The sequence below is a fragment of the Streptomyces sp. NPDC006012 genome, assembly GCF_042871185.1.
Taxonomy (GTDB): domain Bacteria; phylum Actinomycetota; class Actinomycetes; order Streptomycetales; family Streptomycetaceae; genus Streptomyces.
In genome coordinates, this window is record NZ_JBIAIE010000001.1 from 267,537 (window position 1) to 325,207 (window position 57,671).

At 70.7% G+C, this 57,671-nt stretch carries 48 protein-coding genes and 1 pseudogene (1 of these 49 only partly in view); 30 read left to right on the plus strand and 19 right to left on the minus strand.

Features of this window, described 5'->3' with window-relative positions; translation table 11 throughout:
- Positions 1-25 precede the first annotated feature (25 nt).
- Positions 26-379 (minus strand): peptidase inhibitor family I36 protein, encoded by a 354-nt coding sequence (locus tag ACFYPJ_RS01205; protein ID WP_389008550.1) that lies wholly within the window; start codon positions 377-379, stop codon positions 26-28.
- A 277-nt stretch (positions 380-656) separates the two neighbouring features.
- Here ACFYPJ_RS01205 and ACFYPJ_RS01210 point away from each other — a divergent pair, with 277 nt between their 5' ends.
- The 5 genes from ACFYPJ_RS01210 to ACFYPJ_RS01230 all read left to right on the plus strand — a co-directional run bounded on the left by ACFYPJ_RS01210 (position 657) and on the right by ACFYPJ_RS01230 (position 8,841).
- Positions 657-1,517, plus strand: coding sequence for a serine hydrolase (locus tag ACFYPJ_RS01210; protein ID WP_389008553.1), 861 nt, complete (start codon positions 657-659; stop codon positions 1,515-1,517).
- A 53-nt stretch (positions 1,518-1,570) separates the two neighbouring features.
- Complete coding sequence (locus ACFYPJ_RS01215; protein WP_389008556.1) at positions 1,571-2,599, plus strand: esterase-like activity of phytase family protein; 1,029 nt, start codon at positions 1,571-1,573, stop codon at positions 2,597-2,599.
- 279 nt (positions 2,600-2,878) lie between these two features.
- Positions 2,879-6,682 carry an ABC transporter ATP-binding protein gene (locus ACFYPJ_RS01220; RefSeq protein ID WP_389008559.1) on the plus strand — a complete coding sequence of 1,268 codons (3,804 nt, stop codon included), beginning with the start codon at positions 2,879-2,881 and terminating at the stop codon, positions 6,680-6,682.
- Positions 6,683-6,852: 170 nt separating this feature from the next.
- A complete protein-coding gene (locus tag ACFYPJ_RS01225) occupies positions 6,853-7,242 on the plus strand; it encodes a hypothetical protein (protein ID WP_389008562.1) in 390 nt (129 codons plus the stop codon).
- Positions 7,243-7,401: 159 nt separating this feature from the next.
- On the plus strand, positions 7,402-8,841 hold the full coding sequence (locus ACFYPJ_RS01230; protein ID WP_389008565.1) for a S28 family serine protease: 1,440 nt from the start codon (positions 7,402-7,404) through the stop codon (positions 8,839-8,841).
- A 141-nt stretch (positions 8,842-8,982) separates the two neighbouring features.
- Here ACFYPJ_RS01230 and ACFYPJ_RS01235 read toward each other — a convergent pair whose 3' ends face one another.
- From ACFYPJ_RS01235 to ACFYPJ_RS01245, 3 genes are all read right to left on the minus strand, one after another.
- On the minus strand, positions 8,983-10,809 hold the full coding sequence (locus ACFYPJ_RS01235; RefSeq protein WP_389008569.1) for a glycoside hydrolase family 3 protein: 1,827 nt from the start codon (positions 10,807-10,809) through the stop codon (positions 8,983-8,985).
- A gap of 272 nt (positions 10,810-11,081) precedes the next feature.
- Entirely contained in the window at positions 11,082-11,879 is a 798-nt protein-coding gene (locus ACFYPJ_RS01240) for a sugar phosphate isomerase/epimerase family protein (RefSeq protein WP_389008571.1), read from the minus strand.
- A gap of 18 nt (positions 11,880-11,897) precedes the next feature.
- Positions 11,898-12,902 carry a GNAT family N-acetyltransferase gene (locus ACFYPJ_RS01245; protein ID WP_389008574.1) on the minus strand — a complete coding sequence of 335 codons (1,005 nt, stop codon included), beginning with the start codon at positions 12,900-12,902 and terminating at the stop codon, positions 11,898-11,900.
- 331 nt (positions 12,903-13,233) lie between these two features.
- Here ACFYPJ_RS01245 and ACFYPJ_RS01250 point away from each other — a divergent pair, with 331 nt between their 5' ends.
- A complete protein-coding gene (locus ACFYPJ_RS01250) occupies positions 13,234-14,661 on the plus strand; it encodes an alkaline phosphatase family protein (RefSeq protein WP_389008577.1) in 1,428 nt (475 codons plus the stop codon).
- A 90-nt stretch (positions 14,662-14,751) separates the two neighbouring features.
- On the opposite strand, the gene ACFYPJ_RS01255 is transcribed toward ACFYPJ_RS01250, so the two are convergent.
- Both ACFYPJ_RS01255 and ACFYPJ_RS01260 read right to left on the minus strand, forming a co-directional pair.
- Positions 14,752-15,663 (minus strand): helix-turn-helix transcriptional regulator, encoded by a 912-nt coding sequence (locus ACFYPJ_RS01255; protein WP_389008579.1) that lies wholly within the window; start codon positions 15,661-15,663, stop codon positions 14,752-14,754.
- A gap of 147 nt (positions 15,664-15,810) precedes the next feature.
- Positions 15,811-16,857 carry a LacI family DNA-binding transcriptional regulator gene (locus tag ACFYPJ_RS01260; RefSeq protein WP_389008582.1) on the minus strand — a complete coding sequence of 349 codons (1,047 nt, stop codon included), beginning with the start codon at positions 16,855-16,857 and terminating at the stop codon, positions 15,811-15,813.
- A gap of 472 nt (positions 16,858-17,329) precedes the next feature.
- Here ACFYPJ_RS01260 and ACFYPJ_RS01265 point away from each other — a divergent pair, with 472 nt between their 5' ends.
- The 3 genes from ACFYPJ_RS01265 to ACFYPJ_RS01275 are packed head-to-tail and all read left to right on the plus strand — an operon-like array spanning position 17,330 to position 20,489.
- On the plus strand, positions 17,330-18,490 hold the full coding sequence (locus ACFYPJ_RS01265; protein ID WP_389008585.1) for a Gfo/Idh/MocA family protein: 1,161 nt from the start codon (positions 17,330-17,332) through the stop codon (positions 18,488-18,490).
- On the plus strand, positions 18,487-19,656 hold the full coding sequence (locus ACFYPJ_RS01270; RefSeq protein ID WP_389008588.1) for a dihydrodipicolinate synthase family protein: 1,170 nt from the start codon (positions 18,487-18,489) through the stop codon (positions 19,654-19,656). Before ACFYPJ_RS01265 ends, ACFYPJ_RS01270 begins: the two co-directional genes overlap by 4 nt.
- A 32-nt stretch (positions 19,657-19,688) precedes the next feature.
- Positions 19,689-20,489: a sugar phosphate isomerase/epimerase family protein gene (locus ACFYPJ_RS01275; RefSeq protein WP_389010068.1), complete on the plus strand. Its 801-nt coding sequence runs from the start codon at positions 19,689-19,691 to the stop codon at positions 20,487-20,489.
- Positions 20,490-20,692: 203 nt separating this feature from the next.
- Here the strand turns inward: ACFYPJ_RS01275 and ACFYPJ_RS01280 are convergent, their stop codons facing one another.
- On the minus strand, positions 20,693-21,238 hold the full coding sequence (locus ACFYPJ_RS01280; protein WP_389008591.1) for a flavoprotein: 546 nt from the start codon (positions 21,236-21,238) through the stop codon (positions 20,693-20,695).
- Entirely contained in the window at positions 21,235-22,506 is a 1,272-nt protein-coding gene (locus tag ACFYPJ_RS01285; protein ID WP_389010071.1) for a helix-turn-helix domain-containing protein, read from the minus strand. The genes ACFYPJ_RS01280 and ACFYPJ_RS01285 overlap by 4 nt, the downstream gene beginning before the upstream one ends.
- Positions 22,507-22,682: 176 nt before the next feature.
- On the opposite strand from ACFYPJ_RS01285, the gene ACFYPJ_RS01290 reads away from it, so the two are divergent.
- From ACFYPJ_RS01290 to ACFYPJ_RS01305, 4 genes are all read left to right on the plus strand, one after another.
- Positions 22,683-23,123, plus strand: a complete 441-nt coding sequence (locus ACFYPJ_RS01290; protein ID WP_389008594.1) for an ATP-binding protein — start codon at positions 22,683-22,685, stop codon at positions 23,121-23,123.
- Positions 23,123-24,439 carry a UDP-N-acetylglucosamine 1-carboxyvinyltransferase gene (locus tag ACFYPJ_RS01295; protein WP_389008597.1) on the plus strand — a complete coding sequence of 439 codons (1,317 nt, stop codon included), beginning with the start codon at positions 23,123-23,125 and terminating at the stop codon, positions 24,437-24,439. The genes ACFYPJ_RS01290 and ACFYPJ_RS01295 overlap by 1 nt, the downstream gene beginning before the upstream one ends.
- Positions 24,436-25,671, plus strand: coding sequence for a bifunctional metallophosphatase/5'-nucleotidase (locus ACFYPJ_RS01300; RefSeq protein ID WP_389008600.1), 1,236 nt, complete (start codon positions 24,436-24,438; stop codon positions 25,669-25,671). Before ACFYPJ_RS01295 ends, ACFYPJ_RS01300 begins: the two co-directional genes overlap by 4 nt.
- Before the next feature lie 208 nt (positions 25,672-25,879).
- Positions 25,880-26,935 (plus strand): serine hydrolase domain-containing protein, encoded by a 1,056-nt coding sequence (locus tag ACFYPJ_RS01305; protein ID WP_389008602.1) that lies wholly within the window; start codon positions 25,880-25,882, stop codon positions 26,933-26,935.
- 22 nt (positions 26,936-26,957) lie between these two features.
- Here ACFYPJ_RS01305 and rbsD read toward each other — a convergent pair whose 3' ends face one another.
- The 5 genes from rbsD to ACFYPJ_RS01330 form a co-directional block, all read right to left on the minus strand.
- Positions 26,958-27,347 (minus strand): D-ribose pyranase, encoded by a 390-nt coding sequence (rbsD, locus tag ACFYPJ_RS01310; RefSeq protein ID WP_389008605.1) that lies wholly within the window; start codon positions 27,345-27,347, stop codon positions 26,958-26,960.
- A complete protein-coding gene (locus tag ACFYPJ_RS01315) occupies positions 27,344-28,246 on the minus strand; it encodes a ribokinase (protein ID WP_389008608.1) in 903 nt (300 codons plus the stop codon). Before ACFYPJ_RS01315 ends, rbsD begins: the two co-directional genes overlap by 4 nt.
- 73 nt (positions 28,247-28,319) lie before the next feature.
- The gene (locus ACFYPJ_RS01320) at positions 28,320-30,275 is read right to left on the minus strand and encodes a substrate-binding domain-containing protein (protein ID WP_389008611.1); all 1,956 of its coding nucleotides are present in this window, start codon (positions 30,273-30,275) and stop codon (positions 28,320-28,322) included.
- Positions 30,265-31,830: a sugar ABC transporter ATP-binding protein gene (locus tag ACFYPJ_RS01325; protein WP_389008614.1), complete on the minus strand. Its 1,566-nt coding sequence runs from the start codon at positions 31,828-31,830 to the stop codon at positions 30,265-30,267. The genes ACFYPJ_RS01320 and ACFYPJ_RS01325 overlap by 11 nt, the downstream gene beginning before the upstream one ends.
- A complete protein-coding gene (locus tag ACFYPJ_RS01330) occupies positions 31,827-32,981 on the minus strand; it encodes a LacI family DNA-binding transcriptional regulator (RefSeq protein ID WP_389008617.1) in 1,155 nt (384 codons plus the stop codon). Before ACFYPJ_RS01330 ends, ACFYPJ_RS01325 begins: the two co-directional genes overlap by 4 nt.
- 177 nt (positions 32,982-33,158) lie before the next feature.
- Here ACFYPJ_RS01330 and ACFYPJ_RS01335 point away from each other — a divergent pair.
- From ACFYPJ_RS01335 to ACFYPJ_RS01350, 4 genes and pseudogenes are all read left to right on the plus strand, one after another.
- Positions 33,159-33,319, plus strand: a pseudogene (locus tag ACFYPJ_RS01335) (IS5/IS1182 family transposase); the annotation flags it as partial.
- A gap of 136 nt (positions 33,320-33,455) precedes the next feature.
- Complete coding sequence (locus tag ACFYPJ_RS01340; RefSeq protein WP_389008620.1) at positions 33,456-34,382, plus strand: hypothetical protein; 927 nt, start codon at positions 33,456-33,458, stop codon at positions 34,380-34,382.
- A gap of 476 nt (positions 34,383-34,858) precedes the next feature.
- Positions 34,859-35,755 carry a hypothetical protein gene (locus tag ACFYPJ_RS01345; protein ID WP_389008623.1) on the plus strand — a complete coding sequence of 299 codons (897 nt, stop codon included), beginning with the start codon at positions 34,859-34,861 and terminating at the stop codon, positions 35,753-35,755.
- 211 nt (positions 35,756-35,966) lie between these two features.
- Complete coding sequence (locus ACFYPJ_RS01350) at positions 35,967-36,881, plus strand: hypothetical protein (RefSeq protein ID WP_389008626.1); 915 nt, start codon at positions 35,967-35,969, stop codon at positions 36,879-36,881.
- Positions 36,882-37,110: 229 nt separating this feature from the next.
- Here ACFYPJ_RS01350 and ACFYPJ_RS01355 read toward each other — a convergent pair whose 3' ends face one another.
- Entirely contained in the window at positions 37,111-37,689 is a 579-nt protein-coding gene (locus ACFYPJ_RS01355; RefSeq protein ID WP_389008629.1) for a VOC family protein, read from the minus strand.
- Between the two features lie 377 nt (positions 37,690-38,066).
- Here ACFYPJ_RS01355 and ACFYPJ_RS01360 point away from each other — a divergent pair, with 377 nt between their 5' ends.
- Entirely contained in the window at positions 38,067-38,540 is a 474-nt protein-coding gene (locus tag ACFYPJ_RS01360) for a hypothetical protein (RefSeq protein ID WP_389008632.1), read from the plus strand.
- Between the two features lie 39 nt (positions 38,541-38,579).
- Positions 38,580-39,074 carry a general stress protein gene (locus ACFYPJ_RS01365; protein ID WP_389008634.1) on the plus strand — a complete coding sequence of 165 codons (495 nt, stop codon included), beginning with the start codon at positions 38,580-38,582 and terminating at the stop codon, positions 39,072-39,074.
- Between the two features lie 33 nt (positions 39,075-39,107).
- Here the strand turns inward: ACFYPJ_RS01365 and ACFYPJ_RS01370 are convergent, their stop codons facing one another.
- Entirely contained in the window at positions 39,108-39,542 is a 435-nt protein-coding gene (locus ACFYPJ_RS01370; protein WP_389008637.1) for an ATP-binding protein, read from the minus strand.
- 239 nt (positions 39,543-39,781) lie between these two features.
- On the opposite strand from ACFYPJ_RS01370, the gene ACFYPJ_RS01375 reads away from it, so the two are divergent.
- The 4 genes from ACFYPJ_RS01375 to ACFYPJ_RS01390 all read left to right on the plus strand — a co-directional run bounded on the left by ACFYPJ_RS01375 (position 39,782) and on the right by ACFYPJ_RS01390 (position 44,656).
- Complete coding sequence (locus ACFYPJ_RS01375) at positions 39,782-40,633, plus strand: helix-turn-helix transcriptional regulator (protein ID WP_389008640.1); 852 nt, start codon at positions 39,782-39,784, stop codon at positions 40,631-40,633.
- An 8-nt stretch (positions 40,634-40,641) separates the two neighbouring features.
- Positions 40,642-40,836: a DUF397 domain-containing protein gene (locus ACFYPJ_RS01380; RefSeq protein ID WP_389008643.1), complete on the plus strand. Its 195-nt coding sequence runs from the start codon at positions 40,642-40,644 to the stop codon at positions 40,834-40,836.
- Between the two features lie 76 nt (positions 40,837-40,912).
- A complete protein-coding gene (locus ACFYPJ_RS01385) occupies positions 40,913-43,168 on the plus strand; it encodes an ATP-dependent RecD-like DNA helicase (protein ID WP_389008646.1) in 2,256 nt (751 codons plus the stop codon).
- Between the two features lie 198 nt (positions 43,169-43,366).
- A complete protein-coding gene (locus ACFYPJ_RS01390) occupies positions 43,367-44,656 on the plus strand; it encodes a citrate synthase (protein ID WP_389008649.1) in 1,290 nt (429 codons plus the stop codon).
- 980 nt (positions 44,657-45,636) lie between these two features.
- Here ACFYPJ_RS01390 and ACFYPJ_RS01395 read toward each other — a convergent pair.
- Positions 45,637-45,876 carry a heavy-metal-associated domain-containing protein gene (locus ACFYPJ_RS01395; protein WP_389008652.1) on the minus strand — a complete coding sequence of 80 codons (240 nt, stop codon included), beginning with the start codon at positions 45,874-45,876 and terminating at the stop codon, positions 45,637-45,639.
- A 227-nt stretch (positions 45,877-46,103) separates the two neighbouring features.
- Positions 46,104-46,367, minus strand: a complete 264-nt coding sequence (locus tag ACFYPJ_RS01400) for a hypothetical protein (protein ID WP_389008654.1) — start codon at positions 46,365-46,367, stop codon at positions 46,104-46,106.
- 245 nt (positions 46,368-46,612) lie between these two features.
- Here ACFYPJ_RS01400 and ACFYPJ_RS01405 point away from each other — a divergent pair, with 245 nt between their 5' ends.
- Positions 46,613-47,710 carry a zinc-dependent alcohol dehydrogenase family protein gene (locus tag ACFYPJ_RS01405; protein WP_389008657.1) on the plus strand — a complete coding sequence of 366 codons (1,098 nt, stop codon included), beginning with the start codon at positions 46,613-46,615 and terminating at the stop codon, positions 47,708-47,710.
- Between the two features lie 24 nt (positions 47,711-47,734).
- Here ACFYPJ_RS01405 and ACFYPJ_RS01410 read toward each other — a convergent pair whose 3' ends face one another.
- Positions 47,735-47,935, minus strand: coding sequence for a helix-turn-helix transcriptional regulator (locus ACFYPJ_RS01410; protein ID WP_389008659.1), 201 nt, complete (start codon positions 47,933-47,935; stop codon positions 47,735-47,737).
- A gap of 229 nt (positions 47,936-48,164) precedes the next feature.
- Positions 48,165-49,091 (minus strand): sugar phosphate isomerase/epimerase family protein, encoded by a 927-nt coding sequence (locus ACFYPJ_RS01415; protein ID WP_389008662.1) that lies wholly within the window; start codon positions 49,089-49,091, stop codon positions 48,165-48,167.
- A gap of 130 nt (positions 49,092-49,221) precedes the next feature.
- On the opposite strand from ACFYPJ_RS01415, the gene iolC reads away from it, so the two are divergent.
- From iolC to ACFYPJ_RS01445, 6 genes are all read left to right on the plus strand, one after another.
- The gene (gene iolC / locus ACFYPJ_RS01420; protein WP_389008664.1) at positions 49,222-50,172 is read left to right on the plus strand and encodes a 5-dehydro-2-deoxygluconokinase; all 951 of its coding nucleotides are present in this window, start codon (positions 49,222-49,224) and stop codon (positions 50,170-50,172) included.
- Between the two features lie 71 nt (positions 50,173-50,243).
- Complete coding sequence (locus ACFYPJ_RS01425; RefSeq protein ID WP_389010074.1) at positions 50,244-51,128, plus strand: deoxyribose-phosphate aldolase; 885 nt, start codon at positions 50,244-50,246, stop codon at positions 51,126-51,128.
- A 7-nt stretch (positions 51,129-51,135) separates the two neighbouring features.
- Complete coding sequence (gene iolB, locus ACFYPJ_RS01430) at positions 51,136-51,960, plus strand: 5-deoxy-glucuronate isomerase (RefSeq protein WP_389008667.1); 825 nt, start codon at positions 51,136-51,138, stop codon at positions 51,958-51,960.
- Positions 51,957-53,858 carry a 3D-(3,5/4)-trihydroxycyclohexane-1,2-dione acylhydrolase (decyclizing) gene (gene iolD, locus ACFYPJ_RS01435; RefSeq protein WP_389008670.1) on the plus strand — a complete coding sequence of 634 codons (1,902 nt, stop codon included), beginning with the start codon at positions 51,957-51,959 and terminating at the stop codon, positions 53,856-53,858. Before iolB ends, iolD begins: the two co-directional genes overlap by 4 nt.
- Positions 53,859-53,873: 15 nt before the next feature.
- Positions 53,874-55,376: a CoA-acylating methylmalonate-semialdehyde dehydrogenase gene (gene mmsA / locus ACFYPJ_RS01440; protein WP_389008673.1), complete on the plus strand. Its 1,503-nt coding sequence runs from the start codon at positions 53,874-53,876 to the stop codon at positions 55,374-55,376.
- A gap of 262 nt (positions 55,377-55,638) precedes the next feature.
- Positions 55,639-57,671, plus strand: the 5' portion of a protein-coding gene (locus ACFYPJ_RS01445) for a CocE/NonD family hydrolase (RefSeq protein ID WP_389008676.1). The gene runs 892 nt beyond the window's last position; the window shows 2,033 of its 2,925 coding nt (coding positions 1-2,033); the start codon lies at positions 55,639-55,641; the stop codon falls past the right edge of the window.

The window sequence follows — 57,671 nt, forward strand, 5'->3', positions numbered from 1 at the left end:
GTAGCGGTGGCCCGGCGCCGGTGGGTCAGCAGGCGCCCGGGCCCACCCCGTCCATACGCCCGCCGAAGTCACCGACGTACTTGGAGCGCCAGTCGCCGTTGAACACGTCCCGCTTCTCGACCGGCGACCAGTTGATGAAGCAGGCGCGGGCGCTCGCGACGAACGAGCCGACGTGATCGTGCAGGCTGGGCGGCATGTCCCGGTAGCCACTGCGGGACGTCCACTCCCAGTAGGAGCCGCCGAAGCCCTCACCGCTCCAGAAACACACCGATCCGTCGGGACAGGACGGAGCGGCGGCCTGGGCGGAGGCGGCCTGGGCGGGCGCGACCAGGGCCGTCAGCGCGAGGGCGGCGGCGACGGACCACGAACGAAGCTTCATGCAGCTCTCCGAAAAAGCGAGTCGGGACGCCTCGGCGAAGGGGCCGAGGCGCCTCCATGCTCAGGTCCGGGCACCGGGACACGCCCGGGTGCAAGATCGGCGTCACTGGTGTGAGCGAATTAGTCGTTCAAGCCCACCGGCGCTGTGGCCCGCCCTGCCGCTTCCGGTGAAAACTCGCCGGGGGTCAAAGGGGCAACTCGCGAAAGTTTTCAATCGTTTACGACGGATTCAGCCCGCACGTGCAACCTTTTGGGCCAATCCATTAGTCAACAGGTACATGACTTACTGGATACCCAGCCGCGCCACGGTGCGGGCCGCCGGCGTCGGTGCCGCGCTGCTCCTCCCGGTCATCGTCGCGACCGCTCCGGCCGCCGCCGCGGCCACGCCCACGGTCAGCTGCACGTCGGCCAAGGCGGGCCTCGCCGCCAAGTTGAAGAAGGACATCACGGCCGCCGTCTCGGGCCGCAACGGCACCATCGCCGTCGGCCTCTACGACCGCACCTCCAAGACGACCTGCACCCTGAGGTCCACCAGCGCCTACGACTCGGCCAGCGTGGTCAAGGTCACCGTCCTCGCCACGCTGCTGTGGGACGCGAAGAAGCACAACCGCTATCTGACCGACCGCGAGGCCACCCTCACCAAGGCCATGATCACCAAGTCGGACAACGACGCGACCAGCAAACTGTGGAAGCAACTGGGTCTGACCAAGATCAAGGGCTTCCTGGCCGCCGCGAAGATGACGCGGACCACGCCGGGCGCGAACGGCTACTGGGGCCTGACCCAGATCAACGTGACCGACGAGCAGAAGCTGCTGTCGCTGATCACCGCCAAGAACAGCGTGCTCAGCGACAACTCCCGCGCCTACATCACCAAGCTGATGGGCCAGGTCGTCTCCTCCCAGCGCTGGGGCACCCCGTACGGTGCACCCTCCGGTGTCGCCACGCACGTCAAGAACGGCTGGCTGCAGCGGTCCACGCACGGCTGGCGGGTGCACAGCGTGGGCACGTTCACCGGCGGCCGGCACAACTACATGATCACCGTGCTGACCCATGGCAACAGCAGCATGAACTACGGCATCAACACCATTCAGGGCGTTGCCAAGGCCATCCACAAGGACCTTGCCGCGGCGGGGAGTTGAGCTTTCCGACGGTGCCCGCCACGGCGTGACCGCTCTGTTCTACGGTGACGCCTATGCGTATGCGAACCTTGATCGCCACCTTCACCGCCGCGCTGGGAGCGGCCACCTGCCTCACCGTCGCGGGGACCGCCGAGGCGACCGTCCCCGCGGCGGGCAACTTCTGCTCGCCGGCCGTGTCCATCGACCGCTTCTCGGACGCGCTCGACAAGACGACGTACAACGGAACGTTCGTCGGCAACTTCTCCGCGCTCGCCGTGGACTCCGATGGTTCCCTCGCCGCCCTCTCCGACCGCTCCACGCTGTTCGGCCTGGACGCGAAGACCCTCCAGCCGGCCTCGGCCGTCCCGCTCGCCGACGAGAAGGGCGCCGCGCTGGACTCCGAGGGCCTGGTCGTGGACCGCGACGGGACCCGGCTGGTCAGCTCCGAGACCGAGCCGTCCGTACGCCGCTACTCCCGCGACGGCCGGATCCTCGACCGGCTGCCGGTCCCGTCCGCCCTGGGGGTCGCCCCCGCGGGCCGCGCCACGGCCAACCAGACCTTCGAGGGCCTGACCCTGCTGCCCGGCGGCCACACCCTGGTCGCCGCCATGGAGGGCGCGCTCTCCGGCGACGCCGCCGACACCGTCCGCTTCCAGACCTGGCAGCGGGCGAAGGGCGGTCACTTCCGGCTCTCGGCGCAGTACGCGTACCGGACCGACCCGGGCCTGGGCGTTCCCGAGGTGCAGGCGACCCCGGACGGCCGGCTGCTCGTCCTGGAGCGCGGCTTCACCCAGGGCGTCGGCAACACCGTCCGCCTCTACCTGGCCGACCCCCGGCACGCCACGGACGTCAGCGGCGTGGAGAACCTGACCCTCAAGGCCGGCGTGCGGCCGATCCGCAAGACCCTGCTGACGGACCTCGTCACCTGCCCGTCCCTGGGCGCGACCGCCAAGCAGCCCCAGCCCAACCCCCTCCTCGACAACATCGAGGGCATGACGATCACCGGCCGGGACCACACCGGCCTGAAGGTCCTGCTGGTCAGCGACGACAACCAGAATCCGGTACAGACGACACGCTTCTACTACCTCCGAGTACGCATCTGACCACCCCCTGACCCAGCCATCCCAGCAGCAGCCCGACCAGTTCCCCGAGCCCCGATAGGGGCGCGGGGAACTGCGCGCCCAGCCACGAACAAGCCGTAGCCGTGTCCCCCCGCGGCGCGACCGCGCAAGCCCCCACCGGCCCGCGGCCCGCAGCCTTCAGCCTTCACCCCCACCCCCCCCAAACCCCGCCCACCCCAGCGGAGCGTTACGGCGGGATGAAATCCGGTGCTCAGCGCGTTGCAGCAATGCGGCAGACCAGGATGAAGGGGAGGCACCAGGGTGACACCTGAGCGGGGATGGGCGCGGCGGCTGGCGGGATACGCCTGGCGGTATCCCAAGGACGTCGTCCTCGCCCTGGGCGCCTCACTGGCGGGCATGGCCGTGACGGCACTCGTCCCATTGGTCACCAAGGTGATCATCGACGACGTGATCGGCGATCACAGCCGGTCCATGGCCCCCTGGGCGGCCACCCTGATCGGCGCCGCCCTGCTGGTCTACGGATGCGCCTACGTCCGCCGCTACTACGGCGGCCGGCTCGCGCTCGACGTCCAGCACGATCTGCGGACCGACATGTACGGGACGATCACCCGCCTCGACGGGCGCCGCCAGGACGAGCTGTCCACCGGCCAGGTGGTCGGCCGCGCCACCAGCGACCTGCAGCTGATCCAGAGCCTGCTGTTCATGCTGCCGATGACCATCGGGAACGTACTCCTCTTCCTCGTCTCCCTGGTCGTCATGGCCTCGCTGTCGCTGCCGCTGACCCTCGTCGCGATCGCCGTCGCCCCCGCGCTCGGCTGGATCGCCCGGCGCAGCCGCACCCGGCTGCACCCCTCCACCTGGTACGCGCAGGCCCAGGCCGCCGCCGTCGCGGGCGTCGTCGACGGCGCCGTCAGCGGCGTACGCGTGGTGAAGGGCTTCGGGCAGGAGGAGCAGGAGACCGGGAAGCTGCGCGAGGTGGGCCGCCGGCTGTTCGCGGGGCGGCTGCGGACGATCCGGCTGAACAGCAGGTACACGCCCGCCCTCCAGGCCGTCCCGGCCCTCGGCCAGGTCGCCATGCTGGCCCTCGGCGGCTGGCTCGCCGTGCACGGGCACATCACCCTCGGCACCTTCGTCGCCTTCTCCACGTACCTGGCCCAGCTGGTCGGCCCGGTCCGGATGCTCGCCGTGGTGCTCACCATCGCCCAGCAGGCCCGCGCCGGCACCGAACGCGTCCTGGAACTGATCGACACCCGGCCCGGCCTGCGCGAGGGCACCAGGACGCTGCCCGCCGACGCGCCCGCGACCGTCGAGTTCGACGACGTCTCCTTCGGATACGACCCGCAGCACCCGGTCCTGCAAGGGCTGAGCTTCGAGATACGCGAGGGCGAGACCCTGGCCGTGGTCGGCTCCTCCGGCTCCGGCAAGTCCACGGTCTCCCTGCTGCTGCCGCGCTTCTACGACGTCACCCACGGCGCCGTCCTGATCGGCGGCCACGACGTGCGCGAGCTGACCCACGACTCGCTGCGCGCCGCCATCGGCCTGGTCCCCGAGGACTCCTTCCTCTTCTCCGACAGCGTGCGCGCCAACATCGCCTACGGCCGCCCGGCCGCCACCGACGCGGAGGTCGAGCAGGCCGCCCGCGCCGCCCAGGCGGACCGTTTCATCGCCGAGCTGCCGAGCGGTTACGACACCAAGGTCGGCGAACAGGGCCTCACCCTCTCCGGCGGCCAGCGCCAGCGCATCGCGCTCGCCCGCGCCCTGCTCACCGATCCGCGGCTGCTGGTCCTCGACGACGCCACCTCGGCCGTGGACGCCCGGGTCGAGCACGAGATCCACGAGGCGCTGAAGCAGGTCATGGCGGGCCGCACCACCCTGCTCATCGCGCACCGCCGCTCCACCCTCGGCCTCGCCGACCGGATAGCCGTCCTCGAAGACGGCCGGCTCGCCGACCTCGGCACCCACGACGAACTCCAGGAGCGGTCCGCCCTCTACCGCCGCCTCCTCACCGACCCCGACGAACTCGGCGGCGTCTCCCCGGGCCACACCCGCCCCACGGCGCTCCCGGAGGACACCTCCGTACGCGCGGAACTCGACGCCGAGTTCGACGCCGAGCGCGGCGTCACCCCGGGCCTGTGGACCGGCGAGCGCGAACCGAAGGACGCCGCCCTCGCGGGCAGCCCGGCCACCCCGGAACTGCTCGCCCAGGTCGAGGCGCTGCCCCCGGCGGTCGACACCCCCGACATCGACGAGGCGCGGGCCGTGCGGCCCGAGCGGTCGTACGGCCTGCGGCTGCTGCTGCGCGGCTTCGGCCCGCCCCTGCTCGCCAGCCTGCTGCTGGTCGCCGTCGACGCGGGCATGGGCCTGCTGCTGCCGGTCCTGATCCGGCACGGCATCGACCAGGGCGTCACCCGCATGGCGCTCGGCGCCGTCTGGGCGGCCTCGCTGCTCGCGCTGGTCGCGGTCCTCGTGCAGTGGGCGGCCCAGATCGGCGAGACCCGGATGACCGGACGCACCGGCGAACGCGTCCTGTACTCCCTGCGCCTGAAGATCTTCGCCCAGCTCCAGCGGCTCGGACTCGATTACTACGAGCGGGAGCTGACCGGGCGGATCATGACCCGGATGACCACGGACGTGGACGCGCTCTCCACGTTCCTGCAGACCGGCCTGGTCACGGCGTTCGTCTCGGTCGTCACCTTCTTCGGCATCATGGTCGTCCTGCTGGTGATCGACGTACAGCTCGCGCTGGTCGTCTTCGCCACCCTGCCGCCGCTGGTCGTCGGCACCTTCTTCTTCCGCCGGGCCAGCGTGAAGGCGTACGAACTGGCCCGTGAACGGGTGTCGGTGGTCAACGCCGACCTCCAGGAGTCGGTGTCCGGGCTGCGGATCGTGCAGGCGTTCCGGCGCGAGCGGGACGGCGTGCGCCGGTTCACCGAGCGCAGCGACGGCTACCGCGCCGCCCGTATCCGCGGCCAGTGGCTGATCTCCGTCTATTTCCCCTTCGTCCAGTTGCTGTCCTCGGTGGCCGCCGCGGCCGTACTGATCGCGGGCGCGGGCCGGATCGAGGCGGCCACCCTGACCACCGGCGCCCTGGTCGCCTACCTCCTCTACATCGACCTGTTCTTCGCGCCGGTCCAGCAGCTCTCCCAGGTCTTCGACGGCTACCAGCAGGCCACCGTCTCCCTCGGCCGCATCCAGGAACTGCTGCGCGAGCCGACGTCCACGAAGGCCGCCGGCGCACCGCTCGACGTGCCCGCCCTGCGCGGCGACCTGGCCTTCGAGAACGTCGACTTCGCCTACCGCACCGACGGGTCCGACGCACCCGGCGAGGCCGCCCTCACCGGGATAGACCTGCGGATACCGGCCGGGCAGACCGTCGCCTTCGTCGGCGAGACCGGGGCCGGCAAGTCGACCCTGGTCAAGCTGGTGGCCCGGTTCTACGACCCGACCGGCGGCCGGGTCACGGTCGACGGGAGGGATCTGCGCGACCTCGACCTCACCGCGTACCGCCACCGGCTGGGCGTCGTCCCGCAGGAGGCGTACCTCTTCCAGGGGACCGTCCGCGACGCCATCGCCTACGGCCGTCCCGACGCCACCGACGCCGAGGTGGAGGCCGCGGCCCGCGCGGTCGGCGCGCACGACATGATCGCCCGGCTCGGCGGCGGCTATCTGCACGAGGTCGCCGAGCGCGGCCGCAACCTCTCGGCGGGCCAGCGCCAGTTGATCGCGCTCGCCCGTGCGGAACTGGTCGACCCGGACGTGCTGCTCCTGGACGAGGCGACGGCCGCCCTCGACCTGGCCACCGAGGCCCAGGTCAACCTGGCCACCGACCGCCTCGCCGGCCGCCGTACCGCCCGCCCGTCGCCCGACGGCCACCCCGCAAGGGCGTCCGACCGCCACCCCTCAGCCGCGCGTACCACGCTGATCGTCGCCCACCGCCTCACCACCGCGGCCCGCGCCGACCGGGTCGTCGTGATGGACCACGGACGGGTCGCCGAGGACGGCACCCACGAGGAACTGCTCGCGCTCGGCGGCCGGTACGCCGAGCTGTGGCGGACCTTCGTCGGCCGGGCCGAGCCGGAGGAGCCGGTCGGCGCATTCGGCTGAGGCCGCCCGGTCCGCACGCCGCCGCCCCGCCCCCGCCGTCTCGGCGGTGAGGCAACCATCTGGCGGGTGTCGTGCGTCCGTACATCAGTACGTGCTCCGCCGTCCGACAGCCCGTGTCCGCCAGCTGTCCGGTGACTGTCCGACGGCCGTGACCTGAGAGGGACGAACAAGTGGCCAGTGGTGCGATACGCCGGCGTCTGGTGCTCGGGACGGCCGTGCTGACCGCCTCCGGGGCACTCGCGCTCGCGGTGCCCGGCGGCGCCCAGGCGGCGGACGACGTGTGCGCCGGACGTGCGGTGAAGACCCTGTCCTTCACCACCGGCTCCGTGCACGTCTACAAGCGGGACGGCTACGTCTGCGCGGTCACCCTCCCCGCCAGACCCGGTGGCAAGCGCAGCATGTCGGTCAGCGTGCAGGCGCGCGGCAACCGCCCGGTCGTGGACAAGGGCCGCTACGTGTACCGGGCGGGCCCGGTGACCGTGCACGCCGGACACCGGTGCGTACGGGTCACGGGCTCGGTGGAGAGCGGCTCGGTGAGTTCCGGCTGGATCCTGTGCTGACGCCGCCAACTCGGCCGGGCCGCCCACGCGGCTGACACCACTCACGCGGCCGGGCCGCCTCCGGTCACCCCGCTGACCTGCGGTTGCGTCAATCCCCCCTGGTGTGAAGCGAGTTGCTCCGATAGCTTCCGGCGCACATCTGTCTCACAGGGAGGGTGCATGCGCAAGGCGCTCAGATGGCTGCTCGCGCTCGCCGTGCTCATAGGCACGGTGAGCACGGCGGGGACGGCCACTGCCACAGCCCGGTCCGCAGCCACCACCGGCAGCACGGACATCAAGGAACAGCTCCTCGCGATACCGGGCATGAGCCTGGTCGAGGAGAAGCCCTACACCGGCTACCGCTTCTTCGTCCTCACCTACACCCAGCCGGTCGACCACCGGCACCCGTCCAAGGGCACGTTCCAGCAGCGGATCACCGTGCTGCACAAGGACGTCTCCCGCCCGACGGTCTTCTACACCGGCGGCTACAATGTCTCCACCAGCCCCGGCCGCCGCGAGCCGACCCAGATCGTGGACGGCAACCAGGTCTCGATGGAGTACCGCTTCTTCACCCCGTCCCGGCCGTCCCCGGCCGACTGGTCCAAGCTCGACATCTGGCAGGCGGCCGGCGACCAGCACCGCATCTTCCAGGCGCTGAAGAAGATCTACCCCGCCAACTGGCTCGCCACCGGCGGTTCCAAGGGCGGCATGACCGCCACCTACTACGAGCGCTTCTACCCGCGCGACATGGACGGCGTCGTGGCCTACGTCGCGCCCAACGACGTCGTCAACGACGAGGACTCGGCCTACGACCGGTTCTTCGCGACCGTCGGCACCAAGGAGTGCCGGGACCGGCTGAACGCGGTCCAGCGGGAGGCCCTGGTCCGCCGCCAGCCGCTGGAGCAGACCTACGCCGCCTACGCCGCCGGCAACGGCTACACCTTCGCCACCATCGGCGGCCTGGACCGCGCCTACGAGGCCGTCGTCCTCGACTACGTCTGGGGCTTCTGGCAGTACAGCGGCCTGTCCGACTGCGACTCGGTCCCGGCGGACGCCAAGAACGCCACCGACCAGGAGATCTGGGACTCCGTCGACGCGATCTCCGGCTTCTCCGCCTACACCGACCAGGGCCTGGAGACGTACACGCCGTACTACTACCAGGCGGGTACGCAGCTGGGTGCACCGACGATCCACTTCCCGTACATCGAGAACAAGTACATCGAGTACGGCTACCAGCCGCCCCGGAACTTCGTCCCCCGCTCCATCCCGATGACGTTCCAGCCGAACGTGATGCGCGACGTGGACACCTGGGTCCGCCACCACGCCACGCGCATGCTGTTCGTCTACGGCCAGAACGACCCCTGGGGTGCCGAACGGTTCCGTCCCGGCAAGGGCGCCCGGGACTCGTACGTCTTCACCGCGCCCGGCATGAACCACGGGGCGAACGTGGCCGGTCTGGTGGCCGACGAGAAGTCCCTCGCCACCGCCCGCATCCTGGACTGGGCGGGCGTCGCGCCGGCCGCGGTCCGGGCGGACCCGTCGGCGGCCGAGCCGCTGGCCCGCTACGACGCCCGGCTGGACGCGCGTGACGTGGAGCGCGAACCGGCGCTGCGTCCGTGACGTACGGGGCCGCGCCCGCCTCCCGGGAGGCGGACGCGGCCCATCCCCGGCGCCCGACGGGGCGCGGGGTCCACTCATCGCCGATCGCCGACCGCCGACGGTATGGCGCGGCGGCGCGGTGCTGTGCTTCCGGCGGCGTGCCTAGTACGTCAGCCCGTGCCCGATCGGGTAGAGCACCCGGGCCGGGTCGTCCGCCCGTTGCACCGGCACCGGCAGTCTGCCCCGCGGCGCGACCCGTCCGGCGATGACCCGGGCGGCGGCGCGCAGTTCGACGTCGGTCCACGAGTAGGTCGCCAGGCAGGCCGGTACGGAGGGCAACTGGGCGACGTCGTACGGATTGCGCACGGCGACGGCCACCACCGGCTTCCCGGTGGCGAGCAACTGCTCGACGAGGGACTTCTGAGTGCTCGCCGCCGAGACGTTGTACGTCCCCACGACCACCGCGTCCGCGTCCCGCGCGGCGGCCACGGCCTTGGCGACGGCGTCCGCGGAGGGGTCCGTGCCGGTGGAGAGCGCGGTGGCCGTGAAGCCCAGTTCGGTGAGGGCGGCGGCCAGGACGCCGGTGGGCGGGCCGGTGGTACCGGACGGGGAGGCCGGATCGGCGCCCACCACCAGGACGTTGCGCTGCGTCCGGTGGGACAGCGGGAGCACGCCGCCCTCGTTGACCAGCAGGGTCGTCGTCCGCTCGGCGATCCGGTCGGCGGTGGCCAGGTGCGCGGCCGTGCCGACGGTGCGGCCGACCCGCTCGGCGTCGGCGTACGGGTCGTCGAACAGGCCCAGCCGGGCCTTGAGCCGCAGGATGCGCAGGACAGATTCGTCGAGCCGCGCCTCCGTCAGCTCGCCCTCGCGCACGGCGGTCAGCACGGCGTTCCAGGCCACGTCGAGCTTCGGCGGGTTGAGCAGCTGGTCGACGCCCGCCTTGAGCGCGAGCACCGGCACCCGGTCGTCGCCGTACTTGGTCCGCACGCCCTCCATGCCGAGGGAGTCGGTCACCACGACCCCGTCGTAGGCCAGTTCGCCGCGCAGGATGCCGGTGAGGATGGGCCGGGAGAGGGTGGCCGGGTCGCCCGAGTCGTCGAGGGCCGGGAACTGGATGTGCGCGGTCATGATCGAGTCGATGCCGGCCCTGATCGCGGCCCGGAAGGGGACTGCGTCCAGCTTCTCCCACTGGTCCCGGCTGTGGGTGATCACGGGGAAGCCGTAGTGGCTGTCGACGGCGGTGTCCCCGTGCCCCGGGAAGTGCTTGGTGGTCGCCGCGACCCCGGCCGACTGATAACCCGTCACCTCGGCCGCCACCAGCGCGGCGACGGCGTCCGGGTCGGCCCCGAAGGACCGTACGCCGATGACCGGGTTGGCCGGGTTGACGTTTACGTCGGCGTCGGGGGAATAGTCCTGGTTGACGCCCATCGCGCGCAGTTCGGCGCCCGAGATCCGGCCCAGGGTGCGGGCGTCGGCACGCGAGCCGCCCGCTCCGATCGCCATCGCACCAGGGAAGAGGGTGGCGGGCTTGCCGATCCGGCAGACGGCGCCGTGCTCCTGGTCGGTGGCGATGATGGCGGGCAGCCCGCGGGGGCGGCCGAGGGAGGCCCGCTGGATGCCGTTGGACAGCTCGGCGATCTGGCGCGGGTTCCTGGTGTTGTGCGCCCAGGTGAAGTAGATGATGCCGCCGACGCGGTACTTGGCGATCAGCTCGGCGGCGGTCCGTACGCCGATCTCGTTCAGGTTGGCGTCGATGTCGGCCTGGTCGGGGGCGGTGGCCGAATGCCCGTACGCCCGCATGACGAACAGCTGGCCGACCTTCTCCTCCAGGGTCATCCGGGAGATGAGGGCGCCAAGCTGCTTGTCGCTGGGACCGGAGTCGGCGTGCGCGGCCCCGCCGACGGTGACCGCGGCCGTGACGCCCGCGGTCGCGGCGAGGACGGTACGTCTGGAGGGGCGGGCGGTGTTTCCCGGGCTCGTGTCGTGCACGTGCGCTCCTTCCGGAGGGAGATCCGTGGAGATGCGTGGTGATCGGCTGAAGGAAACTTCCGAGGTGCCACCAATATCCGGGAAGTTTCTGCCAGTCAAGGGAGCACACATCACCCGGCGTGCCAACATCCCCTGTCACCGGACCGTGATCGCGCCGGTCCGGCACCTGCCCCGGACGTGCGCCGGACCGGCCGCGCCGGGTGCCGGCGGGGGCGCTGCCCGCGCGGAGCGCGGCGGGCCCGGCCGCCCGGTGGGAGGGGGAGCGCCGTGGGCTACGCCGCCTCGCTCAGCAGCCGGCCGAGGTGTTCGCGGCCCGCGCCCAGCAGGTCCGGGAGCGGGGCGGCGGCTTCGTACCACCGCTTCTCGTACTCCCAGCACAGCCAGCCGTCCCAGCCGTGCCGGCACAGGACGTCCACGCACTCGGTCAGCGGCAGCACCCCGGCACCGAGCGGCAGCGGGGTGGTGTCCTCGGCCGAGGCGATGTCCTTGACCTGGACGTAGCCGAGGTACGGGGCGAGCGCGGCGTAGCTCTCCGAGGGCTGTTCGCCGCCCAGCCAGGTGTGCATCACGTCCCACAGCGCCCCGACCTGACGGTCGTCCACCGCGCCGAGCACCCGGGCCGCGTCGGCTCCGGTGCGGTGCGAGTCATGCGTCTCCAGGAGGATGCGGACGCCCAGCGCCGACGCCTGTCCGGCGGCGCGGGCCAGCCGCCGGGCGGCGGTCGCGTCGGCGTCCGCCGGGGGCTGGTCGCCCCCGCCCGGGAAGACCCGGACGTACGGTGCGCCGATGTCGTGGGCGAGTTCGAGGAGGTGCTGGAGTTCGGCGAGCACCGGCTCGTCGGCGCCGGGCGCGGCGACCCGTGGGTACCCGGCCAGGCCCAGCACCTCGATCCCGGCCGCCTCGAACGCGGCAGCCACGCCGGCACGGTCGGCGGGGCCGAGGCCCGGGTGGACCGGCTCCTCCGGATGGGCGCGCAGTTCGACGCCGTGGTAGCCGTGTGCGGTCGCGAGGGCCAGAACCTCGGACACCGGCAGTCCGGGGACGCCGAGCGTGGAGAACGCGAGCTTCATGACCACGGACCCTACTCGTCACTCGCCTCCCGGGCGGAGATCCAATCGCCAGTCCTGCCCGACCAGGTCCTGGCCGAAGGAGCGGTGCGGTTTCTCGCCGGCCAGGACGAAGCCGTGCCGCTGGTAGATGCGCCGGGCGGCGCCGAGCACGTCGTTGGTCCACAGCACCAGATCCCGGTAGCCGACCCCGCGTGCGAAGTCGACGACGGCGCCGACCAGCCGGTCGCCGATGCCGAGCCCGCGCGCGCCGGGTTCCACGAGGAGGAGCCGCAGCCGGGCGGTCGCCGGGGCCTCGTCCCGCACGCACATCACGCACCCCACGGGCCGCCCCCTCCCGCCGAACGCTTCATCCGGCCCGTCCTGGCCACCCTGTCCATTCTGTGCGTCCTGGCCGAAGGGTGCGCGCAGTTCGGCGATCCACACCCGTTCCAGGTGCGGGTCGTGGTCCTGCGCGAAGTCGGCGACGATACGGGCGACCAGACCTTCGTAGTCCGCGTTCCACCCGTACTCGGCGGCGTACAGGGCGGCGTTGCGCTGCACGATCCAGCCGAGGTCGCCGGGGCCGGGCTCCCGCAGGACCACGTCCTCGGGGCTCGGGGCGTGCCGCTCCCCGAGGATGCTCCGGATGGTCTGCATGGCGTCCGCGAGACGGGACCGGTCGCCGGGGCGTACGGCGGCGAGCAGCGAGCCGACGGCCTCCCGCGCCCGTTCGTCCAGCAGCGCGGCCGTCTCGCGCCCGCGCGGGGTGAGCCCGACGCGCCGCCGCCGGGGGTCCTTCTCGGAGGGCGCGCGCTCGATCAGCCCGCCCTGCTCGAACTTGTTCAGGATCCGGCTCAGATAGCCCGCGTCGAGGGACAGCTCGGCCCGGAGGTCGGCCGCGTCGGTACGGGGGGAGTTGGCCAGCTCGTACAGGATGCGGGACTCGGTGAGGGTGTACGGGGCGTACAGGTGGCGGCCGTAGTCGAGGGCGCCGATGACGTTCGTGTAGAAGCGGTTGAAGGCGCGGATGTCCTGGACGGTCATGATGCGGCCTCGGTGTCCGATGGGTGACCCGGTCGAAAATCTCTGACTCAGTCAGAGATGCTGCGCATCGAGCGTACGTCCGCGCCGGACCGCCGTCCAGCGGACGGGCCGACGTCCGCGCGCTTTCCGAAGACGGGGCAACGCCCCTCGTTTTCCCAAGGCGTGGCAACATCCGGGCGACAACCCGGCGACCCGGGTCATGACTTGGCCAACCCCTTCCCGCGCGTTGTCGCTGTGTTCACCCCATGCCTCTGATGTCCTCGCCCTGACGGGCGAAGAGTGGATGACGGACCTGTGGCCTGCCCACAGGAACTCTCATGAAGGGAACACCATGGCCGAGTTGACTCGCCGTAGGCTCCTGAGTTCGGCAGCCGGAGTGCTGGGCGGTGCCGCGGCGCTCTCGCTGCTTCCGCCGAGCGTCCAGAAGGCCGTCGCGGCCGGGCCGTCGGAGGGCGGTTCGCTGAGCGACATCCACCACGTCGTCATGCTCATGCAGGAGAACCGGTCGTTCGACCACTACTTCGGCACCCTCTCCGGCGTCCGCGGCTTCGCCGACCCGCAGGCGCTGCAGCTCGACACCGGACGTTCCGTCTTCTACCAGCCCGACACCGTGAACCCGAAGGGGTATCTGCTCCCCTTCCACCTCGACACCCACGCGTCCAGCGCCCAGGCCATCCCGTCCACCAGTCATGCCTGGTCGGTGCAGCACCAGGCGTGGAACAACGGCAAGATGGACCAGTGGCTGCCGGCCCACCGCAAGGCCGACGGCGCCAATGGCCCCTACGTCATGGGCTACTACACGCGCGAGGACATCCCGTTCCAGTTCGCGCTGGCCGAGAACTTCACCGTCTGCGACACCTACTTCTGCTCGGTGTTCGGCCCGACCTGGCCGAACCGGCTGATGTGGATGACCGGTTCGATCGACCCGGCCGGTACCCACGGCGGCCCCATCACCAGCAACAGCGCGCCGTCGCCGTACCGCTGGACGACGTACGCCGAGCGCCTGCAGGCCGCGGGCGTCAGCTGGAGGGTCTACCAGCAGAGCGACGACTACGGCTGCAACCTGCTGGAGCAGTTCGCCGCCTTCAAGAACGCCAAGCCCGGCTCCGACCTCTACGAGCGGGGCGTGCGACCGCAGCCGGCGGGCACGTTCGAGGACGACGCGCGCAACGACCGCCTGCCGGCCGTGAGCTGGATCATTCCGACCAGCACCCAGTCCGAGCACCCCGACTACCTGCCCGCGGCCGGTGCCGACTTCGTGGCGTCGAAGATCGAGGCCATCGCCTCGAACCCGGACGTGTGGCGCAAGACCGCCTTCATCCTCAACTACGACGAGAACGACGGCCTGTTCGACCACGTGCCGCCCCCCACGCCGCCCGCCGGCACGAAGGACGAGTTCATCGGCGGCCTGCCCATCGGCGGCGGCTTCCGGGTCCCGGCGATCATCATCTCCCCCTGGACGGTGGGCGGCTGGGTGGCCTCGGAGCCCTTCGACCACACCTCGTCGCTGCGGTTCCTGGAGCGCTTCACCGGGGTCGCGGAGCCGAACATCAGCGCCTGGCGCCGGTCCACCTTCGGTGACCTCACCAGCGCCTTCCGCTTCCAGGACGCCAGCCCGCAGGTGCCCGGGCTGCCGGACGACACGGCGGCGCAGCTGGAGAAGGCGAAGCAGGAGGTGGCGACGCTGCCGAAGCCGACGCTGCCGGGCACGAGCCAGAGCTTCCCGCAGCAGGAGCAGGGCAGCAGGCCGCACGTCTGACGTGCACCTCGGGCCGAAGCCCTAAGATTCCGGCCTTCGCGATCGTTGCTGTGCCGCTAGGTGGGAAGGGGTTCGGTCGGGAATCGTCCGTCAGGGCTGCGGGGGCGGAGACGGGGGCGTGCTCGTGGAGTGGGGGCGCGCGTCCTGTTCCTGCCCGTCGGTGGCGGACCAGCTGGCGAGCAGCTTCAGGCCGTCCGCGGAGGCGGTCCCGGGCGCCGCGCTGTAGACGACGACGCTCAGGCCGTTCTCGTCGGGCAGGTTCATGGTCTCCTGGTCCAGTTCCAGCTCGCCGACGAGTGGATGGTTGAGCCGTTTCGTGGTCATGCGGAAGACGTGCACGTCCTGGGAGCCCCACATGACACGGAAGGCGTCGCTGCGGGTGGACAGCTCACCGATCAGGTTCGACAGCTCACGGTCGTGGGGGTTCTTGCCCGCCCCGATGCGCAGCGCGCCCACGGCGAAGCGGGCCATCCGCTCCCAGTCGGTGTAGAACCGCTCGGCGGCGGGGTGCAGGAACGCGAACCGGGCGACGTTCTCCCCGCAGGCCGGGTCCGCGTGCATCTGCGAGTACAGGGCCCGGCCCAGCGGGTTGGCGGCCAGCACGTCGAGCCGGTCGTTCATCACGAACGCCGGCAGCTCCGGCATGCCCTCGACGATCCGCGCCACGCTGGGCCGCACCACCGGCCGGGCCGCCCGCTGCCGGGTCCGCGCCCCGGACTCCGGTCCGGCAGCGCGGGCGAGGTCGTAGAGGTACATGCGTTCGGCGTCGTCGAGCCGCAGGGCCCGGGCGAGGGCGTCCAGCACGCTGTCGGACACACCCTTGAGGCTGCCGCGCTCCAGGCGCGTGTAGTACTCGACGCTCACCCCGGCGAGCGCCGCGACCTCGCCCCTGCGCAGCCCCGGTACGCGCCGCTGGCCGTACGTCGGCAGTCCCGCCTGCTCGGGGGTGATCCGGTCGCGGCGGGAGCGGAGGAAAGCGCTGACTGCGTCCCGGTTGTCCATGCGGACAGGGTAGGCGGGCCGTGCCGCGGGTGGGGGCCCCTGCCAGTACCCCCCACACCGCGCGGTGCCGGGGCCGGGGCCGTGCTCCGCACCGTCACGGCGCTTCCCTGCGACGCTCCCTTGCAGTGCTTCCTTTCAGTGCTTCCTTCAGGCCCGGGGCAGCCCCGACGACTCCCGGACCATCAACTCGCCCGGTACCGTCGCGAGCCTCCCGGGCGGCGGTTCCTCGCGGCCCGTCGCGATGCGGCCCGCGCGCGCCCCGGCCTCGGCGAGCGGCAGCCGGACCGTCGTGAGGGAGGGCACCGCGTCGGCGCTGAACGGCAGGTCGTCGAAGCCCACCACCGAGACGTCCTGCGGGATGCGCAGGCCGGACTCCCGCAGCGCGGCGCACGCGCCGAGCGCGACGGTGTCGTTCGCCGCCACCACCGCCGTCAACGACGGTTCCCGGCGCAGCAGTTCCTTCGTCGCCTCGTAGCCGGAGCGGCGGTCGTAGCGGCCGTGGACCGTCCACTGTGGGTCCGCTTCGATGCCGGCCGCGGACAGCGCCGCGCGATGGCCCTCCAGCCGGTGCCGGGTGGTCGTGCGCTCCTGCGGCCCGGCGATGTAGCCGAGGCGCCGGTGGCCCAGGCCGATCAGGTGGTCGGTCAGTTCGCGGGCCCCGTCCCGGTTGCCGAAGGTCAGGGCGACGGCCTCGGTGTCCGGCACCGGCGGCCGCCCGCACAGCACCACCCGGGTGCCCGCCTCGGTGAGCCTGCGCAGCTTGGCCGCGACCGCCGCCACGTGCGGGGCGTCCTCCACGGCGCCGCCGGTGAGCACCACCGCCGCGGCCCGCTGCCGCTGCAACAGCGTCAGATAGGTCAGTTCGCGCTCCGGCGAGCCGCCGGTGTTGCAGACGACCGCCAGCCGTTCGCCGCCCGCGCGTCCGCCCGGTCCGCCGATCTCGGCCTGGATCGCGCCGGCCATGATGCCGAAGAAGGGGTCGGCGATGTCGTTGACGAGGATTCCGACCAGGTCGGAGGTGGCGGCGGCCAGGGCGCTCGCCGGTCCGTTGAGGACGTAGTCCAACTCGTCCACGGCCCGCAGCACCCGTTCCCGGGTCGCGGCGGCCACCGGGTAGTTGCCGTTCAGTACGCGCGACACCGTCGCGGGGGAGACCTGCGCGCGGGCCGCCACGTCCGCCAGGGTCACCGTCATCTCGTCGTCCTCCGGTCGCGCATCTCGTGGTGCGAGTCGTTTAAACCGTGTGAGTCGAAAGCCGTTATGGGCCGGTATGAGTTTTAAGTGCAGTATTCGCCGTGCTCACTGCGTCTGCCGCATCCGCTGTATTCGACGTATCCCTCTCCGTCCGAGCGGACGATAGCGAGCCTGTGATCCCGGGTGTGCGATGTCGGGCGTGCGATCCCAGGCGGACGACACGGCCGACCCCTCGCACCCTCGCCCCCTCGAATCACCCGGAATGGACGCGCCCTCTTGAAAGGACCACTGGTCAGAGGCTAGCTTCCCCAGTGATAGAAAGCGCTTGCTGCCACGGTGGCCGCGCAGGTCCGCCGGGCGATCCCTGTCCGGCCTGCCGTGCGGCGCATGCCTGCCGGGCGACCGTGACATACAGGAGAAGACGGGCCCCGGATGACCACGAAGGGCTTCGGACGCCCACGAAGGGACTGACGTGACACGCAAGACGGTGCGTATCGCCATGAACGGCGTGACCGGGCGCATGGGCTACCGCCAGCACCTCGTCCGGTCGATCCTCGCCCTGCGCGAACAGGGCGGACTCGACCTCGACGACGGCACCGTGCTGTGGCCCGAGCCGATCCTGCTCGGCCGCCGCGAGCACGCCCTGCGGGCCATCGCCGAGCGGCACGGCCTCGACGGCGCCGCAAGCGTCTCCACCGACCTGGACGCGGTCCTCGCCGACCCGTCGGTCGACATCTACTTCGACTCCCAGGTCACCTCGGCCCGCGAGGAGGCGATCAAGAAGGCGGTCGCGGCCGGCAAGCACATCTACACCGAGAAGCCCACCGCCACCGGCCTCGACGGCGCCCTGGAACTCGCCCGCCTCGCCCACGCCAAGGGGATCAGGCACGGCGTCGTCCAGGACAAGATCTTCCTGCCCGGCCTGCTCAAGCTGAAGCGGCTGATCGACGGCGGCTTCTTCGGCCGCATCCTCTCCGTGCGCGGCGAGTTCGGCTACTGGGTCTTCGAGGGCGACTGGCAGTCCGCGCAGCGCCCCTCCTGGAACTACCGCGCCGAGGACGGCGGCGGCATCGTCGTGGACATGTTCCCGCACTGGGAGTACGTCCTGCACGAGCTGTTCGGCCGGGTCACCTCCGTACAGGCCCTCGCCGCCACCCACATTCCGCAGCGCTGGGACGAGAGCGGCAAGCCCTACGACGCCACGGCGGACGACGCCGCGTACGGCATCTTCGAGCTGGAGGGCGGTGCCGTCGCCCAGATCAACTCCTCCTGGGCGGTCCGCGTCAACCGCGACGAACTGGTCGAGTTCCAGGTGGACGGCACCGAGGGATCCGCCGTCGCCGGGCTGCGGCGCTGCCGCGCGCAGCACCGCTCTGCCACCCCCAAGCCGGTGTGGAACCCGGACATCCCGGCCACCGAGGTCTTCCGCGACCAGTGGCAGGAAGTACCCGACAACGGGGAGTTCGACAACGGCTTCAAGGCCCAGTGGGAGCTGTTCCTGAAGCACGTCTACGCCGACGCCCCCTACCACTGGGACCTGCTGGCCGGCGCCCGCGGCGTCCAGCTGGCCGAGCTGGGCCTGAAGTCCTCGGCGGAGGGCCGCCGCCTCGACGTACCGGAGATCTCGCTGTGACCATCCGACTCCCGGACGCGCACGGCGCGCTGCGCACCCACGAACCGCGCTCCGAGCCGCTCACGCCCGCCTCCGGCATCCCCTTCACCTCCCGTACGGTCTTCTCGGCGGCCCACGTCGTCGCCGACCCGTACGCCGACGTCCACCCGGGCTCGCCCGCCGCCGTCGACTGGGACGCCACCCTCGCCTTCCGCCGCCACCTGTGGTCCCACGGGCTGGGCGTCGCGGAGGCGATGGACACCGCCCAGCGCGGGATGGGTCTTGACTGGGCGGGTGCCGCCGAGCTGATCCGGCGCTCCGCCGCCGAGGCGCGGGCGGCCGGCGGCCGGATCGCCTGCGGGGTGGGGACGGACCAGCTGGCCGCGACCGAATTCGGCCACCCCTACGGCCTGGCCGAGATCCGCGCCGCCTACGAGGAACAGCTCGCCCTCGTCGAGGAGTCCGGCGCGCAGGCCGTCCTGATGGCGTCGCGGGCACTGGCCGCCGTGGCCAAGGACCCGCAGGACTATCTGGAGGTCTACGGCCACCTGCTCCGGCAGGCCGCCGAGCCGGTGATCCTGCACTGGCTGGGCCCGATGTTCGACCCGGCCCTGGAGGGCTACTGGGGCAGCGCCGACCTGGACGCGGCCACCCACACCTTCCTGGAGGTCATCTCCGCCCACCCCGACAAGGTCGACGGCATCAAGGTCTCCCTGCTGGACGCCCAGCGGGAGATCGCCCTGCGCCGCCGGCTGCCCGACGGGGTCCGCTGCTACACCGGCGACGACTTCCACTACCCCGAGCTGATCGCCGGCGACGAACAGGGCTTCAGCCACGCCCTGCTCGGCATCTTCGACCCGCTGGGCCCGCTGGCGGCCGAGGCGGTACGCGTCCTCGACACCGGTGACACGAACGGTTTCCGCCGGCTGCTGGACCCGACCGTCGCCCTGTCCCGCCATCTCTTCCAGGCGCCCACCCGCTACTACAAGACGGGCGTGGTCTTCCTGGCCTGGCTCGCGGGCCACCAGTCCCACTTCACGATGGCCGGCGGCCTCCAGTCGGCCCGCTCCCTGCCGCACCTCGCCCGCGCCTACGAACTCGCCGACGGCCTCGGCCTATTCCCCGACCCGAAACAGGCCGAGGCACGCATGAAGAACCTGCTGTCGCTGTACGGGGTGGACCAGTGAGTACGGAACTCGCCCGTTTCTCCATCAACCAGATGACCGTCAAACAGCTCTCGCTGCCCGAACTGGTCGACGCGTGCGGCAAGCTGGGCGTGCCCGCGGTGGGCCTGTGGCGCGCGCCGGTCCAGTCGTACGGCGTCGAGGCCGCCGCCCGGCTGGTGCGCGACGCGGGCCTGACGGTGACGGCCCTGTGCCGCGGCGGTTTCCTCACCGCCGTCGACCCCGAGGAGCGCACGGCGGCGCTGGCCGACAACCGCCGCGCGGTCGACGAGGCCGCCGCGCTCGGCACGGACACCCTGGTCCTGGTCTCCGGCGGCCTGCCGCCCGGCACCAAGGACCTGGCGGCGGCCCGCGAACGCATCGCGGACGCGCTGACGGAACTCGCCCCCTACGCCGAGGATCACGGCGTACGCCTGGCCATCGAGCCGCTGCACCCCGTGTTCGCGTCCGACCGCTGCGTGGTCTCCACCCTCACCCAGGCCCTTGACCTGGCCGAACGCTTCCCCGCGCGCCAGGTGGGGGTGGCCGTGGACACATACCACGTCTGGTGGGACGACCGGGCCCCCGACCAGATCGCCCGCGCGGGCGCGGCCGGCCGCATCCACACCTTCCAACTGGCCGACTGGACCACTCCGCTCCCCGCGGGAGTCCTCAACGGCCGCGGCCAGATCGGCGACGGCTCGATCGACATGCGGGAGTGGCGGGGATACGTGGAGGCCGCGGGCTACACCGGGCCCATCGAGGTCGAGCTGTTCAACGAGGAGCTGTGGGCGAGGGACGGACGGGAGGTACTGGCGGAGACCGCGGAGCGGTTCGTGGAGCATGTGATGGGCTGACGCACGGGCCGACCGAGGGCGACAGAACCGAGGGACCACGGTCGACAGGTACACCCGCGGGTCACGGCCAAGGGGGCGCGGCCGGTGGAACGGACCTCCTCGAAGCCACAGCAGGCGCCGAATGTGCAATGAGGTGTCCCGTCGTTCCGGCCCGCCGAGTCGGCCGCCCGGCCCCGCAACCGCCGCGAACACGTCGGCGCTGATCACGACCGCGCGGACAGCTTGGGGGCAAGCAGCTCCAGCACTTCCTGCCAGCGGTAGCGGTCGGCCCCGCCGCCGGCCTTCGGCCGGTGCGGCTCGTACGAGCCGATCAGGACGTCCATCTCGCGCAGCCGATCCAGACTCTGGCGGTAGGCGGGATGGGCGGCCTGGGCGGAGTTCAGATACGGCAGCACAGCGACCGGAATCCCCATGGCGGGCGCTTCGCACAGCACGCCCAGCGCGAGATTGTCGGAGATCCCGGCGGCCCATTTGTTGACCGTGTTGAAGCTCGCCGGAGCGACCGCGATCGCATCCGCGGTCCGAGACGGGCGCGGTTCCCCCGGCGACCGCCAGGCCGAACGGATGGGACGGCCGGTCTGGGCCTCGACCCGCTCCGTGTCAAGGAAACCGAGCCCTTGCGGGGTGGCGATGACGCCGACGTCCCAGTGTCGCTCCTGTGCCGCGGTGATCAGACGGCCGACGTCGGCTGCGACTCCGGCCGCGCAGACCACGATCTGGAGGAACGGCTTGTCCTGCTGGTCACTCACGCGGGCACTCCCAGTTGGCGGCTGAAGTGGTGCAGCTCGGGCAGTGCCCGGCGGCGGTCGCGGGCTGCCATGTCGGCGACCAGTTCGCGTACGGCCGGGCGGCGGATGTCCTGTGCCGCACAGCTCTCGGCGATGCGCAGAGCCTGGTAGCCGTCGGCGAGTCTGCCCTGCTGACTGTAGGCGCGGGCAGCCTCCACCCAGAGCGCGGCCCGGCGCTCGGGTACGGGAATGTGCCGCCGCATGAGCGGCCGGGCAGATTGCAGGGCGATGCCGGCGTCGCCGAAGGAGACGGCCGCGCTGACCTCGTGGAGGGCGACGTTGGTGGGGCTGAAGTTCGCCCAGGCGTCCGGCCGGTCGAAGGCGACGTAGCGCGCCACCTCCTTGGCCTCGGTGAGGAAGTCCTGGGTGGCGTCGCGGTCCCCGTTTCTGCTGGCGGCGGTCGCCCCGCGGAGCAACAGCAGACCGACCGCTGCCAGGTACCGGGGCGAGCGCTGGTCGTAGGCGCCGGTGAGCCGGTCGGCGGTGTGGCGGACCATGCTCACGGCCTGGGCGGTGTGCTTCTCCCGAACGAGAACGTGAGCGTGCACGCGGACACTGGCGGCGAGCACCACCGGATCCCCCGACCGCTCTGCCTCGGCCATGGCCCGACCCGCCGCGAGCCAGGCGTTGCCCTGATCGGCTCGTTTCAGCAGCAGGCTCACCGAGGTCTGGTAGGCGGTCGCGAGCAACCCGGACACCTCCGCCGAGGCGGACGAGCCGCCTGCGGTCTGGCGCAGGTCGGCGATCAGACCCGGCAGGGTCTGCTCCAGCTCCGCGTAGTCGCACATGCAGAACATTCGGCGTACGGCCCGTGCCCGGCCTCGCAGCTCGTCGAGGTCCAGGGCTTGCCCGGTGGCCGCAGGGCTCGTGCCCGGCAGCAGGACCCGGACCAACTCGTGATGTGCTGCGGTGGACGACGGTGGGGCCGCAAGCACGGCGGCGCTCGCGGCAAGGAAGGTACGGCGGTGCATGTCCTCTGTTCCGGGGCCGGCGGGGCTGGCGACGGGTGCGGCGGCGAGGCCAAGGCGGTGCGGCGGAATCTCCAGTACCTGCGCGATCTCGCGCAGCATGCGTACGTCCTCCGTACCCCTGCCGCTCTCCAGGCGGCTCACCTTCGACTGGTGATACCCCAGTGCGACGGCGACGTCCCTCTGCGAGCGCCGCTGTAACACCCTCGCCTGACGGATCACTTCGCCGATCCGCCTCGCCTCACCCTGCGCGTCGGCCATCTGTGCCACGGCTCCTCCTGCCGTCGCCGATCCTGCCTGCTCAACCGAGCGTAACCGAGCAGCAATTGGCCGCGATGCAGCTCCTGCATAAGTGATGCAGCCCCAGCACACGGCGTGGCCCCACCCGCCTCCGGAGCGGTTGCGTAGAGCAGCCGCACCAATCCAGGAGGCAGCTCGTGAAAGCGCACCGGTTCGCTCTCTCCGTACCCACCACACCGATCGCGGTCACCGCCGCCCGGCGCCAGGCCGTGGACGCGATAGAGGGCTGGGACGCGGGACTCGGCACCGGGGTGGTGCACACCGCCGAGCTCGTGATCAGCGAGTTCGTCACCAACGCGGTCCAGCATGCCGGTGGGGACCTGGTCTCCCTGACCGTACGACTCGACGAGGCCACCCTGCGGATCGAGGTCGGCGACGCCTGCCCGGTGCTGCCCCGGCCAGCTCTCCCGGATCTGTACAGCGAAAGCGGCCGAGGTCTGTTCCTCGTCGCTGTTCTCACACACCGGTACGGCGTCGAGCCGACGGCGGACGGGAAGCGCTGCTGGGCCGAGATCGCCCTGCCCTCCAGCCCGAACCCGGAGATCGACTTCTCCCTTCCCTTGCAGAGGAGTTGCTGATGACGACCGCCCGTGCCCCTGGCGTTGCCGCCGAGGTGATCGCCGTACGCCCCGGCCCACCGCTCACCGGCACCGTGGCCGTCGACGGTTCCAAGAACGCCGCACTCCCGCTGCTGGCCGCCGCGGCAGCCCTCGGCCGTCCGGTGAGGCTGAGCAACATCCCGGCCAACACGGACGTCCAGATCATGCTTTCGCTGCTGCAGCATGCAGGCTGGCACGTCGCACAGCCCGTCGGGGAACCGGCCTCTGCCGTAATCCTGCCGACCGGGAGTCGGCACGCATACCCCGAACTGCCGCAGGCCACCCGCATCCGTGCCTCGTACTACCTGGTGCCTGCGCTGCTCGCCCGGCGCGGTGAAGCCCGGCTGCCGTGGCCGGGAGGCTGCCGGATCGGCGCGCGTGGGATGGATCTGCATTTCAAGGTGTACGAGGCGTTCGGCGACCGGAGCGTCGTGGACGACACCGGATACCGGGTCGAGGCCACCCCGCCCCGCACCGGCACCGTGTGCCTTGTACTGCCGTTCCGCTCGCGCGGGGCGACGGTGGTCGCCATGCTCCGGGCCGTCACGACCGGGCGGCCTCTGCGACTGGGGGATCCCAACCTCTCGCCGGAAGTGCTGTGCGTACTGGAGGCCCTCCATACGGCGGGCTGGGAGACCCGAGCCAGTGAACGCCTGCTCACCCTCTCGCCGCCGTCCTCGGCACCGAACGACGCCACTTGGGTGGTGCCGGGAGACAAGGTGGAAGCAGGGACGCTGGCCTGCGCAGTCGTCGCCACCGGCGGAAGTGCGCGCATCGAAGGCGCGCGTGCCGACGACATGGGCCCGCTCGTCGCGGCCTTGCACCGGCTGGGGATCTCCGCCAGCAGCGAGGCGAACGCTCTCACTGTGAACGCCCAGGACGGCCGTATGACGAGCCGCCCCCTACGGGCCATCGCCTCACTCAGCCCCGGCGGCCTGGACGCCGACTTCGAACCACCGCTCATGGCGCTGGCCCTCGGCCTGCCTGGTGCCCACCTGTTCGCCGACGCCATCAACCCCGGCCGCCACAGCAATCTGCTGCCTCAACTGGCCCGCCTCGGCGCGGTCATCAAGGAGATCTCCCCCACCGAGTGCCGCCTGACCGGCCCCCAGCAACTGACCGGGACAGGTGTGGAGGCCACCGACATCCGCACCGGCTCCGCCCTCATGGTCGCCGGCCTCACCGCCCGAGGCGTCACCACCCTCGGCGGCCTCGACCAGCTCCGCCGCGGACACGCAGACCTGCCCGGCAAGCTCCACACCCTGGGCGCCGACGTCTGCGAGGTCACCCCATGACCGGCATCCGCGCCCTGCGCCAGATCGTGGCCACCACCGACGTCCACTCCACCCTGCACAACGCCGCGCCCTTCCTGACCCACCTCCACGCCCTCCGTCCCACCTCACTCGTCGTGGACTGCGGCGACTTCTTCGAAGGCTCCGGCTATTACGCCCTCGCCCACGGCACGATCGAACGCGAGATCCTGCTCAAGCTCTACGACGTACTGGCCCCCGGCAACCACGGCTGGCCCCACCACTTCGAACCCGAGCTCCACCGGCTCACCGTCTGTGCCAACGCGGTCCACGCCGAGACCGGCGACGCGATCTTCCGCCGCCTGCGCATCGCCGAAATCGGTGACCGGCGCGTCGGTGTAACCGCCGTGATCGGACAGCAGGCTTTCCACTCGATCCCCGCTGCGCAGCGAGCCGGCCACTGCGTCACCGACCCCGCTCAGTCCCTGCGTGAGCTGATGCTCGCCCACCATCAGGAGGTGGACAGCTGGGTCCTGCTCAGCCATTCCGGGTTCGAGGAGGACCTCAAACTGGCGTCGGCCTGCCCGTTCCTCGACGTGATCTTCGCCGGGCACTGCCACAGCAACCAGTACGGCCCCTCCCGCGTCGGAGACACCCTTCTCGTCAAGGGCCGCGAACTCGCCGACGGCTACGCGATCGCCACGCCTCTCGGCGCGGGCTGGGGTGCCGGCACCACTCGTTTTCCGGACCGCACTCCAGGCGCCGTTCCCACAGAACTCACGGACGTGACAGCACGTATCGACGAAGTCGGGACGCAACTGCACGAGGTCCTCGGACCGGTCCATCCGGCTTTCGGCCACCAGCCCCTCGACCGGCGTGCCGTGCTGTTGGACCTCACCGCCCGCCTGCGCACAGCACTCGGCGCAGACGCGGTCCTCCTCAACGAGACCGCGCTGCGCACCGTCCCACTCGGCGACACCCTCACCGTGGGCGACCTGCTGTCCATCGAGCCGTTCGCCAACCAGCTGGTGCACGCCCACGTTCCGGAGCCGGATCGCCACAACCTGCGTGGCCTGCTGACGCGCCTGACCGCCCAGACCGGCCCGCTCGTCACCGCCCCCGATCCCCTACCGGAAGCCGTCACCACCGTCCTGACCACCGACTACCTCGCCGACACCTACTTCGGCGGACGCACGTATGAAGCCGGGCTCCGTCTGAGCCAGGCCATCCAGCACGTCCTCACCGCTCCCGACACCGCGGATGGAGGCAATTTATGATCCTCCCCGGTCCCGAACAACATCCGTCTCGGTCCCACCACCCTGATCACCTACACCCACGAGGTCCTGGACGCCCACCGCCCCAACCCCACCCGCGAGATCACCATCGGCCCGGACGCGATCCAAGCAGCCCGCCACGCCGCTGCCCAGCCCGCCTCCTGAACATCACTACGCTGACCGGCGGGATGCCCCAGCGAAGAGGGAGACCATGGCGTACGACATCGACCGCATCGAAGCCCTGTTGGACGAAGGCGTCCGCGACAAGGTGTACCCAGGGGCTGTATGGGCCGTCGGTGACGCCACCGGAGTCCGCGTCCAAGGCGCCACCGGCGTCCTCGACCCCGACGACCCCGACGTGCCGATGCGCCCCGACACCGTCTTCGACGTCGCCAGCCTCACCAAGATTCTCGCAGTGTGGTCATCCATCGGTGTTCTGTGGGAGGACGGCGCCCTCGACCTCGACCAGCCGCTCGGCGCCTTCTGGCCCGAGGCCACCGGCCATCCCCTCGGCGCCGTGACCGCCCGGCAGCTACTGACGCACACAGCAGGCCTTCCCCTGCGGGCCCAACTGAAGAACCTCTACGGCACCAACCAGGACGACATCCGCCGAGGCGTTCTGCACGAAAAACTCCACCGGCCACCAGGCGAGGCCGTCGAATACACCGACCGGGCGGCCCTCATCCTCGGTTACCTCTCCGAACACTTCTCCGGCCAGGCCCTGGACGAGCTGGCCACCACCCGCATCTGGAAACCACTGGGCATGCACTCCACCCGCTTCGGCCCGCTGCCCGCTGAGATCGCAGCCCGCTGCGCCCCGACCGAACTCGACCAGGACACCGACACCCACCTCAAGGGCACCGTCCACGACTTCTCCGCACGCCTCCTGGGCGGCGTCTGCGGCATCGCCGGCGCCTTCACCGTCCTCGACGACCTCGCCGTCCTCCTGCGCTACATGTTGGACACCGGTACCGCACGGGAGCGCTCCGGCTTCGGCCATGCGTGGACCACGACGTCACTGACCGTCCAGACCGGCACCTTGACACCCGTGCGCGGCCTGTTCTGGCACGCGGCTCCCGGGACCGCCCCAGCCGACGACGTCTGGGTCCACTACGGATTCACCGGAACCGGCATGTGGATCTCACCCGGCCAAGGACGATGGGCCGTGCTGCTGACCAACAAGCTCTACTACACCCGCGACCGTGGCCCTCTCACCACCGTGCGCGATGGCCTTTGCGAGCTGGCCTTCGAGCCGGCCGCCGGATGAGCGCCGGCTGTACGGGTACCGGCTAGAAGAACACCCCGCACCGCAGCAACACGTTCGCATACGGGTGCGCCTCGCCGGTGCGGACGATCAGCCGGGCGTCCCCGGAGAGTTGCTTCAGCCGCTCGTGCGGGACCAGCGTCAGGTCCGGGAAGTGCCCGTCGAGCAGGGCGAAGGCCGCCGGATTGGCCGTCCTTACCTCGTCGGCCGCCGTCGCGCCCTCCACCACGAGTTCGGCGAGCAGCCCCTCAAGGACCTCGGCGAACGACGGCACGCCCGCCCGGAAGGCCAGGTCGACCAGGTGGGGGCCGCGCGGGATCGGCAGGCCGACGTCGCACACCAGCACCCCGTCGCCGTGCCCCAACTCCGCGAGCGCACCGGACAGTTGGGCGTTGAGTATGCCCGCCTTCTTCACAGCGCCTCGACCTCCGGCGCCGTCGGGTACGACTCCTGGGCGCCCTGTTTCGTCACCGCCGCCGCGCCGACGCGGGCCGCGTAGGCCGCCGCCTCGGGCAGGGCGGAGCCCGCGCCGAGCTTCCAGGCCAGCGCGGCGGTGAACGCGTCGCCCGCGCCCGTGGTGTCCACGGCGGCCACCTTCACCGACGGCACCCGGGTCACGCCGTGGGCGTCGGCGGTCAGCGCGCCCTGGGCGCCCAGGGTCACCACCACCGACCGCGGGCCCTGTGCGAGCAGGGCCCGCGCCCAGTCCTCGGGCTGCTCGCCCGTCTGGTCCTCGCCCAGGATCACCTGCGCCTCGTGCTCGTTGACGATCAGCGGGTCGCAGGCGGCCAGCACCTCCTTGGGCAGGGGCCGGGGCGGGGAGGGGTTGAGGACGAAGCGGCTGTCCGGGCTCAGGTTCCGCACCACCTCGACGACCGTCTCCAACGGGATCTCCAACTGCGCGGAGATCACCCGGGAGGCGCCCAGCAGGCCGCCCGCGGCCCGTACGTCCGCCGGGGTCAGCTGCCCGTTGGCGCCCGGCGACACCACGATGCTGTTGTCGCCGGACGGGTCGACGGTGATCAGCGCGACGCCGGTGGGTGCGCCGCCCACCAGGACGCCCGCGGTGTCGACCCCGGCCGTCCGCTGCGAGTCGAGCAGCAGCCGGCCGTGCGTGTCGTCGCCGACCCGGGCCAGCAGGGCCGTACGCGCCCCCAGCCGGGCGGCCGCGACCGCCTGGTTGGCGCCCTTGCCGCCGGGATGGACGGCCAGGTCGGAGCCGAGCACGGTCTCTCCGGCGCCGGGGCGGCGCTCGACGGAGATCACCAGGTCGGCGTTGGCCGATCCCACGACCAGGAGGTCGTAGTCGTACATCGGATGGGCTCCCTGTGGGTGCGGAGGGGTATGGGCGGGGACGAAGAGGGCGAGAGGGGGGCGCGGTGGCGTGTCAGCCGGTGAACCCGTTCACGTTGTCCTTGGTGACCACCTTCACCGGTACCTTCACCGTCTCGTTGATCTTCTTGCCCTTGAGCGCGTCGAGCGCGTTGTCCACCGCGATCTTGCCCAACTGGGAGGGCTGCTGCGCCACCGACGCGTACAGCGTGCCGTTCTTCACGGCGGTCAGGCCGTCCGGGGTGCCGTCGAAGCCGACGACCGGGACCGACTGGCCGGCCTTCGAGCCCAGGGCCTTGATCGCGCCGAGGGCCATCTCGTCGTTGGCGGCGATGACGCCCTGCACGTCGGGGTGGGCCTGGAGCAGGTTCGACATCACGTCGAGCCCCTTGGTGCGGTCGAAGTCGGCGGGCTGCTGGGCCACGACCTGGATGCCCGGGTACGCCTTGAGACCCGCGGCGAAACCGGCGGCGCGCTCGCGGGCGGCGGAGGTGCCGGCCTGCCCCTGGAGGATCACGATCTTCCCGGAGCCGCCCAGCTTCTCGGCGATCGTCTTGGCGGCGAGTTCGCCTCCGGTGACGTTGTCGGAGGCGACGAGGGCGTCCGTACGGGCGTTGTTGACGCCGCGGTCGACGGCGATCACGGGGATCTTCGCCTGGTCGGCGGCCTTCACGGAGTTGCCCGCGGCGTCCGAGTCCACCGGGTTGACGATGATCGCGCCGAGCCGCGAACTGGTGAAGTTCTGCAACTGGTTGGCCTGCTGCGAGGCGTCGTTCTGGGCGTCCGTGACGGTCAGGCCGACGCCGAGCTTCTTCGCCTCGGCCTGCGCGCCCGCCCGGATCTGCACGAAGAACGGGTTGTTGAGGGTGGACAGCGACAGGCCCACCTTCGGGTTGTCGCTGCCGGAGGAACCGTTGTGCAGGAAGGAGGTGGCCCCGACGATCGCCACCGTGACCACGGCGGCCAGACCGTACGACGCCGCCTGCCGGCCCCGGTTGCCACCGCCGCCGCTGCCCGCGCCCTGCGGGACCGTGCCCGCCTTGCGGCGCAGGGTGTCGAGCAGCACGGCCAGCGCGATGACGACGCCGATCACGACCTGCTGCCAGAAGGCGGACACGGACAGCAGGTTGAGGCCGTTGCGCAGCACCGCGAGGATCAGCGCGCCGATCAGCGTGCCGAACGCCTTGCCGGTGCCGCCCGCGAGCGAGGCGCCGCCGATGACGACCGCGGCGATGGCGTCCAGCTCGTAGCCGTCGGCGGCCTGCGGCTGCGCGGAGGACAGCCGGGAGGCGAGCACGATGCCCGCGGCGGCGGCGAAGACGCCGGAGAGGGCGTAGATCGCGAGCTTCTGCTTCTTGACGCGCAGGCCCGACAGGCGCGCGGCCTCCTCGTTGCCGCCGATCGCGTACATGGAACGGCCGATGTACGTCCGGCCGAGCACGAACGCCGCGATCAGCCCCATGACGACCATGACCAGCACCGGCACGGGCAGCCAGCCGCCCAGGGTGTCGCCGAGGTGCGAGACGGAGGAGGGGAAGGGGATGGGGGAGCCCTGCGAGATGACCAGGGCCAGACCGCGGCCCACCGACAGCATGGCGAGCGTCGCGATGAACGGCGGCAGCTTCCCGTACGCGATCAGGAAGCCGTTGACGAGGCCGCAGACGATGCCGGTGATGATCGCGAGGATCACGGCGAGGGCGACCGGCACGCCGTGCTGGGTGGCGCCCCAGGCGAGGACCGTGGCCGACAGCGCGGCGACCGAACCGACCGACAGGTCGATGCCCGCCGAGACGATCACGAAGGTCACGCCGAAGGCGAGGATCGCCGTCACCGCCGCCTGGACGCCGATGTTCAGCAGGTTGTCGGTCGTCAGGAAGTCGCCGGACAGGGCCGACAGGACGATGACGAGGACGATGAGCGCGGTGAGCGCGCCGTTTTCGAGCAGCAGGCGGCGCAGGCCGCCCGGGGCGCCGCTCGTGCCCGTGCGGCTGTCGAGCGTGTCAGTGGCCACGAGCGGCCTCCGTTTCGGTCGTAGGAGCGGTGGGGGGAGTAGCGGGGGAGGTAGCGGTGGGAGTGGCGGGGGTGCTGACGGCGAGTGCCATCACGGCGTCCTGGGTGGCCTCGCCGGCCGCGAGTTCGCCCGCGATCCGGCCCTGGGCCATCACCAGCACCCGGTCGCTCATGCCCAGCACCTCCGGCAGATCGCTGGAGATCATGAGGACGGCGGCGCCCTGGGCGGTGAGTTCGTTGATGAGCTGGTAGATCTCGACCTTGGCGCCGACGTCGATGCCGCGCGTCGGTTCGTCGAGGATGAGCACCTTGGTGTCGGCGAGCAGCCACTTGCCGATGACGACCTTCTGCTGGTTGCCGCCGGAGAGCGTGCCCACCTGCTGCCCGAGGCCCGCCATCCGCACGCCGAGTTGCCCGGCGATCCGTTCGGCCGCCCGGTGCTGCCCCCTCCGGTCGACGAGCCCGGCGTGGGTCGCGGTCCGCATGGTCACCAGGCCGAGGTTCTCCTCGACGGACGCGTCGAGGACCAGGCCCTGGCCCTTGCGGTCCTCGGGTACGAGGCCGATCCCGGCGGTCAGCGCCGCGCTCACGTCGTGCCGTCGCAGCGGTGCGCCGGCGACCCGCACGGCCCCCTTGTCATAGGGGTCGGCGCCGAACACGGCCCGGACCACCTCGGTGCGGCCGGCCCCGACGAGCCCCGCGACGCCCACGACCTCGCCGGCGTGCACCTGGAAGCTGATGTCGTGGAAGACACCGTTGCGGGTGAGGCCGTCCACGGTGAGCAACGCGTCACCGGCCGCGGGGCGTTCCCGCGGGTACTGCTGCTCGATGGAGCGGCCCACCATGAGCCGTACCAGCTCGTTCTCGGGTGTGTCGGCGGGGACCTGGCCCACGCTCCGGCCGTCCCGGATGACGGTCACCCGGTCGCCGAGCGCGGCGATCTCCTCCAGGTGGTGGGTGATGAACACGACCCCGACGCCGTCCGCGCGCAGCGCACGCACGATGGCGAACAGCTTCTCGACCTCTTCCGAGGTGAGCACGGCGGTCGGCTCGTCCATGATCAGCACGCGTGCGTCCAGGCTGAGCGCCTTGGCGATCTCGACCATCTGGAGGCGGGCGATACCGAGTTCACGGACACGCGCGCGTGGCGACACGTTCAGGCCCACGCGAGCGAGCAGAACCTCCGCGTCCGCCTCCATCCTCTTCCGGTCGATCATCCCGAAGCGCCGCGGCTGGCGGCCCAGGAAGATGTTCTCGGCGACCGTCAGGTCGGGTACGAGGTTGAACTCCTGGTAGATGGTGGCGATACCGAGGCGCTCGGAGTCCTGCGCACTGTGGATGCGCACCTCCTCACCGCCGGCCAGGATCCGCCCGGCGTCGGGGCGGTAGGCACCGGAGAGCATCTTGATCAGGGTGCTCTTGCCGGCGCCGTTCTCACCGAGGAGCACATGCACCTCGCCGCGGCGCAGGTCGAAGTCGACACTGTCGAGCGCGACCACGCCGGGGAAGGTCTTGCGAATGCCCTCGATGCGCAGCAACTCGTCCGGGTTGCTCACGACTGGCTCCTGTTCATTGCGGGGGACGGCTCTGACGGCTCTGACGGCTCTGACGGCTCTTGGGGAACTGGCGGCTCGCGGGGCGCGGATGGCTCTCGGGAGGCTGACGATGCCCCGGGCGCCGACGGCTTCCGGGGCGCGGGGACCGGTTTCGGGGGATCCGGCTCCCCGCACGAGCGGCGCACGACGAGCCGGGCGGCGAGGGTGACGGACTCGGCGGCCCGCCCCTCGATACGGTCCACCAGGGCCCGTACGGCGGCCCGGCCCAGTTCGCCCGTGGGCTGGGCGACCGTGGTGACCGGCGGATCGGTGTGCACGAACCACGGGATGTCGTCGAACGCGGCCAGCGCCAGGTCCTCCGGCACCCGCAGCCCGCGCGCGCGGACGGCGTCCAGCGCGCCCAGCGCCATCAGGTTGTCGGCGGCGAAGACGACCTCGGGCGGCTCGGGCAGGTCGAGGAAGCCCTCGGTGACCCGCCGGCCGCTCTCGGCCTTGAAGTCGCCCTGGCCGATGTAGGCGGCGGGCAGCGGGATCCCGTACTCGGCCATGGCCGCCCGGAACGCCTCGACGCGCTCACTGCCGGTCGTGGTCGCGGCGGGCCCCGAGATGATCGCGAGCCGCCGGTGCCCGAGCCGGTGCAGATGGGCGACGAGATCCCGGATCGCGCCCTGCCCGTCCGCGCGGACCACCGGGACCTCCACGCCCGGGATCCACCGGTCGACGAAGACCATCGGCGTGCCCGACCGCACCGCGTCCAGCATCAGCGGCGAGCCGCCGTCGGTCGGCGAGACGAGCAGCCCGTCGATCCGGCGGTCCAGCAGGTTCCGTACGTGATGGTCCTGGAGGTCGGGCCGTTCGTCGGCGTTGCCGATGATGACGCTGTACCCGAGCGTGCGGGCCTCCTCCTCGACGGAGCGGGCCAGTTCGGTGAAGTACGGGTTGAGCACGTCGCTGATGACCAGGCCGAGGGTGTGGGTCTGGTCTGTGCGCAGGGAGCGGGCGACGGCGTTGGGCCGGTAGCCCAGGGCGTCGACGGCGGCCAGCACGCGCGCACGGGCGTCCGCGCTGACCGACGGATGGTCGTTCAGGACCCGCGACACCGTGGCGACGGAGACTCCCGCCTCGGCGGCGACGTCCTTGATGCTCGCCATCGCCGTACCACCTCCTTGTGGACACGCTTGAGGACATGTGTGAACGCGCCTGGGCACGCCTGTACACACCCGACCACGCGCATGGAATCGATTACATCGGCGCGTACGGAGGATTGGAATCGATTCCACGGGGTGCGGGCAAGAGGTGGAGGACGGTCGAAACCCAACCGTGACCCGAGCGTGCCGAGGGCCCGGGCGCCGGACCTTGCCACCGTGCCGGAGTGCGCGAGGGCGACCGGGCCGGCACGGTGGGACCTCGACGGCGCGGTCATCCGTACCGACCGTGTCGCTGCCCCGGCTCCCGTGGCGCGGGCCTGTGGGGGTCCGGAAAACACCGATAGCACGGTGTAAGCGGAACCTGGCTGACGAACCGAGGTCCCGCCCTCACCGCACACGCCGTGGTGCGGGGTGAACCAGCGGAAGATGGGAGCCGTTGCTTGGGGGAAGTCTGCCTGGTCCTGGAGGAGGCCCGCCGTGAAAATTTCCGATGCACAACTTACAGTGGAACTGGATGCGCGTGAAGTAGGTAAATTGCCCACCCAAAAATACCCGTTCATTGATGTGAAGGTGGATGGTAGCCTCGAATATTTTTCTCTCCGCGGATGGCTTGACAACCAGCTCTACAGGGGGCGTAAGGATGCTTACTCGCCGGGCTTGACCAAAGCACTTAAAAAGCATGGATATGAACCCGAGCAATTTGAAGATATGTGGAAGCTTCGGAGGTTGCAGGAAAATCAGGATCGCGGCCGAACCGGTACCTCCCGCAGTGAAAGGGGGGAAAGCTCTCGTGCTCCGGAGGATGTGCAGCCGTCGGCCGGCTTCCCTGGTCGGTCGGGCCCGGCCGACGTACCCCTGAATCCTGCGTACGGCCATGGGGTGGGAGTCGGCACACAGGGTCACGTCATGCCCCACGCCGAGGACGATTCTTTCTTCGAAGAGGAATCTCGCAAGTTGGCCCTGGAGGTCATGGTAGAAGTCCCGGACTGGCCGGTACTCCTCCCCTCCGCCATCGCCCAGGGTTACCTGCCGCAGCAAGATTTCAACGGAATGCCGGTCAGTTCCGGGAACTACCAGGCAGCCCTGGCTGTGCCCGCTGTGCCCCCTGGTCCGGTCGACGATTTCGGCTACCCGTCGGGACCCGGCCCACAGGGCGGGCTGGCCCAGCCTTACGGCAACTCCGGCCAAGCCCAGATTGCTATGGGCTCCGGCCAAGCCGAGACCGTTATGGGATACGGCCGAAGCGGTCTGCCCGACAACCCTGTCGGGGGGTACGCCTCCCGGACTCAGCCCCCGCTCGGCTCGGCCGGCCGGTTCGGGACTCACGGGGCGGACCTGAACACGGCGGACCGAGGCTGGACGGGCCGGCAGGCGTCACCGCGGGGGAACGCACCGACGCCTTGATGGAACTCCACCGGTACCCGGGCGGCTACTTTCAGGAGTGCGACCGTCGACGGAGCTGTCGGTGAACCAGTCCGCCCGCCTATGACGACCGTCTGCCGGTTGCCGCCGGAGAGCGTGCCCACCTGCTGCCCGACGCCCGCCACCCGCGCGCCGAACTGACCGGCGATCCGTTCGGCCGCCCGGTGCCCGAGCGTGCCGAGGGTCCGGGCTCCGGACCTCGCCACCGTGCCGGAGTGCGCGAGGGCGCGGCCGGGCCGGCGCGGTGGGACCTCGACGGCATGGTCATCCGTACCAACTGGGCCACCGCCCCGGCTCCCGTGGCGCGGGCCTGTAGTGGTCCGGAAACACCGATATCACGGTGGAAACGGAACCTGGCTGACGAACCGAGGCCCTGCCCGCCGCGGTGCGGGGTGAACCAGCGGTAGGTGGGAGCCGTTACTTGGGGGACGTCTGCCTGGTCCTGGAGGAGGTCTGCCATGAAGATGTCCGATGAACAACTTGCGTCGGCACTGAATGGATTTGAAGTAGATGAATTGCCCAATCAGGGAGACCCGTTCATCTATGTGAAGGTGAATGGTAAACTCGAATCCTTTTCTCTCTACGCATGGTTGGCGAACCGGGTCGCCGTCGGGCGTCCGAGGCGTTACTCGCCGGACTTGATCGAAGCACTTAAAAAGCATGGATATGAGCCCAAGCAAGTTTCCGGTATGTGGAAGCTCAATAATTTGAGAAAGTGGCGTCGCGGCCGAACCGGTAAATCCCGCAGTAAAAAAGGGGAAAGCTCTCGCGCTCCGGAGGCTGCGAAGCCACCGGCCGGCTTCTCTGGTCGGTCGGGCTCGGCCGACGTACCCCTGAATCCCGCGTACGGCCATGGGGTGGGAGTCGGCACACAGGGGGATGTCATGCCCCACGCCCAGGACAATTTCGACTTCGAAGAGGAATCTCGCAGGTTGGCCCTGGAGATCATGGAAGAAGTCCCGGACTGGCCGGTACTCCTCCCTTTCGCCATCGCTCAGGGTTACCTACAGGAGCCAGGTTCCAACGGAATACCGGCCGGTTTCGGGAACCACCAGGCCGCCTTGGCTGTGCCCACTGTGCCCCCTGGTCCGGTCCACGATTTCGGCTACCCGTCGGGACCCGGCACACAGGGCGGCCTGGCCAAGCCTTACGGCAACTCCGGCCAAGACCAGATCGCTATGGGCTACGGGCAAAGCGGTCTGCCTGACAACCCCGTCGGGGGGCACGCCTCCCTGACTCAGCCCCTGCTCGGCTCGGCCGGCCAGTTCGGGACTCACGGGGCGGACCTGCACACGGCGGACCGAGGCTGGACGGGCCGGCGGGCGTCACAGCAGGGCAACGCACCGACGCCTTGATGGAACTCCACCGATACCCGGGCGGCTACTTTCAGGAGTGCGACCGTCGACGGAGCTGTCGGTGAACCTTGCCCGGACTTCGCGGAAGTATGGGCAAGGCTGACGAATCGAGGTCCCGCCCTCACCGAACACGCCGCGGTGAGGGGTGAACCAGCGGAAGGTGGGAGCCGTTACTTGGAGAAAGTCTGCCTGGCCCTGAAGGAGGCCCGCCGTGAAGATGTCCGATGAACAACTTACAGTGGCACTGAATGCGTTTGAAGCAGGTAAAGTGCCCGCCCAAAAATCCCCTGTGGAGGTGGATGGTAGACCCCAACACTTTTCTCTCCGCCAATGGTTTTACAACCAGGTCTACAGGGGGCGTAAGAACGCTTATTCGGCGGAATTGATCAAAGCACTTGAAACGCATGGATATGAACCCGAGCAAGTTTCCGATGGATGGAAGCTTCGGAGGTTGCAGAAAAATCAGGATCGCGGCCGAACCGGTACCTCCCGCAGCGAAAGCAGGGAAAGCTCTCGCGCTCCGGAGGATGTGCAGCCGTCGGCCGGCTTCCCCGGTCCGTCGGGCCCGGCCGACGGACCCCTGAATCCCGCGTACGGCCATGGGGAGGTAGTCGGCACACAGGGTGACGTCATGCCCCACGCCGAGGACGATCCTTTTTTCGAAGAGGAATCTCGCAGGTTGGCCCTGGAGATCTCGGTAGAATTCCCGTACTGGCCGGTACTCGTCCCCGTCGTCGCCCAGAGTTACCCGTCGCAGCAAGATTTCAACGGAATGCCGGTCAGCTCCGTGAACTACCAGGCAGCCCTGGCTGTGCCCACTGTGCCCCCCGGTCCGGTCTACGATTTCGGCTACCCGTCGGGACCCGGCCCACAGGGTGTCCTGGCCCAGCCTTACGGCAACTCCGGCCAAGCCCAGATTGCTATGGGCTCCGGCCAAGCCGAGACCGTTATGGGATACGGCCGAAGCGGTCTGCCCGACAACCCTGTCGGGGGGTACGCCTCCCGGACTCAGCCCCCGCTCGGCTCGGCCGGGCAGTTCGGGACTCACGGGGCGGACCTGAACACGGCGGACCGAGGCTGGACGGGCCGGCAGGCGTCACCGCGGGGGAACGCACCGACGCCTTGATGGAACTCCACCGATAGCCGGGCGGCTACTTTCAGGAGTGCGACCGTCGACGGAGCTGTCGGTGATCAGACGGGGCTGCGCCGAGGTGACCCCCGCGTCACGCAGCGCGGCAGCCTTCCACGGTTTGGGAAAAACATGTTCGTCGCGCTGCGCGGTGCTGCCGCTCGGCCGGGCGTGCCGCCTGCCGGAGGGAGCGCCTCCCGCCCGGCCCGGCGTCAGAGGGCGCGCATCAGCTGGGAAGGTCCTGGCCGGACTCTTCGTGCGCCAGGTACGTGGCATACCAGTCCGGCCAGTTGGGGTCCGCCGAACCAGTCCGCTCCTCGTGCTCTTTGTGGGCCGCCTCCGCACGGCGCAGCGCAGCTGCGAGATCGGCCACCGACGTGAATGCCGTGCCCGCCCCGGGGTCGAGACGTCCGGGCAGGCGTGACGTGACCTCTTGCAGCCACCAGATGTTCCCGTCAGGGTCGACGAGTTGAGCGAGGGAGTGGTAACTGTGGTGCTCGGGGTCGGGGCCGGGCTCCTGATGGCCCTTTTCGGGGTGAGAGATTTCGCCCACCGCGACACCCGCAGCGAGTAGTTTCTCGCGAGTGGCCTGAAGGTCCGACACCGCCAAGAACATGCCCTGCGCCGAGCCGGGGGCAGCTTTCGTCCGGCCCACGGTGCCGAACTGTACCGAGCACCCCGAACCCGGCGGCGTGAACTGCACGACGCCGGGCGGCGTCTTGTCCAGTCGCCAGCCGAGGCGAGTGTAGAACTCTTTCGATCGCTCGACATCCGCCACCGGAATGTTGACCACTTCGAATTTCATGTCAGGCATGTTTCCCGCCACCGGTTCCACCATCGCTCTCAGTTCGTGGTGAGTCACCTACGGTGCTATTCGATCATTCCTCTCATCAATTTAATTGAACCGTCCTGAGGGTGCACCCGGGCGCACCCGACCCCGGCACCCCCACGACCTGCACGACACCCCCGACCGGCTTATCATCGGGTAAGCCGGGTCGGGGAATCCCCTGGTAAAGAAATGAGGTACGTGCCGGGGCGCCGCCTCCTCGGCCGGTTGTCCAAATGGATCCGTCCCATGTTTTTCCATCGTCTCTTTGTCATCTCGGGTGAACCGCATGCGCAAGTCACCGCAGAACTCGGGGGCATAACGACTCCGACGCGGCCGTTCGCCAAGGGGAGACCATGACCTATCCTCGATCCATCCTCCTCGGAGCAGCGGCAGGCGCTGCCGGGACCACAGCCCTCGACATCGTCGGTTATGCCGACATGGCGTATCGCGGCAGGGCGGCGAGCGACACACCCGAAATCACCGTGCGCAAGTTCGCGGCCAGGTGGCACATACGTATTCCCGGTGAGGGCGAGGCGCTGGCGAACCGGGTGAGTGGCCTTGCTCCCCTGACCGGTTATGCGGCAGGTCTCGGCATGGGCGCCCTGCTGGGCTTCGCCGGTGCGGCCGGCTGGAATCCGCCGACGCCCTGCAAGTACCTCGCCGCCACGGTGGGTGCGCTTGTCGGAACCAACGGACCCATGACCGTGCTGGGCGTGACGGATCCACGGACCTGGGGAATGGCGGGTTGGATTTCCGACATCGTTCCGCATCTCGCGTACGCCCTGGTCACCGTAAGCGTTCTGGACCGGCTGCTGCCCTCGTCGTGACCGAGGGCCGCAGCAATGAAGAGTGAGAAGGACTGTGGCATGGCATCGAACGATTTCGGCATACCTCTCGAACCCGGAGCCCACAACAGCGTCAGCGCCGCGTGGAACACCGTCGCGAGTTACGAGTCCTACGAGGAGGCGCAGGCAGCGGTCGACCGGCTGTCGGATGAGAAGTTCCCCGTGGAGAACATTGAGATCGTCGGGTCGCAGCTGCGGCTCGTCGAACACGTCACCGGCCGCGTCACCCCGGGCAAGGCGGCTGGTGCGGGTGCTGCCAGCGGCGCATGGTTCGGTTTGTTCATCGCCTTGCTGGTGGGTCTGTTCTCCTCCGTGACGACCTGGCTTGCCCTCATCGTGGCCGGACTGCTGATCGGTGCCCTGTGGGGAGCCGTCTTCGGTTTCGTGGGCCACAGAGCTACCGGTGGCCGCCGGGACTTCTCCTCGACGAGACGCCTCGTTGCGTCGAAGTACGACGTGATCGCGCGGGGCGGTCTGACCGAACGGGCCCAGGAGATTCTGCGAACTGCCCACTGATCCTCGGGATGAGGCCGGTGTGCGGGGCAGGGATCATGCAGCGGGCAGCCCTCGGGCCGCCGTGAGTTCGCACCACACGTATTTGCCCCGGTCGCCGAACCGGGCCGAGGGCCGCCAGCCCCAGTAGTCGGCGCAGGCCGTCACCAGCCCCAGACCCCGGCCCTCCTCCAGTTCGAGGGCCTGCTCCAGAGGTTGCGGCGGGTCCGGCGGCTCGGGGTCGCTGTCCCATGCCCCGATCCACACCATGCCCTCCGGGTTGCGGCGCACCCTGAGCGCGGCGGGCCCCTTTGTATGCCGTACTGCATTGGACACCAGCTCCGCCGCCAGCAGCTCCGCCGTGTCCACGAGCCCGATCAGACCATGGACCGTCAGAATCAGCCGCAGGGTGCGGCGGCAGACGGTGACCGCTCTGAGGTCGTTGGGGATGTAGAGGGTGTAGTCCCACGTTTCGTGGCCGTTTTCGGGCATGGGTCAACTCCGGTTGGGTGGTGGGGGGTTGGTACGGGAGCGCCGCGAGGAGCGGTGGTGGCCTTGCCGCATCCGTCATGGCAGGACGGAGCGGTGCGCTTCCGGTGCCCCGGTGTTTTCGCAGCGTGTGCGTCGCATCACCGACGGTAGACCTGAAAGTTTCGGTTCAGCAAGCTGGTCCCGTAATCTGACCCACGAACGAGTCGCGATCACAGGCGTATTGGGGCGGGGAACGGTCAATGAGCACGAGGCGCGAACCAACGGCACGACAGATGCGTTTGGCGGTCGAACTGCGCAGGCTTCGTGACGCGGCAGGTATCAGTGCTCGTGAGGCGGCAGCCATGCTTGGCGTGAGCTCCGTCCAGATCAGCCAGATCGAGTCCGGCCTGTCAGGGGTGAGCGAAGTACGCCTTCGGCGCCTTGCCTCCAATTACGCCTGCACGGACGATGGGCTGGTCGACGCCCTGGTAGCCATGGCTACCGATCGAACGCGCGGCTGGTGGGAGGAGTACCGGGGCTTGCTCCCCACACCGTTTCTGGACATCGCTGAGTTGGAACATCACTCGACCTACCGCCGGGACGTGGAGTTCCTGATCGTTCCTGGTCTGCTTCAGACGGATGCGTACGCTCGCGCCGCTTTCTCGTCCAGGATCCCTGAGGTTCCTCCTGAGGAGCTCGAACTACGTGTTCGTCATCGGATGCAACGGAAGGTGATCTTCGAAGCTCCGGCTCCTGCGCCGTACGAGGCTGTGATCCATGAGGCTGCGCTTCGTATCAGGGTCAGCGACCGCAGCGTCGCACGAGCACAGCTCGCTCGCGTTCTGGAGCTCTCCGAAGCCGATCACATCTCCGTTCGCGTCATCCCCTTCGATTTGGACTGCTTCGGCGGAACCTGGAGCTCCGTGATGTTGGCGGGTGGTGCGGTGCCGAAACTGGATACAGCTCTGGGTGACGCGCCTCACGGTACGGCCTTCATTGACTCCGAAGCCCAACTCGGCGTGTTTCGAACACTGTTCCGTAGAGTGGAAGCTGTGTCGCTGGACCTGGAACGGTCACGCGACTTCATCCACGGGCTGGCCAAGGAACTGTGAGGTGCGCGGTGATCATATTCTGCAACTGGCGCAAGTCGTCCTACTCCGGTGGCGGCGACGGCAACAACTGTGTGGAAATTGCCGACTCGCCGACCCATGTCGCCGTCCGCGACTCCAAGGCCCCGGCCAGAACCGCCCTCACCTTCCCCGCCGACGCCTTCACCACCTTCCTCGAAGCACTCAAGAAGCACCCCCCTCGCTGACCTGCAACCGACCCCGCCGACCCCCCCGCTGACCCGGCCGGACGGCACTGTCGCAGCCCGGCGGTACCGTCGGAGCATGGTGCAGCAGGTGGGGAACGAGACGGCCGAGCGGAAGCTCGCCGTACTCGAAGGTGTGCTGGAGCGGATCACGTACGCCAACGAGGACAACGGCTACACCGTCGCCCGCGTAGACACCGGCAGAGGCGCCGCGGACCTGCTCACGGTGGTCGGCGCGCTGCTCGGCGCGCAGGTGGGGGAGTCGCTGCGGATGGAGGGCCGGTGGGGCTCCCATCCGCAGTACGGCAAGCAGTTCACCGTCGAGAACTACACCACCGTGCTGCCGGCGACCGTCCAGGGCATCCGGCGCTACCTCGGTTCGGGCCTGGTCAAGGGCATCGGGCCGGTCTTCGCCGACCGCATCACCCAGCACTTCGGCCTGGACACGCTGCGGATCATCGAGGAGGAGCCGAAGCGGCTGATCGAGGTGCCCGGCCTCGGCCCGAAGCGCACCGGGAGGATCGCCGACGCCTGGGAGGAGCAGAAGGCGATCAAAGAGGTCATGCTGTTCCTCCAGACCGTCGAGGTGTCCACGTCCATCGCCGTGCGGATCTACAAGAAGTACGGTGACGCGTCCATCTCCGTCGTGAAGAACCAGCCGTACCGGCTGGCCGCCGACGTCTGGGGCATCGGCTTCCTCACCGCTGACAAGATCGCCCAGTCCGTCGGCATTCCGCACGACAGCCCGGAGCGCGTCAAGGCGGGCCTGCAGTACGCGCTGTCGCAATCCGCCGACCAGGGCCACTGCTTCCTGCCCGAGGAACGGCTCATCGCCGACGCGGTCAAGCTGCTCCAGGTCGACACCGGCCTGGTCATCGAGTGCCTGGCCGAGCTGGCCGAGCCGCCCGAGGACGGCTCCGATCCGGGCGTCGTACGGGAGAAGGTGCCCGGACCCGACGGCGGCGAGCCCGTCACCGCGATCTATCTCGTCCCCTTCCACCGGGCCGAACTCTCCCTCGCGGCCCAGCTGTTGCGCCTGCTGCGCACCGACGAGGACCGGATGCCGGCCTTCCGGGACGTCGACTGGGACAAGGCCCTCGGCTGGCTCAAGGGGCGCACCGGCGCCGACCTCGCGCCCGAGCAGGAGGCCGCCGTGCGGCTGGCGCTGACCGAGAAGGTCGCCGTCCTCACCGGCGGCCCCGGGTGCGGCAAGTCCTTCACGGTCCGTTCCATCGTGGAGTTGGCCCGCGCCAGGCAGGCCCGGGTCGTGCTCGCCGCGCCCACCGGCCGGGCCGCCAAGCGGCTGGCCGAGCTGACCGGCGCCGAGGCGTCCACCGTGCACCGGCTGCTGGAGCTGAAGCCGGGCGGCGACGCGGCGTATGACAAGGACCGCCCGCTCCAGGCCGACCTGGTCGTCGTCGACGAGGCATCCATGCTGGACCTGCTGCTCGCCAACAAGCTGGTCAAGGCGGTGCCCCCGGGTGCCCATCTGCTGTTCGTCGGGGACGTCGACCAGTTGCCGAGCGTCGGCGCGGGCGAGGTGCTGCGGGACCTGCTGGCCGACGGCAGTCCGATGCCGTCCGTCCGTCTCACCCGGGTCTTCCGGCAGGCCCAGCAGTCCGGCGTGGTGACCAACGCGCACCGCATCAACTCCGGTCAGCACCCGCTCACCGACGGCATGAAGGACTTCTTCCTCTTCGTCGAGGACGACACGGAGGAGGCCGGCCGCCTCACCGTGGACGTGGCCGCGCGCCGTATCCCGGCCCGGTTCGGGCTCGACCCGCGCCGCGACGTGCAGGTGCTCGCGCCGATGCACCGCGGCCCGGCCGGCGCGGGCACCCTCAACGGGCTGCTCCAGCAGGCCGTCACCCCCGCCCGCCCGGACCTGCCGGAGAAGCGGTTCGGCGGCCGTGTTTTCCGCGTCGGCGACAAGGTCACCCAGATCCGCAACAACTACGAGAAGGGGGAGAACGGCGTCTTCAACGGCACCGTGGGCGTGGTCACCTCGCTCGACCCGGTCGAGCAGCGGCTGACGGTCCTGACCGACGAGGACGAAGAGGTGCCGTACGACTTCGACGAACTGGACGAGCTGGCCCATGCGTACGCGGTGACCATCCACCGCTCGCAGGGCAGCGAGTACCCGGCCGTGGTGATCCCCGTCACCACGGGAGCCTGGATGATGCTCCAGCGGAATCTGCTCTACACGGCGGTCACCCGTGCGAAACGGCTGGTCGTCCTCGTCGGTTCGCGCAAGGCGATCGGCCAGGCGGTGCGCACCGTGTCGGCCGGACGGCGGTGCACGGCCCTGGCCTTCAGGCTGGAGCACAGAAAATGATCGATCAAATCAGTCGGGAAGGTCACAGGGGACTTCCAGATGGGCAGACAACGGGGCAGGATGAGCAAGTTGGCGGCACTGAGTGCCGTCGATGGGCCTAATGGTCGACCCCGAGTGCACTCTCCTGAGCCAAATGGGGGATGGTAGAGACAGTCAGGGCACCTCGAAGATGAGGCACTACGTCGGTGAGGGAAAGACGTGAGCGACAACTCTGTAGTACTGCGGTACGGCGACGGCGAGTACACCTACCCGGTGATCGACAGCACCGTCGGTGACAAGGGCTTCGACATCGGGAAGCTCCGCGCTCAGACCGGTCTGGTGACTCTGGACAGTGGTTACGGCAACACGGCCGCCTATAAATCCGCCGTCACCTACCTCGACGGCGAGGCGGGCATCCTGCGGTACCGGGGTTACCCGATCGAGCAACTGGCGGAGCGCTCCACCTTCCTGGAGGTGGCGTACCTGCTGATCAACGGCGAGCTGCCGACCGTGGACGAGCTGACCACGTTCAAGAACGACGTGACGCAGCACACGCTGCTGCACGAGGATGTCAAGAACTTCTACACGGGCTTCCCGCGCGACGCCCACCCGATGGCCATGCTGTCGTCGGTCGTCTCGGCGCTGTCCACCTTCTACCAGGACAGCCACAACCCGTTCGACGAGAATCAGCGCAACCTCTCCACCATCCGCCTGCTCGCCAAGCTCCCCACCATCGCGGCGTACGCCTACAAGAAGTCGATCGGCCACCCGTTCGTCTACCCGCGCAACGACCTCGGCTACGTCGAGAACTTCCTCCGGATGACCTTCTCGGTCCCGGCCGACGAGTACGAGCCGGACCCGGTCGTCGTCGGCGCCCTCGACAAGCTGCTCATCCTGCACGCCGACCACGAGCAGAACTGTTCGACCTCCACGGTCCGCCTGGTCGGCTCCTCCCAGGCCAACATGTTCGCGTCGATCTCGGCCGGCATCTCCGCCCTGTGGGGCCCGCTGCACGGCGGCGCCAACCAGTCCGTCCTGGAGATGCTGGAGGGCATCCAGGAGAGCGGCGGTGACGTCGACACCTTCATCCGCAAGGTGAAGAACAAGGAGGACGGCGTCCGCCTGATGGGCTTCGGCCACCGGGTCTACAAGAACTTCGACCCGCGCGCCAAGATCATCAAGGCTGCCGCGCACGATGTGCTCTCGGCCCTCGGCAAGTCCGACGAGCTGCTCGACATCGCCCTCAAGCTGGAGGAGCACGCCCTCTCCGACAGCTACTTCGTCGAGCGCAAGCTCTACCCGAACGTGGACTTCTACACCGGTCTGATCTACCGCGCCATGGGCTTCCCGACGGAGATGTTCACCGTCCTGTTCGCCCTCGGCCGGCTGCCGGGCTGGATCGCCCAGTGGCAGGAAATGATCAAGGAGCCGGGTTCCCGCATCGGCCGCCCGCGCCAGATCTACACGGGCGTCGTGGAGCGTGACTTCGTGCCGGTCGAGGGTCGCTGACACCCTGCCGGTCAAGGCCGTCCGGTCCCCACGGGGGGCGGGGCGGCCCCATACGTGCCCCTTCGGCTGCGCGGCCGCTCTCCGGCCCGCGCGCCGGAGGGGCACGTTTGTGTATGGCGTCTTGGCGTCTGTGCCGTTCCATGGCGTCTGTGCTGTCCGTGGTGACTCGGACACGGTAGGAATCCCGTAGTCCTGATGTCCCGTAGTCCTGACGTCCCGTAGTCCTGATGTTCCGCAGGCCGGACATCTCGCAGGCCGGACATCTCGCGGGCCCGACACCTCACAGGCTCGATGGCCTGTGGAATCCCCGTGGGGTCCCCGCGGACGCAGAAGGCGCCCTGGAACGCCGGTCCCCCCACGGGCCGACGACCAGGGCGCCTTCCCGTGTCCCGGTACGGATTCCCCCCACGGGATCCGGCCGGGCGCTTGTGAAAGCAGCGCCTGAATCGCTGCGTGAGCACAACGAGCAAAACCCGCCGTACTCCAGTGATGCGTGCATCTGCCGGGACCCGTACAGACCGGGAGGGCCGCTCAAAGCTTCCCGGTGTACGTGCCCCGGCAACGCATCTCTGAGGAAGTCCCCCAAGACATCCTCAGATGCCAGCCGACGCCCCCCAAGACGTCGCCTGGCATCGTCAACTTAGACCGTCGAACCCCTTCGATGGTTACGTTCACACCACTGTGATCTGCGTCTCTTGCATATGTCCGTTAGATGCGCAAGGGCCCCGATAAGGCAATCGGCGCTCAAGCGTGAGGATGATGCATGAGCCTTGTGGAGAGCTTATGTGAGGCGCGCTTCGGACTCCAGGGGGCTCCTGCCTCGACTTCGGCGTACTGTCGGTAACTTCCGCCGTGCTCGTCGAAATCTCCGCGATCATCCGGTTCGGTGGTCCGGCCGTGGTCGGCGGGGGTGGGCAGGGGCGTCGTGGAGCCGCGGCGAGGTGCCGTGGCGGGGTGCCGAGGGCGCTCCGGCGGTCGGCTCAGACCGTGCCGACCAGTTCGAAGCCGGCCTCGTCGACGGCGTCGCGGACGGCCTTCTCGTCGAGCGGGGCGGCGGAGGCGACGGTGACCTCGCCCGTCGAGGCGACGGCCTGCACCGAGCTGACGCCGGGGATCTCGGAGATCTCGGCGGAGACGGCACCCTCGCAGTGTCCGCAGCTCATCCCACTGACCTTGTAGACGGTGGTGACGGTGGCCGGGCTGTCGGTCTGGGTGGTCATGGCTTGCTCCTCGTCGAGGCGGGTGGGGCCGATGGACTCCACGGTGGGGCCTGCACTCTGCCGATTATACCCCTAGGGGGTATTTATCCAAGGAGGCGGGCCGCGCGCGGTCCGACGCAGTGCCCACGATGCCGCTCCCACGCGCCGCCGCACGCCCCCACGCGCCGCCGCACCACGCCGTACTCACGCCCCCGCGCGCCGCCGTACCCACGTCCTTGCGCCCCGCTTCACGTCGAGTCGCGGTCGTGTCCCTTGGGCGTGCGCAGCGCCAGCACCGCACAGAGCAGCGAACCGCCGAACAGCAGCAGGGCCGCCAGCGACCTGGCGTTCTCCACCGCGTACCCGAACAGGGCCGCCACCACCGGCACGGCCGGCAGGTACCACAGCCGGCGCCGCCACCCGGCCGCGCGGCCCCGGCGTCGCGCGGGCGCGGACCGCCGCGGGCCGGGGATGCGGGCCCGGGGTGCGCCGGGCGGCGGCGAGTGGGTCACGGCGGGTCCCCTCGGAGGCGGTTATCCGCACCTTATGCAGACGTGCTCCGAGTCGCAGTCCGGGAGCCGCCGCCGGAGTCCCCGGCCCGGCCGGGGACCGGCCGTCACGCGCTCGGACGGCGGCCGGACGGCGCCCGGGGGCCCCGAGGCATCCGCCAAGGAATGTCCGTCAGGCGATCCGCCAAGACAATGGCCCTCCAGCGGAGCGCCCGGTACGGACGGGCCGGACAGAGGAGCAGAGGCGGATGCGGGCTGTGGTGTTCGAGCGGTACGGGGAGCCCGCCGAGGTCCGGGAGGTGCCGGATCCGGAGCCGGCGGAGCACGGGGTCGTGGTGCGGGTCGAGGCGACCGGCCTGTGCCGCAGCGACTGGCACGGCTGGATGGGCCACGACCCGGACGTCACCCTGCCGCACGTGCCCGGTCACGAACTCGCCGGAGTCGTCGAGGCGGTGGGTGCCGGGGTGACCGGCTGGCACCCCGGCGACCGGGTCACCGTGCCCTTCGTCTGCGCCTGCGGGAGCTGCCCGGCCTGTGCGGCGGGCGACCAGCAGGTGTGCGAGCGGCAGACCCAGCCCGGCTTCGACCGCTGGGGCTCGTTCGCCGAGTATGCGGCGCTCGACCACGCCGACGTGAACCTGGTCGGCGTTCCCGACGGGATGGCCTACGCCACCGCCGCCGCCCTCGGCTGCCGTTTCGCGACCGCGTTCCGCGCGGTGGTGCAGCAGGGGCGGGTGGCGGCGGGGGAGTGGGTCGCGGTGCACGGGTGCGGCGGCGTGGGGCTGTCGGCGGTGATGATCGCCGCGGCGGCCGGGGCGCGGGTGGTCGCCGTGGACGTGTCGGCCGCAGCCCTGGACCTGGCGCGTTCGTTCGGCGCGGCGGAGTGCGTGGACGCCACGGGCACCGCGGACCCGGCGGCGGTGGTGCGCGAACTGACCGGCGGCGGCGCCCAGTTGTCCCTGGACGCGCTCGGCTCCCCGGCCACCTGTGCGGCCTCGGTGGCAGGGTTGCGCCGCCGCGGCAGGCACGTCCAGGTGGGCCTGCTGCCCGCCGCGGACGGCGGCACCCCGGTCCCCATGGCCCGCGTCATCGCCCTGGAACTGGAACTCCTCGGCAGCCACGGCATGGCCGCACACGCCTACCCGGCGATGCTGGAGCTGGTCCGGGCAGGTGTGCTGCGCCCCGACCGGCTGGTGACGACGGTGATCCCGCTGGACGCGGCACCGGCCGCACTGGCGGCGATGGGCACGGCAGCGGGGGCGGCAGTGGCCGGGGCGGCGGACGCCGGGAAGACCGGGGCCGGTGCCGGAAGGGCAGGGGTCACGGTCATCGAGCCGTGGGCCTGAGAGCTGTCCGCCGCCCGCCCGACGTCAGTCCTGGCGCCGGCCGCGGTTGCGGGGGCGGGAGGCGACCCAGGCGCGGACGGTGTCGGCGTACCAGTAGGGCTTGCCGCCCTCCACGTGGTCGGGCGGGGGCAGCAGCCCGTGCTTGCGGTAGGACCGTACGGTGTCCGGCTGCACCCGGATGTGTGCCGCGATCTCCTTGTAGGACCAGAGCCTTCGGTCGGTCATGAGTCGCACCTCCCTGCGCGCGCCGCGACGGCGACCGGGGCGGCCGTCGGAGGAGCCGGGCGCTGCGCTGGCGATCACCAGCCTGTGCCGGGTGAACGACGTGGCGCGCGTACGGGAAAGCGGCTGTTGGCCGGGTGTGACCAAGGATCCGCTGAGATGTGACGTGTGTTACAGAAAGCGGGTATCTGTGACAAAGGCCAAGCCGGAGCGTGCGGCGGAGCGGGTGCCCTCAGGCGCCGCAGGACCGCAGGAACGCCCGGGTCCGCTGGGCGATCGGCAGCGGCCGGTCCGGCTCGCAGGGGTACATGTCCTGCTCGACGATCGCGAACAGGTCGACGTCCAGCTTCCCGGCCGCCTCCAGGACCGGGCCGAGCGCGGGCACGCCGGACGGCGGCTCGACCATGACGCCCTTGGCGACCGCGGGCCCGAAGGGGATCTCGTTCGCCCGTACCTCGGCGAGGATCTCCGGGTCCACCTGCTTGAGGTGCAGGTAGCCGATGCGCTCGCCGTAGGTCTCGATCAGCTTGACGCTGTCCCCGCCGCAGTACGCGTAGTGCCCGGTGTCCAGGCAGAGCGACACCAGGGAGGAGTCGGTGCTGTCGAGGAAGCGGACGACGTTCTCCTCGCTGTCGATATGGGTGTCGGCGTGCGGGTGGACGACGATCTCCAGGCCGTAGCGCTCGCGCACCTCCCGGCCGAGCCGCTCGGTCAGCGAGGTGAGGTTGCGCCACTGCTCGGGCGTGAGCGTGTCCGGCTCCAGCACCTCGCCGGTCTTGTCGTCGCGCCAGAAGGACGGGATGACGACCAGGTGCCGGGCGCCCATGGCCTGGGTGAGGGCCGCGATGTCGGAGACGTGCGCCCAGGTCTTGTCCCACACCGCCGTGCCGTGGTGCAGTCCGGTGAAGACGGTGCCCGCCGACACCTTCAGGCCGCGCCGGGAGGTCTCCTCGGCGAGGACGGCCGGATCGGACGGCAGGTACCCGTACGGGCCCAGCTCGATCCACTCGTAGCCGGACTGGGCGACCTCGTCGAGGAAGCGCTGCCAGGGCACCTGCTGGGGATCGTCCGGGAACCACACGCCCCAGGAGTCGGGTGCCGATCCGACACGGATGCGGGACAGGCCGGGCGCGGGAGACTGAGGTGGCGATGACGTCATGGCCGCCAGCGTGCGGCGCGCGGAGGAGAGGTGTCAAGCTCTGGTCCGAATGTCTGGACAAAGTATTGACAGGGCTCCCCGAACGGGGCTAGAAACCGGGGGTGAGCCTTGTGCCGAGGAAGGGAACCCGATGGCGTACGACCTGATCACGATGGGGCGGATCGGGGTGGATCTGTATCCGTTGCAGACCGGAGTGCCGCTCGCCCAGGTGACCTCCTTCGGCAAGTTCCTCGGCGGATCGGCGACGAACGTCGCGGTCGCCGCGGCCCGCCTCGGCCGGAGCACCGCCGTGATCACCCGCACCGGCGACGACGCCTTCGGCGCCTATCTGCACGAGGCCCTGCGCGGCTTCGGCGTCGACGACCGCTGGGTCACCCCGGTTCCCGGCCTGCCGACCCCGGTCACCTTCTGCGAGGTCTTCCCGCCGGACGACTTCCCGCTCTACTTCTACCGGCAGCCCAAGGCGCCCGACCTGGAGATCGACGCCCACGAACTGGACCTCCAGGCCGTACGGGACGCCCGTATCTTCTGGGTCACCGGCACCGGCCTGAGCGAGGAGCCCAGCCGCACGGCGACCCTGGCGGCCCTCGCCCAGCGCGACAGGTCCGGTACGACGGTCTTCGACCTCGACTGGCGCCCGATGTTCTGGTCCGACCCGGACGCGGCCCGCCCCTTCTACGCCGAGGCGCTGCGGCACACCACCGTCGCCGTCGGCAACCTCGACGAGGTGGAGGTCGCCACCGGCGTCCGCGAGCCGCACGCCGCCGCCCGGGCACTCCTCGACGCCGGCGTCGAGCTCGCCGTGGTCAAGCAGGGCCCCAAGGGCGTCCTCGCGGTCAGCCGGAGCGGCGAGTCCGCCGAGGTGCCGCCGCTGCCGGTCGACGTCCTCAACGGACTCGGCGCGGGGGACGCCTTCGGCGGCTCCCTCTGCCACGGCCTGCTGGCCGGCTGGGACCTGGAGACGGTCATGCGGCACGCCAACGCGGCCGGCGCCATCGTCGCCTCCCGCCTTGAGTGCTCCTCCGCGATGCCCACCTCCGACGAGGTGGACGCCGCGCTCGCGGCGGGAGCGGTGCTGTGACCGCCGCCGCCGGGACCACCGGCACCCACCGGACCACCACCGGCAGCGACCGCGACGGTGCGCGCCCGAGCGTGGACGTCTCCGCGCTGGCGCGCACCCGCACCCACCACCCCGAGGCGATCGCCGAGGCGGCGGCCCGCCGCCCGCGCCGCCCGCTGCTGGGCGACAGCGGCCGGCTGATGATCGTCGCCGCCGACCACCCGGCCCGCGGCGCCCTCGGCGTCGGCGGCCGCAAGCTCGCCATGGCCAACCGCGCCGACCTGCTTCAGCGGCTGTGCCTCGCGCTCTCCCGCCCCGGCGTGGACGGCGTCCTCGCCACCGCGGACATCCTCGACGACCTGCTGCTGCTCGGCGCCCTCGACAACAAGATCGTCATGGGCTCCATGAACCGCGGCGGCATCCAGGGCGCCGCCTTCGAACTCGACGACCGCTTCACCGGCCACCGCCCCGAGGACATCGAGCGCTTCGGCTTCGACGCGGGCAAGCTGCTGCTGCGCATCGACTACTCCGACCCCGGCTCGCTGACCACCCTGGAGTCCACCGCCCGCGCCATCGACGCGATGGCCGAGCGCCGGCTGCCGGTGTTCGTCGAGCCGTTCATCAGCCGCCGCACCCCCGAGGGCCGGCTGAAGAACGACCTGTCGGCCGAGGCCGTCACCCGCTCGATAGCCATCGCCTCGGGCCTCGGCGGCACCTCCGCCTACACCTGGCTGAAGGTCCCGGTCACCGAACACCCCGACGACATGGCCGAGGTCATGGCGACCTCCACGCTGCCCGCCGTGCTGCTCGGCGGTGAGATCGGCGGCACCCCCGCGGACCAGGAGGCGGCGTACGAGAAGTGGCGCGGCGCGCTCCGGCTCCCCACCGTGCAGGGTCTGGTGGTCGGCCGCTCGCTGCTGTATCCGGCGGACGGGGACGTGACCGCCGCCGTGGACACCGCCGTCGGACTGCTGTGAGGGCCGCATGACCAGCAACGACCTGTACCTCCCCGCGGGGTCGACCGCGGGCGACCAGTACGCGCTCGACATCGGCCCCGAACGGGCCGCCCTGACGACCAGCAGCCTGCGCATCGTCGAACTGACCCCCGGGGCCACCCATATGTTCACCTCCGGGGACAGTGAATGGATCGTGCTTCCGCTCAGCGGCGCCTGTACCGTGCGGGTGGAGGACGAGGAATTCCAAATCCGCGGCAGGGAGAGCGTGTTCGCCTCCGCCTCGGACTTCGTGTACGCGCCCCGGGACGCCCGGGTCCAGATCGCCTCCGGCGCGGGAGGCCGCTTCGCCCTGGCAGGAGCGAAGTGCGAGCGACGACTCCCCGCCCGCTACGGCCCCGCGCCGGAGGTCCCCGTCGAACACCGCGGCAGCGGCATCAGCGCCCGTCTGGTGCGCAACTTCGCCTCCGCCGATGCGTTCGACTGCGACAAGCTGATCGCCGTGGAGGTCATCACCCCCGGCGGCAACTGGTCCTCGTACCCGCCGCACAAGCATGACGAGCACCGGCCGGGCGAGGAGTCCGAGCTGGAGGAGATCTACTACTTCGAGATCGACGGTCCGAACGGTCTCGGCTACCAGCGGGTGTTCCCCTCCCGTCCGGGAGGGTCCGACGTGCTCGCCGAGGTCCGTTCCGGTGACGTCGTCCTCGTACCCGACGGATGGCACGGCCCCGCCATCGCCCAGCCCGGGCACGACATGTACTACCTCAACGTCATGGCGGGACCGGGCGCGACGCGGGAGTGGCGGATCTGCTTCCACCCAGACCACGTAGAGAGCACGGGGGGTTACCGATGACCGCATCGACCTCGACGACGTCAACGACACGGCTCACCGTCGCGCAGGCGCTCGTCCGCTTCCTGTCCGCCCAGTACACGGAGCGGGACGGCGAACGGCAGCGGCTGATCGGCGCGACCTGGGGCATCTTCGGCCACGGCAACGTCGCCGGGATCGGGCAGGCGCTCGTCGAGTACGCCGACGTCATGCCCTACCACCAGGGCCGCAACGAGCAGTCCATGGTGCACGCGGCGGTCGGCTACGCACGCCAGTCGGGCCGGCTGTCCACGCACGCGGTGACGGCGTCCATCGGCCCCGGCGCCACCAACCTGGTCACCGGCGCCGCACTGGCCACCATCAACCGCCTCCCGGTCCTGCTGCTGCCCGGCGACGTGTTCGCCGCCCGCCCCGCCGACCCGGTGCTCCAGCAGCTCGAAGTCCCCTACGCGGGCGACCTGACGGTCAACGACAGCCTGCGCCCGGTCTCCCGGTACTTCGACCGGATCAACCGGCCGGAGGCCCTGATCCCGGCCGCGTTGCAGGCCATGCGGGTCCTCACCGATCCCGTCGAGACCGGCGCCGTCACCCTCGCCCTGCCGCAGGACGTGCAGGCCGAGGCGTACGACTGGCCCGAGGAGTTCTTCGCCGAACGGGTGTGGACCGTGCGCCGGCCGCAGGCCGACCCGGTCGAACTCGCCGCCGCCGTGAAGGCGATCCGCGCGGCCCGGCGGCCCCTCGTCGTCGCGGGCGGCGGCGTCCACCACAGCCGTGCCGAAGAAGCGCTGGCCGAGTTCGCCGCGGCCACCCGCATCCCGGTCGCGTCCACCCAGGCCGGCAAGGGCTCGCTCCGCCACGACCACCCGCAGGACGTCGGCGGCATCGGCCACACCGGCACGGCGCCGGCCGACGAACTGGGCCGCACCGCCGACCTGGTGATCGGCGTCGGCACCCGCTACACCGACTTCACCACCGCCTCGGGCACCCTGTTCGAGAACCCGGACGTCCGCTTCCTCAACCTGAACGTCGCCGCCTTCGACAGCCACAAGCTCGCCGCGCTGCCGCTCGTCGCCGACGCCCGGGACGCCCTGCGCGCGCTGACCGCGGCGCTGGCCGAGGACGGCCGGCAGGTGGCCGACGACTACGTCGCCGCGTACACCGACGACAAGGAACGCTGGGAACAGCGCGTGGACGCCTCCTACGAGGCCGACGCGCCGGACGCCCGGCCCACCCAGGCGCAGGTCCTCGGCGCGCTCGACGCGATCGTCGACGAGAGCGACATCGTCATCAACGCGGCCGGTTCGCTCCCCGGCGACCTGCACAAGCTGTGGCGGGCCCGGTCCCGGGACCAGTACCACCTGGAGTACGGCTACTCCTGCATGGGCTACGAGATCCCCGCCGCCATCGGGGTGAAGCTGGCCGCACCCGACCGCCCGGTGTGGGCGCTGGTCGGCGACGGGACGTATCTGATGATGCCGACCGAGATCGTCACCGCGGTGCAGGAGGGCGTGGCCATCAAGCTGCTGCTGGTGCAGAACCACGGCTACGCGTCCATCGGCGGCCTCTCGGAGTCGGTGGGCGGCGAACGCTTCGGCACCGCCTACCGGTACCCGGCCGCGGACGGCACCCACACCGGCGCCCCGCTCCCCGTCGACCTGGCCGCCAACGCCGCCAGCCTCGGCATGCGGGTGCTGCGCGCCAGGACCGTGGCGGACCTGCGCGCCGCGCTCGCCGAGGCGCGCGCCGCCGACACTCCCACATGTGTCTACGTGGAGACCGAAACGGCCGACACTGTGTCGGGGCCGCCTCCCGCGCAGGCCTGGTGGGATGTACCCGTGGCCGAGACCGCGACCCGCCCGTCCGCGGTCAAGGCACGTGAGCTGTACGAACGTCACGTGGCGACCCGACGCCGCCATCTCTGAAGGAGTAACCCGGCCATGACGAAGATCGTCAACCACTGGATCGGCGGCAAGGCCGTCGACGGCGCCTCGGGGACGTACGGGCCGGTCACCGACCCGGCGACCGGGGCGGTCACCACCAAGGTCGCGTTCGCGACCGTCGAGGAGGTGGACACCGCCGTCGCGGCGGCCAAGGACGCCTTCGCGACCTGGGGCCAGTCCTCACTGGCCAAGCGCACGGAGATCCTCTTCCGCTTCCGCGCGCTGCTGGACACCCACCGCGACGAGATCGCCGAACTGATCACCGCCGAGCACGGCAAGGTGCACTCCGACGCGCTCGGCGAGGTCGCCCGCGGCCTGGAGGTCGTCGACCTCGCGTGCGGCATCAACGTGCAGCTCAAGGGCGAGCTGTCCACCCAGGTCGCCACCCGGGTGGACGTGGCGGGCATCCGTCAGCCGCTGGGCGTCGTCGTGGGCATCACGCCGTTCAACTTCCCGGTGATGGTCCCGATGTGGATGTTCCCGATCGCCATCGCGTGCGGCAACACGTTCGTGCTGAAGCCGTCCGAGAAGGACCCGTCGGCGTCCGTCCGGATCGCCGAACTGCTGGCCGAGGCCGGTCTGCCGGACGGCGTCTTCAACGTCGTGCACGGCGACAAGGCGGCCGTCGACCGCCTCCTGGAGCACCCGGACGTCAAGGCCGTCTCGTTCGTCGGCTCCACCCCGATCGCCCGCCACATCCACACCACGGCCTCCGCGAACGGCAAGCGCGTGCAGGCCCTGGGCGGCGCCAAGAACCACATGCTGGTCCTGCCGGACGCCGACCTGGACGCGGCGGCCGACGCGGCCGTCAGCGCCGCCTACGGCTCCGCGGGCGAGCGCTGCATGGCGATCTCGGCGGTCGTGGCCGTCGGCGCGATCGGCGACACGCTGGTCGAGAAGATCCGCGAGCGCGCCGAGAAGATCAAGATCGGTCCGGGCAACGACCCGGCCAGCGAGATGGGCCCGCTGATCAGCGCCGTGCACCGCGACAAGGTGGCGTCGTACGTACGGGGTGCCGCGGCCGAGGGCGCGGAGGTCGTGCTCGACGGCACCGGGTACACCGTCGAGGGCTTCGAGGACGGCCACTGGATCGGCATCTCGCTGCTCGACAAGGTGCCGACCAGCGCGAAGGCGTACCAGGACGAGATCTTCGGCCCGGTGCTGTGCGTGCTGCGCGCCGACACCTACGAGGAGGGCCTGGCCCTCATCAACGCCTCGCCGTTCGGCAACGGCACCGCGATCTTCACCCGGGACGGCGGCGCGGCCCGCCGCTTCCAGCTGGAGGTGGAGGCGGGCATGGTCGGCGTGAACGTGCCGATCCCGGTGCCGGTGGGCTACCACTCCTTCGGCGGCTGGAAGGACTCGCTCTTCGGCGACCACCACATCTACGGCAACGACGGCACGCACTTCTACACCCGCGGCAAGGTCGTCACCACCCGCTGGCCGGACCCGGCCGACGCCCCGGCGGGCGTGGACCTGGGCTTTCCCCGCAACCACTGACGGGGATCCGCTGAGGGGATCCACTTACCGGGGCCTCTGACGGGGTCCTCTGACGGGGCCCCTGATGGGGTCCACTGACGGGGATCCCGCCGGCCGGTGATGGGATTCCCCCGCTGCCGGTGCCGGATCCCGCCGCCGTTCCGCCCGCCCGTTCGTACCGCGTTCGCGGTACGGGCGGGCGGCTGCGTACTCCCGCAGGAGTGGCGGGTCTTCAGACTGTTGGCTGCATCGGTTGTCGGTGGTTGCCCGTACGGTTGAGGGCATGGATCTTCGACTGCCGGGCCGGCGTGTGCTCCGGGGGGCGCGGCGGCTGTGGGCCGCCGCGGCCGTCCTCGTGGTGCTCGTCGGAGCCGGTACTTGGACGGCCGTCGCCGCCGCGGACGACCCGCCCCGGGTACGCCGGACCGACCGGGTCATGACCATGGCCGACGGCACGCGCATCGACACCTCCTACTTCACCTCGGCCGCCGCGGGCCGCCGCCCCGCCGTCCTGCTGGCGCACGGCTTCGGCGGCAGCAAGGACGACATGCGCACCGAGGCGCAGGACCTGGCCCGGGCCGGGTACGCGGTCCTGACCTGGTCCGCGCGCGGCTTCGGCCGGTCGACCGGCCGGATCGGGCTGAACGACCCGGGGCACGAGGTCTCCGACGTCTCCGGACTCATCGACTGGCTGGCCGGGCAGCCCCAGGTCCAGCTGGACGAGCCGGGCGACCCGCGGGTGGGCATGGCCGGCGGCTCCTACGGCGGCGCGATCTCCCTGCTTGCCGCCGGACACGACCACCGGGTGGACGCCATCGCCCCGGAGATCACGTACTGGAACCTCGCGGACGCCTTGTTCCCGAACGGCGTCTTCAAGAAGCTGTGGGCGGGGATCTTCTTCAACACCGGCGGCGGCTGCGGCAAGTTCGAGAAGTCCCTGTGCGCCATGTACGACCGGGTCGCCGAGTCGGGCCGACCGGACGACGCGGCCCGCGCCCTGCTGGAGCAGCGCTCCCCGTCCGCCGTCGCCGGCCGGATCAAGGTGCCCACGCTCCTCGTCCAGGGCCAGCAGGACTCCCTGTTCACCCTCGCCCAGTCCGACGCCGCCGAAAAGGCGATCCGGGCGAACGGCGCCCCGGTCGACGTCGACTGGATCGCGGGCGGCCACGACGGCGGCGACATGGAGACCGGCCGGGTGCAGGCCCGCGTCACGGCCTGGTTCGACCGCTACCTCAAGGGGGAGAAGGGCACCGACACCGGCCCGGCGTTCCGGATCACCCGCACCGGAGGCGTCGACTCCACCAACGGCACGACGCTGCTGCGCGGCGCGAGCGCCGGCCGCTACCCGGGCCTGGCGGCGGGCCGCCGGGAGATCGCGCTCAGCGGCGGCCCGCAGCGGGTGCAGAACCCGGCCGGGGCCAGCCCGCCGGCCGTCTCCGCCCTGCCCGGCCTCGGCGGCGGGGGCGGCCTCGGCCAGCTGTCCGCGCTCGGCGTGGGCGTCTCCCTCGACTTCCCCGGCCAGTTCGCCGCGTTCGAGTCGGCGCCGGTCAGCGCCGACCTGCGGATCACCGGATCCCCGACGGCCACCGTCCACGTCACGTCGACCACCGGCGACGCCGTCCTGTTCGGCAAGGTGTACGACGTCGGCCCCGACGGCACCCGGAAAGTGCTGCCCGGACAACTGGTCACCCCGCTGCGCGTCACCGGCGCACGGTCCGGCAAGGACGTCACGGTCACCCTCCCGGCGATCGACCACGACGTGCAGAAGGGCCACCTGCTCCGCCTGGTCCTCGCCTCCACGGACCTCGGGTACGCCTCACCCACCGCCCCGGCGACCTACACCCTCTCCCTCAAGGGCGACCTGAGCGTGCCCACCGCCCCGGGTGTGAAGACGGCGGCGGCGCCGCTGCCGTCCTGGGTGTGGTGGCTGCCGCCGGCCGCCGCCGTGCTGGCGCTGGCCCTGCTGCTGACCGCCCGCCGCCGCACGTCGGTCCCCCCGCCCGATCCCGCGCTGGCCGAGGTCCCGCTCCAGATCACCGACCTGAGCAAGCGGTACGCGAGATCGGCGGACCGGTACGCGGTACGGGAACTGTCCTTCCGCGTCGAGAAGGGCCAGGTGCTCGGCCTGCTCGGACCGAACGGCGCGGGCAAGACCACGACCCTGCGCATGCTGATGGGGCTGATCACCCCCGACGGCGGCGAGATCCGCGTCTTCGGCCACGCGATCCGGCCCGGTGCGCCGGTGCTGTCGCGGGTCGGCGCGTTCGTGGAGGGCGCGGGATTCCTGCCGCACCTGACCGGCCGCGAGAACCTGGA

Coding starts and splice junctions, on each gene's coding strand:
- ACFYPJ_RS01360 (WP_389008632.1), top strand. CDS start 38,067: ATGACCTATCCTCGATCCATCCTCCTCGGAGCAGCGGCAGGCGCTGCC.
- ACFYPJ_RS01230 (WP_389008565.1), top strand. CDS start 7,402: ATGCGCAAGGCGCTCAGATGGCTGCTCGCGCTCGCCGTGCTCATAGGC.
- ACFYPJ_RS01355 (WP_389008629.1), bottom strand. CDS start 37,689: ATGAAATTCGAAGTGGTCAACATTCCGGTGGCGGATGTCGAGCGATCG.
- ACFYPJ_RS01405 (WP_389008657.1), top strand. CDS start 46,613: ATGCGGGCTGTGGTGTTCGAGCGGTACGGGGAGCCCGCCGAGGTCCGG.
- mmsA (WP_389008673.1), top strand. CDS start 53,874: ATGACGAAGATCGTCAACCACTGGATCGGCGGCAAGGCCGTCGACGGC.
- ACFYPJ_RS01330 (WP_389008617.1), bottom strand. CDS start 32,981: ATGGCGAGCATCAAGGACGTCGCCGCCGAGGCGGGAGTCTCCGTCGCC.
- ACFYPJ_RS01410 (WP_389008659.1), bottom strand. CDS start 47,935: ATGACCGACCGAAGGCTCTGGTCCTACAAGGAGATCGCGGCACACATC.
- ACFYPJ_RS01245 (WP_389008574.1), bottom strand. CDS start 12,902: ATGACCGTCCAGGACATCCGCGCCTTCAACCGCTTCTACACGAACGTC.
- ACFYPJ_RS01260 (WP_389008582.1), bottom strand. CDS start 16,857: ATGACGGTGACCCTGGCGGACGTGGCGGCCCGCGCGCAGGTCTCCCCC.
- ACFYPJ_RS01305 (WP_389008602.1), top strand. CDS start 25,880: ATGGCGTACGACATCGACCGCATCGAAGCCCTGTTGGACGAAGGCGTC.
- ACFYPJ_RS01215 (WP_389008556.1), top strand. CDS start 1,571: ATGCGTATGCGAACCTTGATCGCCACCTTCACCGCCGCGCTGGGAGCG.
- ACFYPJ_RS01295 (WP_389008597.1), top strand. CDS start 23,123: ATGACGACCGCCCGTGCCCCTGGCGTTGCCGCCGAGGTGATCGCCGTA.
- ACFYPJ_RS01415 (WP_389008662.1), bottom strand. CDS start 49,091: ATGACGTCATCGCCACCTCAGTCTCCCGCGCCCGGCCTGTCCCGCATC.
- ACFYPJ_RS01275 (WP_389010068.1), top strand. CDS start 19,689: ATGACCGTCAAACAGCTCTCGCTGCCCGAACTGGTCGACGCGTGCGGC.
- ACFYPJ_RS01345 (WP_389008623.1), top strand. CDS start 34,859: ATGAAGATGTCCGATGAACAACTTGCGTCGGCACTGAATGGATTTGAA.
- iolD (WP_389008670.1), top strand. CDS start 51,957: ATGACCGCATCGACCTCGACGACGTCAACGACACGGCTCACCGTCGCG.
- ACFYPJ_RS01395 (WP_389008652.1), bottom strand. CDS start 45,876: ATGACCACCCAGACCGACAGCCCGGCCACCGTCACCACCGTCTACAAG.
- iolC (WP_389008664.1), top strand. CDS start 49,222: ATGGCGTACGACCTGATCACGATGGGGCGGATCGGGGTGGATCTGTAT.
- ACFYPJ_RS01250 (WP_389008577.1), top strand. CDS start 13,234: ATGGCCGAGTTGACTCGCCGTAGGCTCCTGAGTTCGGCAGCCGGAGTG.
- ACFYPJ_RS01300 (WP_389008600.1), top strand. CDS start 24,436: ATGACCGGCATCCGCGCCCTGCGCCAGATCGTGGCCACCACCGACGTC.
- ACFYPJ_RS01205 (WP_389008550.1), bottom strand. CDS start 379: ATGAAGCTTCGTTCGTGGTCCGTCGCCGCCGCCCTCGCGCTGACGGCC.
- ACFYPJ_RS01240 (WP_389008571.1), bottom strand. CDS start 11,879: ATGAAGCTCGCGTTCTCCACGCTCGGCGTCCCCGGACTGCCGGTGTCC.
- iolB (WP_389008667.1), top strand. CDS start 51,136: ATGACCAGCAACGACCTGTACCTCCCCGCGGGGTCGACCGCGGGCGAC.
- ACFYPJ_RS01210 (WP_389008553.1), top strand. CDS start 657: ATGACTTACTGGATACCCAGCCGCGCCACGGTGCGGGCCGCCGGCGTC.
- ACFYPJ_RS01285 (WP_389010071.1), bottom strand. CDS start 22,506: ATGGCCGACGCGCAGGGTGAGGCGAGGCGGATCGGCGAAGTGATCCGT.
- ACFYPJ_RS01370 (WP_389008637.1), bottom strand. CDS start 39,542: ATGCCCGAAAACGGCCACGAAACGTGGGACTACACCCTCTACATCCCC.
- ACFYPJ_RS01255 (WP_389008579.1), bottom strand. CDS start 15,663: ATGGACAACCGGGACGCAGTCAGCGCTTTCCTCCGCTCCCGCCGCGAC.
- ACFYPJ_RS01365 (WP_389008634.1), top strand. CDS start 38,580: ATGGCATCGAACGATTTCGGCATACCTCTCGAACCCGGAGCCCACAAC.
- ACFYPJ_RS01385 (WP_389008646.1), top strand. CDS start 40,913: ATGGTGCAGCAGGTGGGGAACGAGACGGCCGAGCGGAAGCTCGCCGTA.
- ACFYPJ_RS01375 (WP_389008640.1), top strand. CDS start 39,782: ATGAGCACGAGGCGCGAACCAACGGCACGACAGATGCGTTTGGCGGTC.
- ACFYPJ_RS01315 (WP_389008608.1), bottom strand. CDS start 28,246: ATGTACGACTACGACCTCCTGGTCGTGGGATCGGCCAACGCCGACCTG.